General features: G+C 61.2%; 53 protein-coding genes (2 of these 53 running past the window's edge). 37 read left to right on the top strand and 16 right to left on the bottom strand.

The annotated features are described in order from the left end of the window. The 4 genes from AC3ISR_RS16745 to AC3ISR_RS16730 all read right to left on the bottom strand — a co-directional run. Nucleotides 1-653: the 5' portion of a hypothetical protein gene (locus AC3ISR_RS16745; protein WP_463983605.1), read on the bottom strand. Its footprint begins 238 nt before the window's first position; the window shows 653 of its 891 coding nt (coding positions 1-653); its start codon is at nt 651-653; its stop codon lies off the left edge, out of view. 64 nt (nt 654-717) lie between these two features. Next, entirely contained in the window at nt 718-2,376 is a 1,659-nt protein-coding gene (locus tag AC3ISR_RS16740) for a hydantoinase B/oxoprolinase family protein (RefSeq protein WP_463983606.1), read from the bottom strand. 13 nt (nt 2,377-2,389) lie between these two features. Next, nucleotides 2,390-4,474 carry a hydantoinase/oxoprolinase family protein gene (locus tag AC3ISR_RS16735; protein WP_192296460.1) on the bottom strand — a complete coding sequence of 695 codons (2,085 nt, stop codon included), beginning with the start codon at nt 4,472-4,474 and terminating at the stop codon, nt 2,390-2,392. Between the two features lie 171 nt (nt 4,475-4,645). Next, entirely contained in the window at nt 4,646-7,075 is a 2,430-nt protein-coding gene (locus AC3ISR_RS16730) for a winged helix-turn-helix domain-containing protein (RefSeq protein ID WP_463983607.1), read from the bottom strand. 606 nt (nt 7,076-7,681) lie between these two features. Between AC3ISR_RS16730 and AC3ISR_RS16725 the strand changes: the two genes are divergently transcribed. Continuing rightward, entirely contained in the window at nt 7,682-8,239 is a 558-nt protein-coding gene (locus tag AC3ISR_RS16725; protein WP_463983608.1) for a hypothetical protein, read from the top strand. Between the two features lie 407 nt (nt 8,240-8,646). Then, nucleotides 8,647-9,072, top strand: a complete 426-nt coding sequence (locus tag AC3ISR_RS16720; RefSeq protein ID WP_192296459.1) for a GNAT family N-acetyltransferase — start codon at nt 8,647-8,649, stop codon at nt 9,070-9,072. A gap of 80 nt (nt 9,073-9,152) precedes the next feature. Here AC3ISR_RS16720 and AC3ISR_RS16715 read toward each other — a convergent pair whose 3' ends face one another. The 3 genes from AC3ISR_RS16715 to AC3ISR_RS16705 all read right to left on the bottom strand — a co-directional run bounded on the left by AC3ISR_RS16715 (nt 9,153) and on the right by AC3ISR_RS16705 (nt 11,868). Further along, nucleotides 9,153-10,349, bottom strand: coding sequence for a hypothetical protein (locus AC3ISR_RS16715; RefSeq protein WP_192296458.1), 1,197 nt, complete (start codon nt 10,347-10,349; stop codon nt 9,153-9,155). 13 nt (nt 10,350-10,362) lie between these two features. Beyond that, nucleotides 10,363-11,250, bottom strand: a complete 888-nt coding sequence (locus AC3ISR_RS16710; protein ID WP_192296457.1) for a nitrilase family protein — start codon at nt 11,248-11,250, stop codon at nt 10,363-10,365. A gap of 180 nt (nt 11,251-11,430) precedes the next feature. Further along, nucleotides 11,431-11,868, bottom strand: a complete 438-nt coding sequence (locus tag AC3ISR_RS16705; RefSeq protein WP_192296456.1) for a GNAT family N-acetyltransferase — start codon at nt 11,866-11,868, stop codon at nt 11,431-11,433. A gap of 99 nt (nt 11,869-11,967) precedes the next feature. Here AC3ISR_RS16705 and AC3ISR_RS16700 point away from each other — a divergent pair, with 99 nt between their 5' ends. From AC3ISR_RS16700 to AC3ISR_RS16655, 10 genes are all read left to right on the top strand, one after another. Further along, nucleotides 11,968-12,600 carry a hypothetical protein gene (locus AC3ISR_RS16700; RefSeq protein WP_192296455.1) on the top strand — a complete coding sequence of 211 codons (633 nt, stop codon included), beginning with the start codon at nt 11,968-11,970 and terminating at the stop codon, nt 12,598-12,600. 164 nt (nt 12,601-12,764) lie between these two features. Next, nucleotides 12,765-13,085, top strand: a complete 321-nt coding sequence (locus tag AC3ISR_RS16695) for a P-loop NTPase family protein (RefSeq protein WP_192296454.1) — start codon at nt 12,765-12,767, stop codon at nt 13,083-13,085. Nucleotides 13,086-13,168: 83 nt separating this feature from the next. Next, complete coding sequence (locus tag AC3ISR_RS16690) at nt 13,169-13,552, top strand: hypothetical protein (RefSeq protein ID WP_192296453.1); 384 nt, start codon at nt 13,169-13,171, stop codon at nt 13,550-13,552. A gap of 259 nt (nt 13,553-13,811) precedes the next feature. Beyond that, nucleotides 13,812-14,108, top strand: a complete 297-nt coding sequence (locus AC3ISR_RS16685; protein ID WP_192296452.1) for a putative quinol monooxygenase — start codon at nt 13,812-13,814, stop codon at nt 14,106-14,108. Nucleotides 14,109-14,273: 165 nt separating this feature from the next. Further along, complete coding sequence (locus tag AC3ISR_RS16680; protein WP_192296451.1) at nt 14,274-14,954, top strand: hypothetical protein; 681 nt, start codon at nt 14,274-14,276, stop codon at nt 14,952-14,954. 144 nt (nt 14,955-15,098) lie between these two features. Next, a complete protein-coding gene (gene yddG, locus AC3ISR_RS16675) occupies nt 15,099-15,995 on the top strand; it encodes an aromatic amino acid DMT transporter YddG (RefSeq protein WP_192296450.1) in 897 nt (298 codons plus the stop codon). A 115-nt stretch (nt 15,996-16,110) separates the two neighbouring features. Then, the gene (locus AC3ISR_RS16670) at nt 16,111-16,380 is read left to right on the top strand and encodes a hypothetical protein (protein ID WP_192296449.1); all 270 of its coding nucleotides are present in this window, start codon (nt 16,111-16,113) and stop codon (nt 16,378-16,380) included. 151 nt (nt 16,381-16,531) lie between these two features. Continuing rightward, nucleotides 16,532-18,643, top strand: coding sequence for a TonB-dependent receptor family protein (locus AC3ISR_RS16665; RefSeq protein ID WP_463985091.1), 2,112 nt, complete (start codon nt 16,532-16,534; stop codon nt 18,641-18,643). Nucleotides 18,644-19,692: 1,049 nt separating this feature from the next. Then, entirely contained in the window at nt 19,693-20,232 is a 540-nt protein-coding gene (locus AC3ISR_RS16660; RefSeq protein WP_463985094.1) for a sigma-70 family RNA polymerase sigma factor, read from the top strand. Next, nucleotides 20,232-21,164, top strand: a complete 933-nt coding sequence (locus AC3ISR_RS16655; protein WP_463985093.1) for a FecR family protein — start codon at nt 20,232-20,234, stop codon at nt 21,162-21,164. Before AC3ISR_RS16660 ends, AC3ISR_RS16655 begins: the two co-directional genes overlap by 1 nt. Here AC3ISR_RS16655 and AC3ISR_RS16650 read toward each other — a convergent pair. Then, nucleotides 21,161-22,978 (bottom strand): sigma-54-dependent Fis family transcriptional regulator, encoded by a 1,818-nt coding sequence (locus AC3ISR_RS16650; RefSeq protein WP_192296446.1) that lies wholly within the window; start codon nt 22,976-22,978, stop codon nt 21,161-21,163. The two genes, AC3ISR_RS16655 and AC3ISR_RS16650, sit on opposite strands and share 4 nt — an antisense overlap. A 353-nt stretch (nt 22,979-23,331) precedes the next feature. On the opposite strand from AC3ISR_RS16650, the gene AC3ISR_RS16645 reads away from it, so the two are divergent. The 7 genes from AC3ISR_RS16645 to AC3ISR_RS16615 all read left to right on the top strand — a co-directional run bounded on the left by AC3ISR_RS16645 (nt 23,332) and on the right by AC3ISR_RS16615 (nt 30,507). Then, nucleotides 23,332-24,426 (top strand): ABC transporter ATP-binding protein, encoded by a 1,095-nt coding sequence (locus AC3ISR_RS16645; protein WP_226456330.1) that lies wholly within the window; start codon nt 23,332-23,334, stop codon nt 24,424-24,426. Beyond that, the gene (locus AC3ISR_RS16640) at nt 24,426-25,523 is read left to right on the top strand and encodes an ABC transporter ATP-binding protein (RefSeq protein WP_305391057.1); all 1,098 of its coding nucleotides are present in this window, start codon (nt 24,426-24,428) and stop codon (nt 25,521-25,523) included. The genes AC3ISR_RS16645 and AC3ISR_RS16640 overlap by 1 nt, the downstream gene beginning before the upstream one ends. Beyond that, nucleotides 25,520-26,386 (top strand): carbohydrate ABC transporter permease, encoded by an 867-nt coding sequence (locus AC3ISR_RS16635; RefSeq protein WP_017735078.1) that lies wholly within the window; start codon nt 25,520-25,522, stop codon nt 26,384-26,386. The genes AC3ISR_RS16640 and AC3ISR_RS16635 overlap by 4 nt, the downstream gene beginning before the upstream one ends. 10 nt (nt 26,387-26,396) lie before the next feature. Then, on the top strand, nt 26,397-27,197 hold the full coding sequence (locus tag AC3ISR_RS16630; RefSeq protein ID WP_017735079.1) for a carbohydrate ABC transporter permease: 801 nt from the start codon (nt 26,397-26,399) through the stop codon (nt 27,195-27,197). Between the two features lie 10 nt (nt 27,198-27,207). Continuing rightward, complete coding sequence (locus AC3ISR_RS16625; protein WP_192296443.1) at nt 27,208-27,480, top strand: DUF2160 domain-containing protein; 273 nt, start codon at nt 27,208-27,210, stop codon at nt 27,478-27,480. Nucleotides 27,481-27,512: 32 nt separating this feature from the next. Then, nucleotides 27,513-29,255: an ABC transporter substrate-binding protein gene (locus tag AC3ISR_RS16620; RefSeq protein ID WP_192296442.1), complete on the top strand. Its 1,743-nt coding sequence runs from the start codon at nt 27,513-27,515 to the stop codon at nt 29,253-29,255. 109 nt (nt 29,256-29,364) lie between these two features. Continuing rightward, nucleotides 29,365-30,507 carry a helix-turn-helix domain-containing protein gene (locus AC3ISR_RS16615; protein ID WP_489324335.1) on the top strand — a complete coding sequence of 381 codons (1,143 nt, stop codon included), beginning with the start codon at nt 29,365-29,367 and terminating at the stop codon, nt 30,505-30,507. A 246-nt stretch (nt 30,508-30,753) separates the two neighbouring features. On the opposite strand, the gene AC3ISR_RS16610 is transcribed toward AC3ISR_RS16615, so the two are convergent. Both AC3ISR_RS16610 and AC3ISR_RS16605 read right to left on the bottom strand, forming a co-directional pair. Then, complete coding sequence (locus tag AC3ISR_RS16610) at nt 30,754-31,179, bottom strand: hypothetical protein (RefSeq protein WP_192296441.1); 426 nt, start codon at nt 31,177-31,179, stop codon at nt 30,754-30,756. 98 nt (nt 31,180-31,277) lie between these two features. Beyond that, the gene (locus AC3ISR_RS16605) at nt 31,278-32,174 is read right to left on the bottom strand and encodes a LysR substrate-binding domain-containing protein (protein WP_192296440.1); all 897 of its coding nucleotides are present in this window, start codon (nt 32,172-32,174) and stop codon (nt 31,278-31,280) included. Between the two features lie 172 nt (nt 32,175-32,346). Here AC3ISR_RS16605 and AC3ISR_RS16600 point away from each other — a divergent pair, with 172 nt between their 5' ends. The 7 genes from AC3ISR_RS16600 to AC3ISR_RS16570 all read left to right on the top strand — a co-directional run bounded on the left by AC3ISR_RS16600 (nt 32,347) and on the right by AC3ISR_RS16570 (nt 38,955). Continuing rightward, complete coding sequence (locus AC3ISR_RS16600; protein ID WP_226456327.1) at nt 32,347-33,294, top strand: branched-chain amino acid ABC transporter permease; 948 nt, start codon at nt 32,347-32,349, stop codon at nt 33,292-33,294. Then, nucleotides 33,291-34,376, top strand: coding sequence for a branched-chain amino acid ABC transporter permease (locus AC3ISR_RS16595; protein WP_463984819.1), 1,086 nt, complete (start codon nt 33,291-33,293; stop codon nt 34,374-34,376). Before AC3ISR_RS16600 ends, AC3ISR_RS16595 begins: the two co-directional genes overlap by 4 nt. Then, nucleotides 34,373-35,146 (top strand): ABC transporter ATP-binding protein, encoded by a 774-nt coding sequence (locus tag AC3ISR_RS16590; RefSeq protein ID WP_463984820.1) that lies wholly within the window; start codon nt 34,373-34,375, stop codon nt 35,144-35,146. The genes AC3ISR_RS16595 and AC3ISR_RS16590 overlap by 4 nt, the downstream gene beginning before the upstream one ends. Beyond that, on the top strand, nt 35,139-35,855 hold the full coding sequence (locus AC3ISR_RS16585; RefSeq protein WP_463984821.1) for an ABC transporter ATP-binding protein: 717 nt from the start codon (nt 35,139-35,141) through the stop codon (nt 35,853-35,855). Before AC3ISR_RS16590 ends, AC3ISR_RS16585 begins: the two co-directional genes overlap by 8 nt. Nucleotides 35,856-35,924: 69 nt before the next feature. After that, on the top strand, nt 35,925-37,064 hold the full coding sequence (locus AC3ISR_RS16580; protein WP_192296435.1) for a branched-chain amino acid ABC transporter substrate-binding protein: 1,140 nt from the start codon (nt 35,925-35,927) through the stop codon (nt 37,062-37,064). A gap of 183 nt (nt 37,065-37,247) precedes the next feature. Next, nucleotides 37,248-37,727 (top strand): L-2-amino-thiazoline-4-carboxylic acid hydrolase, encoded by a 480-nt coding sequence (locus AC3ISR_RS16575; RefSeq protein WP_192296434.1) that lies wholly within the window; start codon nt 37,248-37,250, stop codon nt 37,725-37,727. Then, nucleotides 37,720-38,955, top strand: coding sequence for a Zn-dependent hydrolase (locus tag AC3ISR_RS16570; protein WP_463984822.1), 1,236 nt, complete (start codon nt 37,720-37,722; stop codon nt 38,953-38,955). Before AC3ISR_RS16575 ends, AC3ISR_RS16570 begins: the two co-directional genes overlap by 8 nt. Nucleotides 38,956-39,081: 126 nt before the next feature. On the opposite strand, the gene AC3ISR_RS16565 is transcribed toward AC3ISR_RS16570, so the two are convergent. Continuing rightward, a complete protein-coding gene (locus AC3ISR_RS16565) occupies nt 39,082-39,870 on the bottom strand; it encodes an AraC family transcriptional regulator (protein WP_192296432.1) in 789 nt (262 codons plus the stop codon). An 84-nt stretch (nt 39,871-39,954) separates the two neighbouring features. On the opposite strand from AC3ISR_RS16565, the gene AC3ISR_RS16560 reads away from it, so the two are divergent. The 4 genes from AC3ISR_RS16560 (at nt 39,955) to aqpZ (ending at nt 43,490) form a co-directional block, all read left to right on the top strand. Continuing rightward, nucleotides 39,955-40,953: a bile acid:sodium symporter family protein gene (locus AC3ISR_RS16560; RefSeq protein WP_192296431.1), complete on the top strand. Its 999-nt coding sequence runs from the start codon at nt 39,955-39,957 to the stop codon at nt 40,951-40,953. A gap of 86 nt (nt 40,954-41,039) precedes the next feature. After that, nucleotides 41,040-41,402: a type 1 fimbrial protein gene (locus tag AC3ISR_RS16555; RefSeq protein ID WP_463984823.1), complete on the top strand. Its 363-nt coding sequence runs from the start codon at nt 41,040-41,042 to the stop codon at nt 41,400-41,402. A gap of 123 nt (nt 41,403-41,525) precedes the next feature. After that, nucleotides 41,526-42,710 carry a sugar transporter gene (locus tag AC3ISR_RS16550; protein WP_192296429.1) on the top strand — a complete coding sequence of 395 codons (1,185 nt, stop codon included), beginning with the start codon at nt 41,526-41,528 and terminating at the stop codon, nt 42,708-42,710. Nucleotides 42,711-42,800: 90 nt separating this feature from the next. Then, nucleotides 42,801-43,490 carry an aquaporin Z gene (gene aqpZ, locus AC3ISR_RS16545; protein ID WP_489324379.1) on the top strand — a complete coding sequence of 230 codons (690 nt, stop codon included), beginning with the start codon at nt 42,801-42,803 and terminating at the stop codon, nt 43,488-43,490. A 573-nt stretch (nt 43,491-44,063) separates the two neighbouring features. Here aqpZ and AC3ISR_RS16540 read toward each other — a convergent pair. Next, nucleotides 44,064-45,008, bottom strand: coding sequence for an aliphatic sulfonate ABC transporter substrate-binding protein (locus AC3ISR_RS16540; RefSeq protein ID WP_463984824.1), 945 nt, complete (start codon nt 45,006-45,008; stop codon nt 44,064-44,066). A gap of 239 nt (nt 45,009-45,247) precedes the next feature. Between AC3ISR_RS16540 and AC3ISR_RS16535 the strand changes: the two genes are divergently transcribed. From AC3ISR_RS16535 to AC3ISR_RS16525, 3 genes are read left to right on the top strand one after another with little or no spacing between them, the layout of a single operon-like run. After that, the gene (locus AC3ISR_RS16535) at nt 45,248-46,306 is read left to right on the top strand and encodes an ABC transporter substrate-binding protein (protein WP_463984825.1); all 1,059 of its coding nucleotides are present in this window, start codon (nt 45,248-45,250) and stop codon (nt 46,304-46,306) included. Continuing rightward, complete coding sequence (locus AC3ISR_RS16530) at nt 46,293-47,282, top strand: ABC transporter permease (protein ID WP_463984826.1); 990 nt, start codon at nt 46,293-46,295, stop codon at nt 47,280-47,282. The genes AC3ISR_RS16535 and AC3ISR_RS16530 overlap by 14 nt, the downstream gene beginning before the upstream one ends. Then, on the top strand, nt 47,276-48,064 hold the full coding sequence (locus tag AC3ISR_RS16525) for an ABC transporter ATP-binding protein (RefSeq protein ID WP_192296424.1): 789 nt from the start codon (nt 47,276-47,278) through the stop codon (nt 48,062-48,064). The genes AC3ISR_RS16530 and AC3ISR_RS16525 overlap by 7 nt, the downstream gene beginning before the upstream one ends. 256 nt (nt 48,065-48,320) lie before the next feature. Here AC3ISR_RS16525 and AC3ISR_RS16520 read toward each other — a convergent pair whose 3' ends face one another. After that, nucleotides 48,321-48,668, bottom strand: coding sequence for a hypothetical protein (locus tag AC3ISR_RS16520; RefSeq protein WP_463984827.1), 348 nt, complete (start codon nt 48,666-48,668; stop codon nt 48,321-48,323). Between the two features lie 146 nt (nt 48,669-48,814). After that, the gene (locus AC3ISR_RS16515; protein WP_192296422.1) at nt 48,815-49,537 is read right to left on the bottom strand and encodes a pirin family protein; all 723 of its coding nucleotides are present in this window, start codon (nt 49,535-49,537) and stop codon (nt 48,815-48,817) included. A gap of 182 nt (nt 49,538-49,719) precedes the next feature. Here AC3ISR_RS16515 and AC3ISR_RS16510 point away from each other — a divergent pair, with 182 nt between their 5' ends. Further along, a complete protein-coding gene (locus AC3ISR_RS16510) occupies nt 49,720-50,670 on the top strand; it encodes a GlxA family transcriptional regulator (protein WP_192296421.1) in 951 nt (316 codons plus the stop codon). Nucleotides 50,671-50,818: 148 nt separating this feature from the next. Beyond that, the gene (locus AC3ISR_RS16505; RefSeq protein WP_192296420.1) at nt 50,819-52,270 is read left to right on the top strand and encodes an ATP-binding protein; all 1,452 of its coding nucleotides are present in this window, start codon (nt 50,819-50,821) and stop codon (nt 52,268-52,270) included. Here AC3ISR_RS16505 and AC3ISR_RS16500 read toward each other — a convergent pair. Then, nucleotides 52,217-54,979 carry an ATP-binding protein gene (locus AC3ISR_RS16500; protein ID WP_463984828.1) on the bottom strand — a complete coding sequence of 921 codons (2,763 nt, stop codon included), beginning with the start codon at nt 54,977-54,979 and terminating at the stop codon, nt 52,217-52,219. The two genes, AC3ISR_RS16505 and AC3ISR_RS16500, sit on opposite strands and share 54 nt — an antisense overlap. A gap of 58 nt (nt 54,980-55,037) precedes the next feature. Beyond that, on the bottom strand, nt 55,038-55,436 hold the full coding sequence (locus AC3ISR_RS16495; protein WP_192296418.1) for a helix-turn-helix domain-containing protein: 399 nt from the start codon (nt 55,434-55,436) through the stop codon (nt 55,038-55,040). Nucleotides 55,437-55,640: 204 nt separating this feature from the next. Between AC3ISR_RS16495 and AC3ISR_RS16490 the strand changes: the two genes are divergently transcribed. Together AC3ISR_RS16490 and AC3ISR_RS16485 are read left to right on the top strand one after the other, a co-directional pair. Then, nucleotides 55,641-56,555, top strand: a complete 915-nt coding sequence (locus AC3ISR_RS16490; RefSeq protein ID WP_192296417.1) for a LysR family transcriptional regulator — start codon at nt 55,641-55,643, stop codon at nt 56,553-56,555. Between the two features lie 123 nt (nt 56,556-56,678). Next, nucleotides 56,679-56,954, top strand: partial view of a hypothetical protein gene (locus tag AC3ISR_RS16485; protein WP_463984829.1) — the start only. 687 nt of this gene lie beyond the right edge of the window; 276 of the gene's 963 nt are visible here — the first part of the coding sequence; the start codon lies at nt 56,679-56,681; the stop codon falls past the right edge of the window.

Here is a 56,954-nt window from a genome sequence, read left to right as displayed (position 1 = left end):
GCGGCGACGTTGGCCAGCCATAGGCTGACACCGCCTTGCAAGCGCTTGGGATCGCCGCTGCCGAGATCTGTGGTGTTGCGGTTACGTGCGGCGTAATGGATGCCAACTGGGGTGAAGGTCGCGGCGAATTTTCCGACACGCAGGTAATTGGCGAGGCTGAAACTCAGCGCATAGCGGTTGGCAAAGGCACCGTAACCGGCAACTTCGTTGTTACCGTTGGGGAACTCGACCGTCAGCGTCGGGTTGGTCCAGAACGTGGTGTAGTCCTCTGAACCATAGGCGCTGGTGGGCTCGACCACGTTGTAGTAGTAGGCAAAGCCGAGATTGGGTGAGGCGATGCCCCAGGGGCTGACGTTTTTCGCGTCGTTGGTGCTGGCGTATCCGGGAACGGCGCCGACCCAGAACTGCAATTGGTCGCGGGTGGTGTCGGTAAAACCGGTCTCGGAAAAGTACGCAAGCACCGTATTGCCACCGGCACGTACGTTGCCGTCGGTGTTGCGGTTGAAGACCGGGAAGGTTTCCAAAGCCCAGCGTCCCGGCAGCCCTGGTTGACCGAAGCCGATGAATTGTTCGGCTTGGGTTGAAGGGCTGCTGCCCAACACCAACGCCAGCGAGCACGCAGCGCCGAAGCGCGAGAGTGGAAGTTGCAACATGACGGTTCTCTCTTATTGTTTTAGGTCAACGCATGGAAAGCCGCCGCACGGCGGTGTATTGGGATCAGGGCATGACGCCGTACACGGCGCGGGCGGTTTGCGCGTCGAGGTAGCCATTCTTCAAGTCGTCGCGCACGGCCGCCGCGTCACGGGCTGCGGGTGCGCCGTAGCCACCGCCGGCCCCCGTGCGTACCCGCACCAGGTCGCCGGCGTTGAGAGGGATGCTGCTGGCCATGGCATAGCGTTCCGGCGGGTTGTCGCCGCGCAGCACTTCGACGTAATTGGGGGTGCCATCCTGGCCCTGTTGCAGGCCCCAGGGTGGAACGACCGAGCGGGTGTAACCACAGGTCAGAAAGCTGTCATCGGCCCGTACGCGATAGTCGATGCAGATGCCTCGCCCGCCGCGGAACTGGCCGTGCCCACCGGGTTCGTCATTCAGCGCCATGCGCTCGACATACAGGCCGTAACGGGCCTCACAGACTTCCACTGGACAGTTGTAGGTCTCGCCATGCAGGCCGCAATAAACGGCGTTGTTGCCGTCACGTCCGGGCTCAGCGCCCCAACCACCGATTTCCGGCTCCACCAGGGTAAACAGCCGACCGGTATCCGGATGCCGGCCGCCGATAACAGTGGCGCATACCGAAGAGAAATTGCCCGCCGGCAAGCGGTCGGGAAAATGCTGGGCCAGGCAGCGCAAGATCAGGTCGTGTACGCGAATCAGGTTTTCAAAGTAAAACCCCTCTGCGGCGGGCAGTTGCGCATCGAATAGCGAACCGGGGCGTGTCAGCACATTCAACGGACGGAACGTGCCTCCATTGGTAATGCCTTGCGGGGCAGTCAGGGATTTGAACGCCATTTGGGCGGCAACCACCGCGCCATCCCGGCTGAGGTTAGTGGGCCCGGTGCATTGGTCGGGGTTGTCGCGCAGGTCCACGGTCATTGCACGGTCATGGATCTGCACCGACACCGAATACAGGCTGCCGTCGTCTTGCGGCTCCACCAGGGAAAGGTTGACATTGGGCAGTTCGGCCAGGGCTTTGCGCGATACCTTTTCGCCCAGGTCCATGAAGTCCTGCATCGCCAGCAAAAACAGGTCAGTGCCGTATTTGGCGGTCAACTCACGCAGGTGCAGGGCCCCGCCGCGCACCGCCGCTACGCCAGCCCATAGATCGCCTTCCATGAAATCCGGCATGCGCGTGTTGGCCCGCAGTATCTGCAGCACTGAGCGGATCGGTTGGCCACGGCTGATCAGCTTGACCGAGCACAGGCGAAACCCTTCCTGAAAGATGTCGGTAGCCTCAGTGGACATCGATCCGGGGACCATGCCGCCGACATCGTTCCAGTGGGCGATATTCGCGGTCCAGGCCACGCGCCTGCCCTCGGCAAACACGGGCATGGCCAGCACCACATCGTTCAGGTGAGTGACTGCGCCACCGTGGGGGTCATTGCAGATGAACACATCGCCGTCTTCGATTTCCCCTGGGCGGGCATGTTGCAGCAAGATCTGTTTGACGGCCTTGTCCAGCACGCCTACGAAGGCCGGGATACCGGCGCCGGAGCTGGCAATCTCGCCATTGGCGTCGGTGATGCCGGTGCCCATGTCCAGCACTTCATAAATGACGGGGCTCATGGCAGCTTTGCGCATCGCCACGAACATTTCGTCAGCAATGGCTTGAAGCGAATTCTGGATAATGTCTCGGGTGAAGATGTCGAGCGTATGCATGGCGAGACTCCCGTCAGCCGTTGATCGTGATGTGCAGATTGCCGAAGCGATCCACATGCACCCGGTTTTGTGGATGAACGACGACGGTGGTGCCGGCGTCTTCAATGATGGCGGGGCCGTGGAAACACATTTGGGGTTCCAGCAGGGCGTAGTCGTAGATGGCCGCGTCGTGGATGCCATCGGTTGCGTAGTCGACGACGCGGTGGCCCTTGCGTGCGGCCTCAAGCGTTCGCCCTGTCACTGCAAGCGATTCGGGAATCAGCTTGTCAATTTGCGCGATGGCGACCAGGTGGAAGCCGACGATCTCCACGGGAGCGTCCAGGCAGTAGGTGTAATGCTGTTCGTACAGGGTGTGAAAACGATGCTCGATGTGTGCCCAGTCACGTTCGAGGTGTTCATCGGCGTCCAGCGGCACTTCGACCGAGTGTTCCTGGTTCTGGTAGCGCAGCTTGCAATTGACCTTCAATTCGACCCGTTCCGGGGGCACAGCCTCGGCAATGAACTGCTCGCGGGCCGAGGCCATCAGTTCGTTCAGGAACGCCTGGGTGTGCGCCTGTGCCTGTGGCTGGGTGGTGTCGACAAAACGATTGATAAACAGGTCGCGGCGTAAGTCCGACAGGGTCATGCCCCAGGCTGAAAACACTGAGGCGCCGCGCGGGACGATGACTTTTTTGACGCCCAGCTCTTGAGCCAAGGCGACTGCATGCAGCGCGCCACCGCCGCCAAAGGCCATCAGGGTCAGGTCCCGGGGATCGTGACCACGGCTGAGCGACACCAGCTTCAGGGCGTTGACCATGTTGTTATTGGCCAGGCGCACCACACCACGGGCAATTTCATCGGCAGGCAGATCCAAGCGTTCGCTGAGCAGGCTGAAGCCGTCCGCTACTGCTTGTAGGTCGGCTACCACTTCGCCGCCGCAGAAGTACGCCGGGTTGATCCGGCCGAGTGCCAGGTTGGCATCCGTGGTGGTGATGTCGGTACCACCGTTACCGTACGCCGCCGGGCCGGGCAGGGCGCCCGCTGATTGCGGGCCGACATGCAGCTTGTCAAACCCGTCGACCCAGGCAATGGAGCCGCCGCCGTTGCCGATTTCCACCAGGTCCACCACGGGCACCATGATGGGGTAACCGGCATTGAGGCGGTCACGTTCGATCCAGTAGTCAGTCTTGATCGCGACCTGGCCATCGCGGATCAGTGCGCATTTGGCCGTGGTGCCGCCGATGTCGAGCCCCAGCAGGTTGGGTTCGCCAATCAAGCGTCCCAGCTCGGCGGCCGCCCAGAAACCGCTGGCCGGTCCGGACTCGACCATGGTGATCGGGATGTCCCTGGCGTGGGCCACACTGTCAACGCCGCAATTGGACTGCATGATATACAGCGGCGCCTCGTAACCTGCGCTGCGCAGACCCGCCTCCAGTTCATCGAGGTAGCGCGCCGCTATCGGTTGCACGTAGGCCGACAGCACGGTGGTGCTGGAGCGCTCGTACTCGCGCCATTCACGGGTGATCTGATGTGAAGCGACCACCGATACTTCAGGCCACAGCCGCTTCACTTCGGCCAATACCGCCTGCTCGTGGCTGGGGTTGGCGTAGGCATGCAGCAGGCAAATAGCAATGGCTTGCACGCCATCGGCGCGCAAGGCGTCGATGATGGCGGGCAGCTCATCGAGTATTACAGGCTCGCGCTCACGGCCGTCGGTGTGCAGGCGCTCGGTGATTTCCCGGCGTAGGTAGCGCGGCACAAACGGCGCAGGTTTGACCCATTTCAGGTTGAAATAGTCTGGGCGGTTGGCCCGGGCAATTTCCAGGATGTCGCGAAAGCCTCGGGTGGTGATCAGCGCGGTCTTGACCCCACGCCGTTCGGTAAGCGCGTTGATGACAACAGTGGTGCCGTGGGCGAGGAAGTCGACTTCCGAAAGCGTTACCCGTGCCTTTTTGATGACATTGAGAATGCCTTGGGCAAAGTTCGGTGGCGTGGTGTCCACCTTCGCCGTACGCAGGGTCTGCTGGCCGGTGACGGGATCACTTTCGAAGTACACAAGGTCAGTAAAGGTGCCGCCCACATCGGTGGCTACGCGCACGGTTTTTCGGCTTTTCTGCACGGTTCGTCTCCTGGATCGTGTCTTGTCGCAAGCAGGAGAAGGACGGCATGGCGCCCCTCATTGCTGATGGTCACGATGCTAGGCAGGGCGCTGGGCGGGGGGCCACAGATGGGGCGGGTAGGGCGCAGGCCGATAGGTGGCAAGACCTACCCGCCTGGGTGGGTTGGTGGCTTAGAAAGTGGTGTCGAGGTGGCCTTGGCGTATTGCAGCGCTGATTGCCGCGGTGCGGTTGTCCACGCCCAGCTTGGCGAACAGGTGTTTGAGGTGGAACTTTACCGTGTTCTCGGAGATGTCCAGGGCGAGGGCGATAGCCTTGTTGGATTGACCGCTGACAAGCAGCTCCAGTATCTGCGCTTCCTTGCCACTCAGGGCCATGTGCGCCGGCGTTGGGTGCGAGCGCCAGCCGCGCAGTCGCGTGATGGCTGTGGTCAGTAGTGTTGTGGGTTTGGGGTAGGCTTCCAGTGCCGGCAGCAGGCTGGGGCCGACTTCCAGCAACAGGCCGGGCAGGGCGTACTGCATGATCGGGGCAAGGGCCATGTCGAGTTCTTCGGCTTGGAGCTGCCGGCCGTTTTTCGCCGCGGCCAGGGCCATCAACCTCAAGCGCCAGGCGGGTAGACGCAGACCTTTGTTCTCCATCTCTTCAGCGGTTCGTTGAAGGTCGGTCCATGCGGCGCCCGAGCGACCGCTGAGCAACCGCAAGCGGCCCAATGCCAGGCTGGCAGCTTCCTGACTACGCCAGTCTTCGCGCTGACCTGCAATCTGTTCCAGATTGGCCTGCAGGAGCGCTTGGCGAGCGGCATGCAGTTGCCCACTCTGTACCTGGGCATCGATGCGCCAGGCCTGTACCAGACGCAATAGCCGTGGCCACTGGCGCGCGTGCGCCAGGTGTTCGGCATGGTCCAACTCCTGCAGTGCGGCATGCAAGCCATGGCTGCGTAACCGCGAACGCCACGCTACCTCCGCCGTCATCGCAACCACATCGAGCCAGCCATCGGCGTGTTCCAATGCTGCCCAGCCGTCATCCAGCCACGGCTGGATTTCGGACCAAGTACCTTGCCAATAGAGCTGGCGTGCCTTGAAGCAGCCGACCAGGGCCCGCAGCGAACTCTCCTGACCAAAATGGCCGTCGGCAAATGCCAGGGCCTCGTCCACCAATGTAGCGGCTTCGTTGATAGACCCTGATAACGCCAGGGCCTGGGCTTCATGGATCCGGCAGTAGTTTTCGCCACGCGGGCTGGCGATCACGCGCATTTTGACGTGAGCGTCCCTGATGGTGCGCAGGCTCGCAACCAACTCGCCGCGCGTCAGGTCCGCCAGTGCGTGCACGCACTCCAGCGTGGCTTGCGCGAGGGTCTGGTCAAGGGGATAGGGGCTGCTATGGAACGTCGTAACATCAGCATCAAGGCACTCAAAGCAGTCCTGGTAAGCATTCGCCAAGGTTTGGATAACATGAAAGTCTCGGGCCAGTCGTGCATCCCCGACCACCGAGCCACGGGCCAGGTGCAACAGCTGTGTGGACAATTTGTGATCGCCCAGCTTGGCGTGCAGGTAGGCTTGGAGCAGCAGGAGGTCCGGCTGGGTATTGCAGGTAGCGGCGTCGAACTGACTCAACAAACCCTGGGCGTAACGAATGCCATGGTGCAGCACCAGTTCCCAGCCGCCTGCGCTGACCACCAGGTTCACCGCCAGTGGGATGTCCCCCGCCTTGAGCGCGTGATGAATGGCTTGGCTCCAGTCCTGTTGCTGCGCCAACCAATGTGCGGCGGCGCGGTGAATTGCCTGGGCTTGATGACTGTCGATACGCAAGCGCAGGAAGTCACGTAGCAATGCGTGATAGCGAAACCACTGGCGTTCGGGGTCCAGGGGAATCAGTAGCGTGTCGAGGTGCGATAGTTGCCTGAAGAGGTCTGCGCTGTCATGGCGGCCGCGCACCGCATCTGCCAAATCGGCATTGAACCGTTGCAGCAAAGAGGTCTGTAGCAGCAGTGATTGGCAGTCCGCGGACAGGCTGTTGAATACATGCGCGGTGAGGTAGTTCGCAACGTCCGTCACTCCCCCGGAGAACGCTGTCAAGCCATACACCGAGCCGTCAATGCTGGTACGCCAGAGGCGTGCCAATTGCACTGCCACGGCCCAACCCTCGGTCGCGATGTGTACGCGACATAGGTCGTTCTCATCCAGTCCATTGCCTAGAATGCCACGCACCTCGTGCAAGGACAGGATCAACTCCCGGGCGCTGATCTCGTGTACCCAGCCTTTGGCTTTCCAGCGTGACAGCGGCCAGTCCGGACGGGTCCTGCTGGCGACCACCCAACGCAAGCCCGACGCGGCTTGCTCTGTTAATACTCCTAGTATCGAACTCACTTCCGGGCTGGCGGCGAGATGATAGTCATCCAAAAAAAGCGTGATCGCCCGATCTTCCTCGGCAAGCGCGCGCAGTAGCGCCTGGATCGTGCGTTGTGGTTGTACATCCAAGGCTTGCAAGGCTGCCAGGCGCGGCAAGTGCGCCAGCGCAACACCGGCATGGTCCAGCGAAAGGATCAGGTACGCGAGGAAGCGATTGGGGTCTGCGTCAGACTCGTCCAGTGACAACCAGGCCACTATTGCCTTGGGTGTCTGCTGCCGTATGGCTGCGTGCGATTGCATCAGCAGCGTGGTTTTACCGTAACCAGCGGGGGCCGTCAGCAGTGTCAATGGGACAAGGGCGTTCGTTTGCATGGAAGCCAGCAAGGCCTCACGCACAACTGAGGTGAGCATTGGCTGTGGAGGGGTGAGTTTACCGATCCAATACCAAGCATTGGATGAATGAGCGGGGGACTGTTGTTTCATGGTGAGGCGCACCGATGAAGAGCTGTTGGGGCCGTTTTAACAGCAAACTACGCGAGTTGTTGATTGACTGTGTTACCCGCAGTTTCTAAGTAAATCGCCCCGAATTCTCCAGACACTTTGCAGACTCGTGGTCGTGGACGCCCACCATCCCCGATCACTGACGACGGTGATGCGCGCAAATGTGGGAACCAGGCGCGATGCAATCAGGGTATATGCGCAGCTTGGTCCCACCGAAAATGTCCCACTGACTCTGTGGCTTTTCTGGCGAGCTTTTTCTCGTCATGTCTTTGTTTTTTTACTACTATCCTTCATCTGTGTACTCAAGGAAGAGGGGTTGAGCGCCTTGAGGCTGGTAGAAAATTTACACTCGATCATTGAGTGAGTTTTTACTTTTACCCAGAACCTAACGACTCAGCCAGCCGTAATTACTTTTTGGTGGAACCGATGGATAAAATGTGTGGCATCGTTGTAGTGGTAGGACTTGCCCTCTCGGGATGCGCTACGAAAACTCCAGAAAAACCTAAAGAAGTGACGCCGCCTCCTGCCGTAGTACAACAAGCACCACCTGAAGCCGCACCTTCGACACCCTATACTGTGCGATATGAGGCTGCACCCGCCGCCAGTGCTGACGCGCAAGCCCACGCTTCTGCTGAGGCCGATCAGTCAGACTCTGAAACAAACTTGAACCAAAATCGCGCTGAGCAATGCCGTAAAGAGTTGGATGTTTTGAAGGTTTACAACAAAGCGTCTTACGCCAAATACGAAGCGGAATACCAAGGCATTGCGGCCAAGACTGCAAAATACATGGAAATCAAAGACTCGCTGGGTCCTGATTTGAACTACATGGTTATGCCGGCTTATCAATTTCAAATCCGTGAATTCTGCTTCCGGGTTAAGACCCGTCTGTCAGAGCTTGTGCTTCGCCAAGCCAAATAACGATTTGATGTTCGGGGGCGTCTTTTACCAGTCACGGAGGCACTAAAAAGGTTTCCATCTCTGATGAAATGTTCGCCTCACGGGAATCGCACGGTTAAGCGCCAATGACGCAGAGTGCCTTCGCTGCTGCCGAATTGGCGGGTAAATATAAGCGCCTGATCGGCTTCTTGGTCCAGAGAGGTCAGGCGGCTTCTCCCAATGCCGCTGGCATCGCCCATATCTGGAATCCGCTTGCGCGTTTTCGGGCGAATGTCGTGGGAACTGCACACCAGCGGATGCTGGATGCGTATCTCCCCTGTCTCCTTTCTCTGGTTTTCGTAATTGTTTTTTCGCGTGTGTCGTCGAAACGCAACCGGAGCAATGGTTGGGCAGTCGTTTAACCACAAACTACTTAAATGGATAACCCCGTGGGCTTACGGATAGAGCTGAATGACGCGCCGCAAGAGGTCGACTACCAAGCGATTCTGGCGCCATTGAAAGAATACAACCAAGCCCAAGCGGGTCTTATCGAAACTGAAAAGTTTGCGCTTTTAATCAAGGATGACGTGGGCGCCACTCAAGGTGGGCTATACGCGAGAATTTCTGGACAGTGGTTATTCGTTGAATTGCTGGTGGTGCCCGAAGCGGCGCGAGGGCAGGGGCTGGGCGCAAAATTGATGGCCAGGGCGGAAGCTCAGGCGCGTGAGAAAGGCTGCCAAGGTATCTGGCTGGACACATTCTCTTTCCAGGCCCCGGACTTTTACCGCCGCTTGGGCTTCAGCCTATTTGGAGAACTTAAGGATTATCCCGTCGCTGGATACAACCGGTTTTTTATGCAGAAGCGATTTGATTGAATCGGCCCGGTTTTTCCAGGCAGGCTGAGACCTTCCGGATGACGAGTGCATTGACAAAGACACTCGTCATTTCCCCAGAGTCAGTTAGCAGTCAGAGCACCAACTACCGGCACGATCAACACGGTACTGATCGCCATCGACAACACATTGCCAATATACGGATGCATGTGCTTTGGCAGCCTCCCGGCGATCGCGCAGGCCAATGGCGGTGCGATCAGCGCTCCCAGCAAAGCACTGAGCACAATCACGCTCGCGCTCCCTCCATGGGTCAACACCGCCGCAGGTACTACGGACACCAACGGCACATAGGTCGGATACCACCCACGCTTTCGCCATTGCTGACGCCACAACAGGACGCCCAGTAGTGAGGCCAGCGCCTGACCCGTGACCAAATGGGGCAACCATCCCGACCCGTAGGCAGGGCTTAAGGGATTCAACGCATAGGCCAGCAAAACCCCGGCGAGCAACCCCAGGCTCGCCCATTCATTGCCAAAAAACGGCGCTTCCGAAAAGTCGGCCAACACTCGGCGCAATGTCCAGCGAACTCCGTAGTCCGGTGGAGCAACGGTCGTGGTAGGGGGGACATTGACCCTGCTCTCAGGTTTACGGCTAACCAACCCTGGCAATGCCCGACACAGCAAAAACGCCACCACGCTGCCCAGTGCCATACCCAGGACATTCCCGATCACCACCGGCAATCCCAACGGGAGGCATAAGTAATTCACGAACAACAGACAACTTGGCGTCACTAGAATCGCACCGAGTAGGGCACCATTCAGTGTGACCTTCCAGCCACCTCCAAACAGCAACACCATGGCCGCCGGTAACGACACAAATGCCGCAAACGTGGGCTGCCAGGATTCGGCACTAACCGTCCAGCCCCACAGTGCATTGCTCAGCAAGAGCCCAAGCAATGAGCTAGTCACCAGCCAAGGCCAAAGACCCGTGCCATAGCTGATGCTGAAACCCTGCCAGCCCTGGGCGTAACGGCTGGTCCAGTAACCGAATGCACCGCCAAGCAGCAAGCCAATAGATGCAAACTCATGTTTGTAAAACGCCACTTCGCTGACATCACCGACCACCCAGCGCAACCAGGCAGTCGGTGAAGGCAGGCCGGCTACCATGTCGTTATAGGCGGGCCAATAGCCCGGCGCGGACGATGAATACATCACCGACAGTGCGGTGATCGTTCCGATGGTGACGAGTGTAAAAGCAATTAGGATCGTCAGATGGCGAGCAGCCGAGTCCGATGACGGTTTCGTCGAGATAAAGTCCATGATCCTGCCCCCATCAACGTGGCAGGCACGGGTGGTGGCGATAGCCGAGCATACCGTCATACAGGTCGATGCGGCGATCCCGCTGCAGGTCGTTCAGATCATTCCAGATCGGTGCGCTGCGGGCGCTGGACAGATCGATGTCGGCATACAAAATGGCCTGTTCATTCGGCGAGGCGACTTTGCCGATTGGCCAACCGTTGGTGCCAGCGATCAGCGAACAACCAAGGTACCGCCCCCCATGTTCCTCACCGATCCGGTTGGCGGCGGCGATGAATACGTTGTTGACATGGGCGGCGGTCATGGTCAGGTAGGAGGCCATGCATTTGCCCGCTTCATCGAACAGCGGCGGCGGAGTCCACACCCAGTTGTTCAAGCTGCAAATGATGTCGGCGCCTTGCTGGGTCAGTATGCGCGGGACTTCAGGGAACCAGATGTCCCAGCAAATCAGCAAGCCGATACGGCCGATGGGCGTCTCAAACACCGGGAAACCAAGATTGCCCGGCGTAAACCACAGCTTTTCCTTGTTCCACAGGTGGGCCTTGCGGTACTTGCCGATCAAACCATCCGGGCCCAAGAGCACCGCCGTGTCGAACAGTTGCATGCCCTCGCGCTCCGCCAGCCCGGCGACGAGGTATACCTGCCGGTCTCGCGCAAAATCCATCCAGGCTCGGATGCTTGGGCCGTCCGGAATGGACTCGGCATGCTCGAACGCATCTTGGCGATTGCTGAACAGGTAACCGGTATTGGCCAGTTCCGGCAGCACAATCAGGTTGGCGCCATTGTTCACCGCTTGCAGGGCCAGGCTAAGGCTGTTATCGAGGTTGGATTGGCGATTTTGTGTGCCGACTTGCGGATCGAATTGCACAACGGCGACGCGGGCGAGACTGGTAGCTTCGTTCATGGATCATGACCTCTTTTTATTGTTATGGCTCCGCTACGGTAGGCGGATGCTTAAGTAGGAGGTCTTTTCGGTGTGCTCGTCAGTAGTCTGTTTCCGCTAGAGATGTAGGCTCTTGCCATAAAGGCTGGGTCTGGTAGCTAGGGTAGTCGTCAAGAGTAAAATCTTGATCTTTTGCAGGCTTTACTTCCGTTGCTTCTCAAAACGAATGTCCCCTTGCCCTAGATTCTTCACGGGCTGCCAGCCAAGGTTTCTATAGAATCCGCTCGCACGGCTTGCTTCAGCGGTTTCTAGCCATATCTTCTGATGGCTTTGAAACAGGAAAGACTCTGCTTTGTGCATCAGATTACGCCCCAACCCGTATCCTTCGAATTCCGGTAGGACGAAGACCGCGAATACGCAGCCATCTTCAATATCGACCATCGAAAAACCGACTGGAACACCACAGACCTGCGCGACCCAAGCGCACGGAGTCTCTGAAATTGCCTGACTTATGGCTTCAGGTGTTATCCCCATATCCGCTAACTGATCTTCAGATAAGTGATTTTCCTGAACGCTGGTTCGAATCTTGAAAATCGCATCGACATCGGCAAGTTTGGCAAGCCGGACTACTGCTTCCATGGCGTCTTCCTTTTTTCATCCGTGTGATGGAAAGTATCCTTACATATATCGGTGCTAGTGCAGCGAAAATGTCTACGCCGCACCCTTGGAGCCTGCTGGATGAACCGTCAACGTCCACCTGATCACTTCGCAACACCTCCCGCCGCACCAAGCACTGAAAGCACCGCCGCCCATCCGCCTGTTTGGCATAGCGGTCCGGACTTCTTGACCATTAGCAACACCGGTTCGGCCATTTTGGGCTTCTGCTCCGCGGTGCTTATGCTGTTGCCAGCCTTCTGCCTGGCGATACTGCTTTTTGTCGGGCTCGGTGCGATGCAGGACGTGCCATCCGGGGATGAGTCGAGTTTCACAACGTCGTCGTTCATCCTGTTCCTGCTTGGTTTTGTCGTGCTTATGGGCTTGGTCTTTGCGTGGATATTTTCTGAGCCTAGCGTGGAGGCCTTCACGTTCGACGAAAACCAGCGACTGCTGACCCTCACGGTCACTCGGCGCGGACGTAAACCCACTCAATGGCGCGTGCCATTCAGCGACATCATTTACATCTGCCCCTATGTGGTCGCTGCGTTTGACCGCGAGGGCCATTTTAGCGTGGTGTTTCAGGGACAAAAGAACAAGGTATTCGAGTTCCGGTTTGCGCAGGGCACTTCTCTGGAAAACATGGAGTTTCATGCGAAGTGGTTGCGGGGAATCATCGGCGAACGGATGCATGAACTACTGAATCTGGACAAATGAGCAAAGCACATCCATCCATTTACGGATTTTCCATTTCGGCTTTTCAAACGCTTCTAAGACGATACGAACCTTGATAGGCGTGCGGAAGTGGATGGCGTAGTTAGCCGTGAACAATCCCCCTCGGTGATCTGCTGTAGGCTGGTCGCTCGTTCACGGAGGAAAACATGCGGATCTACATCACTGGCGCCTCGTGCGCAGGTGTCACCACCCTGGGCCAGAACCTTGCCACGCGGCTCGATGTGCAACAGGCGGCCCGTGAAAAACAGCGCTTTGGCGATCGGATCGCGCCCGGTGGCGACATGCACCAGATCCATGTGGCCTTTCGGGAGTGGGCTTCGCAGTATGACGATCCGGGCTTTTCAGGGCGCAACCGCGCGTGGCACGAGAGGTGGTTGTCGGAGCAAACGGCGCAGGTGTTGCGCATTGATGGAACGCGGGATGCGCAAAAGATGGCGGCGGATGTCATCCAGGCGCTGCCACGTTAGCCCGGAACCCACTGTCGAACACGCGGTCCGAACGACTGCGCCCCGCGATGGCATCGACCCTCTACCGTGAAGGATCACACCCGATGAAACGATTGACCGCCAGCCTCCTGCTCGCCGGCACCAGCCTGATTTGCGCTTCCAACACCTGGGCGTGGAGCAGCGACGGAGACAAGATCAAGTTGACCGAGGGCGAAATCGCGTTCTGTCGGACCTGGCAGAACGACGGCACTTTGGTGATGTACGCCCGGCAGAAGGGGCAACCCACGCCGACTTACCCTGATGACGCCTACTCTGAGCCCTCCGATGAGCAAAAAAAGATGCGAGCCTATTTCATTCGAGAGGCAAAAAATGTTCAGGTTGCCAACACCGAAAAAGAACACGTGGCAGTATCCGAAGCCTTCGGCGTCCAGATGCTGAATCGCTGCGTAGGCCTGGTCACCTCGCTTCCATCGAGCAAGGAACCGTAGGCCGCCATCCGCCGCTGATGGGCCAGCCGGCTCGCGGCGCTGCCGCACATTGCCTGATAAATCCCAGACAAAGAAAAGCCCGCGATGGGGGCACGGGCTAAAGGGATGTTCATTAGGAGCTGGATTAACCATAAGCCTCCGTCTGTGAAAACGGCGTGAAAGGAAAGCCTGCAATACGCACTTTTTTGTAGGACTGTGCCTCGCTGGTCAGCTGGCGTACTGTGTCGGTTCATTTTTCCCACAGTGAAGGGTGTTATCCATGTCAGATGAAGTACGGCTTGTCGTGATTATCCAGACCCAACCGGGCCGCGGGCCGGACCAGTTGGCAGCGTTCGAGCAACTGGCGCCGCTGGTCAGGGCCGAGCAAGGCTGTATTCAATATGACCTGCACCCCGTCTCCGGCAACCCGGACAGTTTCGTGCTGATCGAGAAGTGGGCGTCCAAAGCTGCGCTCGAAGCCCACCACGCCACGCCCCATATGATCGCGGCGAGCCGGCACAATCCTACGTTCCGCGCCGGGCCTTCCACGGTCTTGTTGCTTGAGGCCGCTGTTTAAGCAAGCGCCTATCGCACTTTTTTGCATTTCCTCGCTCTATCTCTGACCCCATCACATAAATACTCCCTGTGGTCACAAGAGCGAGACCTGGTGCCGATAGTTCGTCTGTTTACTTCATGCAAGCGTCGCTGGACGCGTCAGCCTCTGCTACTGGCTGCCGCGTTCATGCTCTGTACTGTCGGTTGCAGCCAGCAGCAGGCGCGAGATGTGGCCAAGCAATTGAGCAACGGCAAGCCGGATGAGTTCTTTCAGACCAGCGTTGATCGCATGGCGACCCTGGGCATGCGCGCCAATCTGCAAAGTCTGTATTTGCTGATGAACAAACTCTACCTGCGCAACCCCAGCCAATGGCGGCAATCGGGATACCCGGATGCGGTGAGCGCGGCCCGGGAAATCCGCCTGGCGATCGAAAACCGTCGCCCGTTGCCTGCCCTTGGCGAGCGGCGCGACCTGGCGGCGTTGAGCTACTCCTTGAGCCCGGAGTTTCGCGGCGATCGTGTCGGTGCGTTTATCTATGCCATCGGCAGCATGATCGTCACCGCCCACGGCGGGCGCACCGAGTTTTACCTCACCGATTCAATCAACCCGCAATTCGTCAGCAACGCCGCACGCAACATCGAGAAGGCCACCTGGCTGCTCAGCCAGCGCCAGGATGCCAATGGCGTGTTGCTGCTGTTCTCCAACGAAATCTCGGAGGAGGGCAGCAACCTCAGTTTTGCCGTGGAGTTTGGCAAGGTCGTCGCGCGGCTCGACCTGTTGACCCAACTGCTGGATGAGCGCTACCGGCGGATCGGGGTCAACTATGCGCAGAGCTTGTTGCTGATGAATTTTCTGCCGGTACAGTGAGCCACATGCGTACGCCGTAGCAGGAAAAAAGCATGGCGTTATCCTCGTCTTGCTTTACATCCTTGTGGCTAAAAATGTCCAATTGCCCCGTGATAGACGGCTTCAGCCGCCTAGCACCCCATCCGCTTTGCCCAAGAGGCCTCAATGCAGATCAACAGCGAGCGTGCAGCCACTGCATGCGGTTTGGTAGCGATTCTCCTGTGGAGTACCGCCGCCGGGCTTATCCGCAGCGTCAGTGAACTGTTCGGCCCATTGGGCGGTGCGGCGTTGATCTACACACTGGGAGCGGTGCTGCTGGTGATGTTTCTGGGACGGCCGCGGGTGCGCGCCACCTCCTGGTTCTACCTGATTGTGGGCAGTGCGCTGTTTGTGGCGTACGAATTGTGCCTGTCGCTGGCATTGGGTTACGCAAGCAATCACAACCAGGCGATTGAGCTGGGTGTGGTGAATTACCTCTGGCCATGCCTGACCGTACTGCTCGCCATCGTCATGAATGGGCAAAAGGCCCGTTGGCTGATCCTGCCTGGCACCGTGCTGGCGTTGTTCGGCATCGTGTGGGTGGTGAGCGGCGATGGCCTGGCCTTGGCCACCATCGTCGCCAATGTGAACAGCAATCCCCTGAGCTATAGCCTCGCGCTCGGCTGTGCAGTCACTTTTGCGCTTTACTGCAATGTCACCCGACGCTACGCCGGCGGGCAAAATCTGGTGATGCTGTTTTTTATCCTGGCCGCCAGTGTGCTCTGGTTGAAATACGCGCTGAGCAGCGAAGTGCTGCCGGCATTCACTTTCAATGGCAGCCTGCAACTGGGGGCGGCCGGTGTGGCCATGGCCGGCGGTTATGCGCTGTGGAACGTCGGAATACTGCGCGGCAACCTGACCTTGCTCGCCACTGCCTCGTACTCTGCGCCGGTGTTGTCTTCGGCATTTGCCGCTGTGTGGCTGGGTGCGCATCTCACTGCACAGTTCTGGCAAGGCGCAGTCCTGGTAACGTTGGGCTCGCTGATGTGCTGGCAGGCAACGCGGGCGCGTTCAACGGCCTGAGCCAGTACGTTGTTTCGCTTTCCGGTGTAGGAACGGGCCTAAGTGCACGGACGCTGCTTGAAACGCTCTCGGCTCGGCAATAGCCTCGGACTTTTCTTAAACATGAGTGGCTGCCTTGGGTAAGCAAAAAACGCGTTGGCCGACTGATCGCGAGATTCGCCTGCGATTTATCCTGTTTGCCGTCATCAATGCCGCGAGCGTTCAAGGCGTTTCTGCGGAATTGTTATTGCCCGCGCACAAACTGCTGCGGGAATCGCCGACAGAGGCGCAGTTGCACGACACCCTGGCCGAGATTTTGGCGACCGATGAAATGTACGGTTTACGGTTTCCTCCCGGTTCAGAGGCCGATGAGCTGTTGCAGACGCTGAATCTCAGCCGCGGTTAGATCGGTCCTTTCCTTCTGGCAGGCCGCCATTGCTGATCGCTTGTACGCCACAGGTAAATACCCGGTTGATCAGGCGTGACTTGAGCGCGATCCTTGTCTTCCCATCAGGGCCCCGCCATTTTCGCCTCCCCGATTTCCAAGGACCCACCCCATGTTGCTGCGTCAACCTCCGCTCCTTTTCGCTGCCCTGACCTTTGGCTCACTGGTGCACGCCGAAGGTCTGCAACTGGCCCCGGTCGAAGTCACCAGCAGCGAAGCCAGCGCCGGCGAAATCGCCGAGGCGCAGCTCAAGAGCGTGCCCGGCGGCACCAACTACATCGACATGGACAGCGTGCAACAGGGCAGGTTGAGCACCAACGAGGACGTGTTCAAGTACCAGGCCGGGGTGTACGCCAAGGCAGCGAACAACGAAGGGATCAAACTGTCGATCCGTGGCTCGGGTTTGAACCGCAGCCCCGGTGCCCATGGCTCGGGCCTGTATGAAATGTTCGACGGCCTGCCGCTGACCGGCCCCGGCGGCACGCCCTATGAATTGAAAGACCCGTTGTGGCAAAGCCGCGTCGAAGTGCTGCGCGGCGCCAATGGTTTCGACCGGGGCGCCTTGGCCCTGGGGGGCGCGGTCAACTACGTGACCCGCACCGGCTACGATGCGCCCAAACTGCAACTGCGCTATGAAGTGGGCAGCAAAGGTTACGCCCAGCGCGAGATCAGCTCGGGCCAGGTGTTGGGGGATGCCGACTACTACATCAGCCTCACCGACTCCGAATCCGACGGCTACCAACGCCAGAGCGCAGCCACCGGCAAAGGCTTCGCCGCCAACTTCGGCTACCGCTTCAGCCCGGAATTGGAAACGCGTTTTTACATCCGTTACCGCGAAACCACCAACGATACCCCCGGCAAGTTGACGCGCAACCAGATCAGCCACGACCCCCGCGCCGCCAACAGCCTCAACGCCGCCCGTGACTCCAAGCGCCTGCAACCGGGCTCGACCTGGATCGCCAACAAGACCACCTTGCAGCTGGACGACAACTCCCGCGTCGAATTCGGCCTGGCTTACCACGATTACCCGATGGACCTGCGCGAAGGCACCATCCGCCTGAAAGTCGCCTACACCGACATCAGCAGCACCCTCAATTACATCCGCCAGGACACGCTGTTCGGGCACGACAGCAAGACCACCATCGGCCTGCGCACTACCCAGGCGATGCCCAATAACGGTGGTGCGGAATACGTGCGCATACCGGCCGGCAACACCGCAACCTATGCCCCCGGCACCAAGACCCGCGACTACAGCTACCTGGGCTCCGACACCGTGCTGCACATCGGCAACGACCTGGAGCTGGTGCCAGACCTGTGGCTGACCACCGGCCTCGCGGCAATCTATACCCGCCGCGAAACCGAAGTGACCTACCCGGACGCCCACGCACCGCTGAGCCAGCACGATTGGGACTACGCGCCACGGGTCGGCCTGCGTTACGACTTCACGCCGCAATTGCAGGTCTACGGCAACCTGAGCCGCTCGGTGGAACCGCCGCATGCGTGGTCGATGATCTGGGGTTCGAACAAGTACTTTACGAGCGGACCGGCCAACGGCATGGCCCGCGAAGGTGTCAGCCTGAAAAATCAGACCGCCACCACCCTGGAAGTCGGTGGGCGTGGCGAACACTGGTTCGGTCAGTGGGATCTGGCGCTGTACCGCTCCGAAGTGCGTCACGAACTGCTCACCGTCGAAACCCAGGCGCAGACTGCCACAACCAACGCCATCGTCGCCGAAAACAACGCTAGCCCGACCATCCACCAAGGCATCGAACTGAGCCTGCTCAGCCCGTTGTGGGACGGCGGCGGCAGTGGCAAGCTCGACCTGCGCCAGGCATACACCTTCAGCGACTTCCACTACCGCGACGATGAGCGCTTCGGCGACAACACCTTGCCGGGCATCCCCAGGCACTACTACCAGGGGCAGTTGCGCTACAGCCATCCGACCGGTTTCTACACCAGCTTCAACACCGAGCATTCGTCAAAAGTGGCAGTGGACTATGCCAATTCCTACACGGCTGCGTCCTACACCCTCTTGGGTGCAACCTTCGGTTACGACGCCCCCAAGCACGACTGGCAAGCCTGGGTTGACCTGCGCAACCTCACCAACCGTCGCTACGCCAATACCGTCACGCCAGGTTACGACGACAAGGGCACAGACATGGCGCGTTCCACACCGGGCGATGGTCGCGGCATCTACACCGGCGTGTCCTGGAGCTGGCGCTGAGGCTAACAGACCGTCATCGCAGGCAAGCCAGCTCCCACAGGGGATTGGCGTTGGCTGTGAGATCTATAGCCAGACGCGTTCTGCCGAACAACACAGCTCACCTGTGGGAGCGGGCTTGCCCGCGAAAGCGGTGGTTCAGCCAACACCTCCACCAACAGTGCCACCGCCTTCGCAGCCTCGCTAGGGCTCGACAGCTCCCACAGGGGATTGGCGGTGGGAGAGGGATCTCCAGCCGAACACTGACATCCCAGCAACACAGCTCAAATGTGGGAGCGGGCTTGCCCGCGAAAGCGGTGGTTCAGCCAACACCTCTACCAACAGTGCCGCCGCCTTCGCAGCCTCGCTAGGGCTCGACAGCTCCCACAGGGGATTGGCAGTGTCTGGGCTATCTCCAGCCGAGCACTGACAGCCCGCCAACCCCAATCACCTGTGGGAGCGGGCTTGCCCGCGAAAGCGGTGGTTTAGCCAACATCTCCACCAGCAGTGCCACCGCCTTCGCAGCCTCGCTAAAGCTCGACAGCTCCCACAGGGGATTGGCGGTGTGAGAGGGATCTCCAGCCGAGCGCTGACATCCCAGCAACACAGCTCAAATGTGGGAGCGGGCTTGCCCGCGAAAGCGGTGGTTCAGCCAACATCTCCACCAGCAGTGCCACCGCCTTCGCAGCCTCGCTAAAGCTCGACAGCTCCCACAGGGGATTGGCGGTGTGAGAGGGATCTCCAGCCGAGCGCTGACATCCCAGCAACACAGCTCAAATGTGGGAGCGGGCTTGCCCGCGAAAGCGGTGGTTCAGCCAACACCTCTACTAGCAATGCCACCGCCTTCGCAGCCGCGCTAAAGCTCGACAGCTCCCACAGGAGATTGGCAGTGCCTGGGCGATCTCCAGCCGAACGCTCACTTCCCATCAACATCAATCAACTGTGGGCTTGCCCGCGATGGCGGTCCGTCAGTCAACAGTGATAGGTGCTGCTCAGTGGTTCTTGCTCCTACTTCGTTTTACTGGCATTGTTTGCGCAATTGGTAATATTTCCCATTTGAGACTCTTTTGCGCATGCATGACATTCCGGCCACGCTGGACGGTTCAGCCCGTCAGCAGACCCTTGCGGCAATGTATAGCGAGCACCACGGCTGGTTGCACGGCTGGCTGCGCAAAAAGCTGGGTTGCTCGCAACACGCCGCCGACCTGGCTCACGATGCGTTTATCCGCGTCCTCATGCTCGCCGAACCGCAACATATCAAGGAACCCCGGGCGTTCCTGGCCACCACGGCAGGGCGCTTGCTGATCGATAGTGCCCGTCGTCGCCGTATCGAAAAAGCCTACATGGAGGCCCTCGTCGTCCAGTGCGAAGATGCCGGCATGCCCGACCCAGCGGCGATCCATGTCGCGCTGCAAGCCCTGGAACGCATCGCCGAGATGCTCGCCGGCTTGCCCGCCAAGGCTCGCGAGGCCTTTCTGTTAAGTCGCCTCGACGGGCTCACCTACAGTGAAATCGCCACGCGCCTGGACGTTTCCTCCAGCACCGTCAAAAACTACATCTCCAGCGCCCTGGTGCACTGTTACCACAGCCTGCACGGGGCCGACCCGCTCTAATGAACTGCGAACACATCATCCAGCAAGCGGCGAATTGGCTGACACGCCTGCACGACGAAGACGTCAGCGACGCCGAGCGCCAGGCCTTCCGCGCATGGTGCGACGCCGACCCGCGCCACGCCGTCGCCGTCGAGCGCATGCGCGGCCTGTGGGGCAGCCTCGACACCTTGCCGGCAAAGCCTGCGCGTCGCGCCCTCAACCGTGCGTTTGCGCCCCAACGCCGGCGTGGCGCCCAGGCGGTCGGTTTGCTCGGCGTGGTGCTCTGCGCCTGGCTGGGCCTGCAACACCTGCCGGTGTGGATGGCTGACCAGCGCACCGGCGTCGGCGAACGCCGGCAGATCGCCCTCGACGATGGCAGCCAACTGCAGCTCAACAGCAACTCGGCGGTGGACGTGAAATTCGACGGCCACCAGCGAGTGATCGAGTTGCTGCAAGGCGAACTCTGGGTCGATGTGGCCAAGGATGCGCAGCGACCGTTCGTAGTGCGCACCGACCAGGGCACGGCGACGGCACTGGGCACCCGTTATCTGGTCAAGCGTGCGGCCGACGGAACGACTGTGGTCACGGTGATCGAGTCCACCGTGGCCGTGCAGGGCGACAGCCGCGACAGCGTCAAGGTCATGGCCGGCCAGCGTTCGGTGCTTGACCACGGTCACGCGCAGCCTGCGCAAGCCACCGGCAATGCCGATGCGGACGCCTGGACCCGTGGCCTGCTCAAGGTCAATGACCAACCCCTCGGCGACGTCCTGCAAACCTTGGCCAGCTATCGCCACGGGATGCTGCGTTTCGATCCCGAGGCCCTGCGCAACCTGCGGGTGTCCGGGGTGTTCAAGCTGGATGACACGACAGCGGCGCTTGCGGCACTGGCGGATAACCTGCCGATCCAGGTGGAGTACTTCACCGACCTGCTGGTGGTGGTCAAGCCGCGCTAGGGTTCGTTCTGGCGCAGGCGTTTGTACAGGGTGTTGCGGCTGACGCCGAGTTCCCGCGCAAGGTGGGAAATGTTCCCGCCGAGCGCCTTCAAGCGCTGGTTCAGGTCGATGTTGTCATCCAGAAACTCGTTGGCGGGCAGCGGCGGCGTCAGGTTCAGGTCGACAAAAAAATCATCCGGCAAGTGCTCCGCGCGAATCGGCTGCTCTTCGGCCATCGCCAGCGCGACCTGCAACACGCTGCTCACCTGGCGCAAATTCCCCGGCCACGGATGCTGCTCAAACAGTGCCAGCACCTCGGCGCTCAGCCCGGCCCATTGGGTCGGCTCGCGGTGTTGTTGCCACAGTTGCTGGAACAGCGCCTGTTTATCGGTGCGCTCGCGCAAGGGCGGCAACTCCAGGGTCAAGCCACCAATGCGGTAGTACAAATCCTCACGAAAACGCCCGGCTTGCACCCATTCGCGCAGGGCGCGGTTGGTGGCCGAGATAATGCGCAAATCCACCGGGAACAGCTCGCTGCTGCCGACTGGTTGCACACAACGCTCCTGCAATACCCTTAGTAAACGCGCCTGTGTCGGCAGCGGCATATCGCCGATCTCGTCAAGAAACAACGTGCCCTTGTCGGCCTTGCGGATCAGGCCAATGCTGCCTTTCTGATTGGCCCCGGTGAACGCGCCTTTTTCGTAGCCGAACAGTTCCGATTCCACCAGCTCAGCCGGAATGGCCGCACAGTTCACCGCGATAAACGCCTGCTGGCTGCGGGAACTGGCCTGGTGCAGGGCTTTGACGAACACCTCTTTGCCCACGCCGGTTTCGCCGTGGATCAGCAGCGGAATGTCCTTCTCCAGCAACCGCTCGGCCTGGCGTACAGCCTTCTCCACGCGCAGGTCGCCGAAGTGCAAGGTTTTCAGGCCAACCGCTGTCGGCTTTGGCGCTGCGGGCTGTGTGAATACTCGCGCCTGCACCGGCATCTGTTTGGGGCGTTTCAACAGGCACTGGAACCGATTGCGTCCCGCCGCCTGCAACGAAAACGGCAAGCCTTCCGGCTGGTTCAACAACTCCAGCAGCGACACCTTGAACAAACGGTCGATCATCACCCGCGACAAGCTGATGCCCAGCAGGTTGTCTGCACGGCGGTTGGCCGAGAGCACCTGGCCGCTGTCATCAAAGATCAGCAGGCCGGCCCATTGGCTGTCGAGGTTGTTCAGGCCGGTGTTGAAGGTCAGTTGGAAGTGTTCACCGCGAAACAGGTTGAGGATCAGCCGGTTTTCCACGGTCTGGCTCATCATCTTGACCATGCCCAGGGTGTGGGAGGGCGGCAGGTAGCTGTCGCTGGACACATCCAGCACCGCAATGATCTCGCGCTGCGCATCGAAAATTGGCGCCGCCGAACCGGTCATGAAGCGGTTGGCCTTGAGGAAGTGTTCGTCGTGCTCGATATGCACCGCCTGGGCACAGGCCAGCGCGGTGCCGATGGCATTGGTGCCGCTGGAACGCTCCTGCCAGCTGGCGCCAGGGTTGAAGCCGCGGGCCAGTTTCGGCTCGATGAACCGCTGGGTGCCCCACGAGGTCAGCACCTGGCCCTGGTTGTCGGCCAGCATGATCAGGCAGTTGGAATTGCTCAGGATGTTTTCGTAGTACGGCAACACTTCCTGGTGGGTGGTCTGCACCAGGGAATGTTGGCTTTCGAGCAGTTGGCTGATGCCTGCGGCGGGCAGTTGATCAAAGCTGGGGGCGCTTTGATGGTCCAGGCCGAATGCGCGGCAACGGCGCCAGGATTCCTGGATAAGGGTGTCGTGAGTCAAGGGTTCGGCCATGGTGTGACCTTCTTTTATTGTTATTTTTATACAGCCTTGCGCAGCCCCGATGTGGGAGCGGGCTTGCCCGCGATAGCGCGGGTTCAGTCACTGAATATGCAAGCTGATACACCGTCATCGCGGGCAAGCCCGCCCCCACAAGTTGCCTGGGTTGGTCATTGAATCAAGCCCAGAGAGTGTTGTTCAGAACTGTTCATTGTCAACCCCCGAACTGTTCAGTTGTTCAGTCGGATTGTTCACTCCCGAACATCCCATTCAAGCCATTTCCTCATACATCAAGCACTTGCAGTTTTGGCACGAAACTCGCTCTGACGAATGGCCAGATTCATTCCAATAATAAAAAAGGTCGTGTCATGTCATTGACCCTGGAACATGTCTCCCGCGTCGTTGAAGGCCAAACCTGGATCGACGACGCCACCCTGCGTTTCGAAGCCGGTTCCTTCAACGTGTTGCTCGGCCGCACCCTGTCCGGCAAGACCAGCCTGATGCGCCTGATGGCCGGCCTGGACAAGCCCGACAGCGGCCGCATTCTGATGAACGGCGTGGATGTCACCCACAAGCCGGTGCGCCTGCGCAACGTGTCGATGGTGTATCAGCAGTTCATCAACTACCCGACCATGACCGTGTTCGAAAACATCGCCTCGCCCTTGCGCCAGGCGGGGATGGCCAACGAGCTGATCCAGAGCAAGGTGCTGGAAACCGCCAAGATGCTGCGCATCGAGAAATTCCTGCAGCGCCACCCGCTGGAATTGTCCGGCGGCCAGCAGCAGCGCACGGCCATGGCCCGGGCCTTGGTGAAGGACGCCGAGTTGATCCTGTTCGATGAGCCGCTGGTGAACCTGGACTACAAACTGCGCGAAGAGCTGCGTCAGGAAATGCGCGAGCTGTTCAAGGCGCGCCATACCATCGCCATCTACGCCACCACCGAACCCAACGAAGCCCTGGCGCTGGGTGGCACCACCACCATCCTTCACGAAGGTCGGGTGATTCAGAGCGGCAAGGCCGCCGAGGTCTATCACCAACCCCAGAGCGTGCTGGCTGCCGAGCTGTTTTCCGAACCGCCGATCAACCTGATGCCGGGGCGCATCAGCGGCAACGAAGTCAGCTTCGCGAATTTTGTGCACTTCCCGCTCAATGTCGATTTGCGCCCCATCGGTGAAGGCGAATTTCGTTTCGGCGTGCGTCCCAGCCATATCAGCCTGGTGCCGAGCAACGACGATGACCTGGAGCTGGCGGTGACTGTGGAAGTCGCCGAGATCAGCGGCTCGGAAACCTTTCTGCATGTGCGCAGCGAACATTTCCTACTGGTGCTGCACCTGCCGGGGGTGCATGAGTACGACGTCGACGCACCGATCCGCGTGTATATCCCCACCCATAAACTGTTTGTGTTCGATAGCCAGGGCCGCTTGGTCCAGGCTCCCGGGCGACGTGTTGCGAGGGTTGCCTGATGGCCGAGATCCATTTGCAGAACCTGGCGCACAGCTATAGCCCTACGCCGAGTGGTCCTGAGGACTACGCAATTAGGGAAATGAACCACGTCTGGGAGCAGGGCGGTGCCTACGCGTTGCTCGGGCCGTCGGGTTGCGGCAAGTCGACCTTGCTCAACATCATCTCCGGCCTGCTCAGCCCCTCCGAAGGCCAGGTGCTGTTCGACACCAAAGTGGTCAACGACCTCACCCCGGAAAAACGCAATATTGCCCAGGTGTTTCAGTTCCCGGTGGTGTACGACACCATGACCGTGTTCGACAACCTGGCGTTCCCACTGCGCAATCAGGGCATGGCCGAGGCGAAAATTCACAGCAAGGTGCAGGAAATTGCCGAAGTCCTCGACCTGCAAAACCTGCTGACGAAAAAGGCGCGCAACCTCACCGCCGACGAAAAGCAGAAAGTCTCCATGGGCCGTGGCCTGGTGCGTGACGACGTGTCGGCGATCCTGTTCGATGAACCGCTGACGGTGATCGACCCGCACCTCAAGTGGAAGCTGCGGCGCAAGCTCAAGCAGATCCACGAGCAGTTCAATATCACCATGGTCTACGTGACCCACGACCAGTTGGAAGCCTCGACCTTCGCCGACAAGATCGCGGTGATGTACGGCGGGCAGATCGTGCAGTTCGGTACGCCGCGTGAACTGTTCGAGCGTCCCAGCCACACCTTTGTCGGCTATTTCATCGGCAGCCCTGGGATGAATCTGATCGAGGTGCAGGCCGAGGCAGGCGGGGTGCGTTTTGCTGGCACCCATCTGCCGTTGTCCGAGGCGCTTCAACAGCGCATCAGCGACACGCCTTACAAAAAACTCCAGGTCGGTATCCGCCCGGAATTTATCCACGTATGGGATGAGTACAACCCTGACGCCCTGCACGCCGATGTCACTCATCTGGAAGACCTCGGCACCTACAAGATCATCACCCTCAACCTCGACGGCGCGCTGTTGAAGGTCCGCCTGGCCGAAGACAAACCGGTGCCGGAAGGCCAGGCCTGTATCAGCTTCCCCGCGCAATGGCTGATGCTCTACGCCGACGACTACCTGCTGGAGGTACAGCCATGAACAAGGTGCAGAACAACAAGGCCTGGTGGCTGGTGTTGCCGGTGTTCCTGCTGGTGGCGTTCAGTGCGGTGATCCCGATGATGACCGTGGTCAACTACTCGGTGCAGGACATCTTCGACCAATCCAGCCGCTACTTCGTCGGTGCCGATTGGTACAAGCAGGTGCTGCTCGACCCGCGCCTGCACGACTCACTGTTGCGCCAGTTCATCTACTCGGCCTGCGTGCTGTTGATCGAAATCCCTCTGGGCATCGCCATCGCCTTGACCATGCCGACCAAGGGCCGCTGGTCGTCACTGGTGCTGATCATCCTCGCGATTCCGTTGCTGATCCCATGGAACGTGGTGGGCACCATCTGGCAGATCTTCGGCCGCGCCGACATCGGTTTGCTGGGTTACAGCCTCAACGCGCTGGGCATCAGCTACAACTACGCGGCCAACACGGCAGACGCCTGGGTCACTGTGCTGGTCATGGACGTATGGCACTGGACCTCGTTGGTGGCGCTGCTCTGCTACTCGGGGCTACGGGCCATTCCGGATGTGTACTACCAGGCCGCACGGATCGATCGTGCATCCGCCTGGGCGGTGTTCCGACATATCCAGTTGCCGAAGATGAAAAGCGTGCTGTTGATCGCGGTGATGCTGCGCTTTATGGACAGCTTCATGATCTACACCGAGCCGTTCGTACTGACCGGCGGTGGACCGGGCAATGCCACTACCTTCCTCAGTCAGACGCTGACCCAGATGGCCGTAGGTCAATTCGACCTAGGGCCGGCGGCAGCGTTTTCCCTGGTGTACTTCCTGATCATCCTGTTGGTGTCCTGGCTGTTCTACACCGCCATGACCCACTCCGACGCCAACCGCTGAGGCCGCAGACATGAGCAAGCGCAAGGTTATCCCGCTGCTGATCTACATCCTGTTCCTGTTGGTGCCGATCTATTGGCTGCTGAACATGTCCTTCAAGAGCAACACCGAAATCCTCGGCGGGCTGACGCTGTTTCCGCAGGACTTCACCCTGGCCAACTACAAGGTGATCTTCACCGACCCGAGTTGGTACACCGGCTACCTCAATTCGCTGTACTACGTCAGCCTGAATACGGTGATTTCTCTTACGGTGGCGCTACCGGCGGCCTACGCTTTTTCGCGCTATCGCTTCCTCGGCGACAAGCACCTGTTCTTCTGGCTGCTGACCAACCGCATGGCGCCGCCGGCGGTGTTTTTACTGCCGTTCTTCCAGCTGTATTCGTCGATCGGTTTGTTTGACACCCACATCGCCGTGGCACTGGCTCACTGTTTGTTCAACGTGCCGCTGGCGGTGTGGATTCTTGAGGGGTTCATGTCCGGCGTTCCCAAGGAGATCGACGAAACCGCCTACATCGACGGCTACTCGTTTCCCAAGTTTTTCGTGAAGATCTTTATCCCGCTGATCGGCTCGGGCATCGGCGTGACGGCATTTTTCTGCTTTATGTTTTCCTGGGTCGAGCTACTGCTGGCGCGTACTCTGACCTCGGTCAACGCCAAGCCCATTGCGGCGGTGATGACCCGTACGGTCTCGGCATCGGGCATCGATTGGGGCGTACTGGCAGCGGCGGGGGTGTTGACCATCCTGCCCGGCATGCTGGTGATCTGGTTTGTTCGCAACCACGTGGCCAAGGGCTTTGCCCTGGGCCGGGTCTGAGGAGTCGATGATGGAATGGATGGCCTGGACCACCCCCACTGCACTGTTCTTCGGCGGCATTGCCCTGATTCTGGCGGGCATGACCACCTGGGAACTGCGTTCGCCGAGTATCCCCCGGCGCGGTTTTTTACCGATCAGCACCACCCGTGGTGATCGCCTGTTTATCGGTCTTCTCGGCAGCGCCTACCTGCATTTGCTGGTAATCGGCGTCACCGGCTGGAGCATCTGGGTGGCGACTGCGCTGTCCCTGGTGTGGCTGTTGAGCGTGATGCGTTGGGGCTAGTGCCCTTATGAATAAACAACCAGGAGGTCTCTATGTTCGATAAAAACAATAAGCTGCGACATAGCATTTCATTGGCCGCCGTCTTGGCCCTCAGCGGTTTGAGCGCTTCGGCCTGGGCCGATGCGTACGAAGATGCCGCGAAAAAATGGATCGGCAGCGAGTTCAAACCATCCACCCTCACGGCCGAGCAGCAGCTGGCGGAACTCAAGTGGTTTATCAAGGCAGCCGAACCGTTCCGTGGGATGAAGATCAACGTGGTGTCGGAAACCCTCACCACCCACGAGTACGAATCCAAGGTCCTGGCCAAGGCCTTCAGTGAAATCACCGGGATCAAGCTGACCCACGACCTGCTGCAGGAAGGCGACGTGGTGGAGAAGCTGCAAACCCAGATGCAGTCCGACAAGAACATCTATGACGGCTGGGTCAACGATTCCGACTTGATCGGTACGCACTTTCGCTATGGCAAGACGGAATCCATCACCGATCTGATGGCCAACGAAGGCAAGGACTTCACTTCGCCGACGCTGGACCTGAAGGACTTTATCGGCCTGTCCTTCACCACCGCGCCGGACGGCAAGCTCTACCAACTGCCTGACCAGCAGTTCGCCAACCTGTACTGGTTCCGCGCCGACTGGTTCGAACGTGCGGACCTCAAAGCCAAGTTCAAGGAAAAGTACGGTTATGACCTCGGCGTGCCGGTCAACTGGTCGGCCTACGAAGACATCGCCAAATTCTTCAGCGAAGACGTCAAGGAGATCGACGGCAAGCGCGTGTATGGGCACATGGACTACGGCAAGAAAGACCCGTCCCTGGGCTGGCGCTTCACCGATGCCTGGTTCTCCATGGCCGGTGGCGGCGACAAAGGCTTGCCCAACGGCCTGCCGGTGGACGAGTGGGGCATTCGCGTCGAGGACTGCCATCCGGTGGGCTCCAGTGTCACCCGTGGCGGCGACACCAACGGCCCGGCCGCCGTATTCGCCACGCAGAAATACGTGGATTGGATGAAGGCCTATGCGCCACCGGAAGCAGCGGGCATGACCTTCTCCGAATCCGGCCCGGTGCCGTCCCAGGGCAATATCGCCCAGCAGATCTTCTGGTACACCGCGTTTACCGCCGATATGGTCAAGCCGGGCCTGCCAGTGGTGAATGCCGATGGCACGCCGAAATGGCGTATGGCGCCGTCGCCGGTAGGGCCTTACTGGGAAGAAGGTATGAAGAAGGGCTATCAGGACGTAGGCTCCTGGACCTTCATGAAGTCCACTCCAGAGAAGCAAAAGCTTGCGGCCTGGCTCTACGCGCAGTTCGTGACCTCAAAAACCGTCTCGCTGAAGAAAACCATCGTCGGCCTGACGCCGATCCGAGAGTCCGACATCAACTCCCAGGCCATGACCGACCTGGCGCCGAAGCTGGGTGGCCTGGTGGAGTTCTACCGCAGTCCGGCTCGACTACAGTGGTCGCCAACCGGCACCAACGTGCCCGACTACCCGCGTCTGGCGCAGCTGTGGTGGAGCAACATCGCCGCCGCCGCCAGCGGCGAGAAGACCCCGCAACAGGCGCTGGATAACCTGGCCAAGGAGCAAGACGCAATCATGACGCGCCTGGAGCGTTCCAAGGTGCAAACGACGTGCGGCCCGAAAATGAACCCCGAGCGTGACGCGCAATACTGGTTCGACCAGCCGGGTGCACCGAAGCCGAAACTGGCCAACGAGAAACCCAAAGGCGAGACCGTGGCCTACGGCGACCTGCTCAAACAATGGGAGGCCGCCCGTAAGTAACAACTTGTAGTGAGCGGGCTCGCCCCGGTACAAACCGGGGACATCGTTTACATATCTAACCGGGGACATGGTTTACAGGTTAATACGCATGATCAGGAGGTAACTGATCATGCCCTGGAACCAAGAGTCTCCCATGGATCAACGAATCAAACTGGTCATCGACTGGCTTTCTGGTGACTTCAGCAAAAGCCAGCTAGCTCGGCGCTTCGGCGTCAGTCGACCAACTGTAGATAAATGGATCTCCCGTCACGTTGACGGCGATTTGAAGTCGTTGGCAGAGCTGTCTCGACGACCTCATACCAGCCCAAACAAGACTGACGATGAGATCTTGGCTCGCATAGTGGCGATGAAAGAAACCCACGATAAATGGGGGCCGAAGAAGCTTGTCAGGCTATTACGAATCGAGGATCCGTCAGTCGCCTGGCCATCGCCCAGCACGGCAGGCCAATGGCTTGACCGGCTTGGGCTTGTCAGTAAACGGCGCTTCAAGCGACGGCACAGCACTGCTCACAGGGAAATGCGCGAAGCCAACGAGCCCAACAAGACGTGGTGCGTTGATTACAAGGGGCAGTTCAAGATGCTCAACGCCCAGATGTGCTATCCCCTGACCGTTACGGACCATGCCTCTCGCTTGATTTTGGCCTGCAGGGCTCACCCCAAAATCAAGACCTTGCCCGTCAAACAGGCATTCGAGAGGCTTTTTCAAGAGTACGGGATGCCGGAAGTCATTCGCTCTGACAACGGCGTTCCTTTTGCTTCTCCAGGCCTGGCAAGAATGTCCACACTGGCAGTTTGGTGGATCCGCCTGGGTATTTACCCGGAGCGAACCATGCCGGGAAGACCTGCCCAGAACGGCCGGCACGAACGGATGCATCGTAGTTTGAAGTTTGAGTTGCCACTGGGGAAAAACCTGGTTGAGCAGCAGCTCTTGCTGGAGCATTTTCGACATGAATTCAATTACATACGACCTCACGAGGCGCTGGGCATGAAGCGCCCGGGTGAGGTATATGTGCCGTCTACTCGACCTTATCCAGGATGTCTGCCGGATGTGGAGTATGCCGCGGAAATGAAAGTACGAAGCGTCAGACAGAACGGCTCAATCATGTGGAAAGGAAAGTTGTTGTTTGTAAGCGAAGCGCTATCAGGAGAGCGGATTGCGCTCAAAGAAGTTGAAGATGATGTTTGGGATCTGTACCTGTGTGACTATCCCCTAGGGAGGCTTGGACGAGGCATGGGCCGCGTCCAAGCCTAAAATGTGTAAACGATGTCCCCGGTTTCAGATGTAAAGGATGTCTACGGTTCTACACCCGCGCTGGGTGGCGAAGCCGCCCCAAACCCAGGCGCCGCGGTGTATCAGAAAGACCGAGGTGTCTGGTTTTAGGGCGGCTTCGCCCCCCCAGCGCGGGGCGAGCCCGCTCACTACAGATTTTGGTTGTTGGCGAGGATCTGCGCCGCTGTCAGCGCATTCGCCAACCCCCTGCGACATTATTCAGGTTGTTCAGTCCTGCAACTGGATGTGCAACTCACCGTCCACTTCCTTGACCAGCTCGCTAGCCAAAAACAGCGGCACCAGACGCTTGTGCAATTGCGGCTCGACAAACTCCTTCACCGTCTCCAGTGCCAGTACGCCGCTGAGCGGCAACTCAGCCTTGGTGTACGACAACCACGCCTTCTTCAACACCTGCAACACATCGCTGCCCGAGGTGGTGGCGAAGCGACGGTGGGTGGGTTTGCCGTCAAAGGTAAAGGTGTGCTGGAACGCATAGCCGCTTTCATCGCCCTGGCTGGCGGTGCAGCGGATGCAGGTGCACGGGCCGTCGCCGAACGCTGTGCGCAGGTAGCTGTTGAAGTCCACCACGGGTTTGAGTGACAGGCGCTTATCCACCTCGAACAGGTCCCCGGTCATTTTTTCGTCAGTGTTCAACGTGCATTTCCTCGCAGGTTCGGCGGTTTTTCAGAGCGCGGCACAATAGCAGCTAAATTCGGCTCTGGCTCAATTCAAGACGCGGATCTTCACGCGGCTCAGGCGGCAATCAAACTGCGCTTGATCCAGTCATACAAGTCATTGCCCTCGCTCGACAACTCACTGTTGGCCCGCCGACACAGGTAGTACTGGCGGCCATCATTCACTTCCAGTTCAAACAGCTTCACCAGCTCGCCACTGGCCACCAGCGGTGCCACCAGCGGCTCGCGCAGCAGTGCGCAGCCCAGGCCGGTGAGGGTGGCGGTCAGCGCCAGTTGGCCGTCTTCCAGCAACAACCCATTCAACGCCGTGGCATCCACCTCGGCGGCCTCGAACCATTGGCCCCAGGTGCCGCGCTCTTCGTCGTGCAGCAGCGGCAGTTCACTCAGCGCCGCAGGCGTGTCGATCGGCCCGTGTTGCGCCAGGAAGGCGCGGCTGCAATAGGGCGTGACCGCGCCAGAAATCAGCGGCTCACTGTGATAGCCCGGCCAGTGCCCGGTGCCGAAACGGATCGACAGGTCGGCCGCGTCGCTCGGGTAGCTGCGGTGGTTGGCATAGGTCACGTTGATGTCCAGTGCCGGGTGGTCCTTCAGAAAACTCGCCAAGCGCGGGATAAACAGGTTGATGCCAAACAGTGGGATCAGGCTGATGGTCACCTGGCGCGTAGCGCTTTTTTCGCGCACATGTTCGGTGGCACTGCGCAGCACCGCAAACGCCGAACGGATGGCGCGGTAGTACTCGCGGCCTTCGTCGGTAAGCACCAGGTTGCGACCTTGACGCAACGTCAGCGGCTGCTGCAGGAAGTCTTCCAGCAAGTGCAGTTGATGGCTGATGGCCGAGGCGGAAACGTCCAGCTCGCGCGCGGCGGCATTCACCCCGCCATGACGGGCAAAGGCTTCGAACGTGCGCACGGCGCGCAGGGGAGGGTCATTGGCTAACTGTTCTGATTTATTCATGTGTTGAATTAAATACCAACTAAATTCGCAAATAAAGAGCCATAAGTGCCGTATTTTCGGCATAAATAGCCTGTTTTAAGCTTGATATAACCATATGACTTTCTGTTATTTGATAAAAACAGAATAGATGCTTAGTGTGCCGCCCCTGTACGCACTGAGGTCGACGGTTTTCATGGATGGGTTTATCCAACAACTGCTCAATGGTTTGATGACGGGCAGTCTCTACGCGCTGGTGGCCCTGGGTTACACCATGGTCTACGGCATCTTGCGCATCATCAACTTTGCCCATGGCGATGTGTTGATGATCGGCGCGCTGGTGGGCCTGTCGGTGATCCGCTTGTTGCAGGCGACCTGGCCCGCTTTGCCGCCAGTGCTGGTGCTGCTCGGCGCCACTGTCGTCGCCATGGCGTTTTGCGCAGTTCTCGCGGTGGTGATCGAACGTGTCGCCTACCGTCGCCTGCGCCATGCCCCACGTCTGGCGCCGTTGATCAGCGGTATCGGTGTGTCGTTGCTGCTGCAAACCATCGCCATGCTGGTGTGGACCCGCAACCCGCAGATGTTCCCGCAACTGTTGCCGCTGGAGCCGATTGAAGTGTTGCCCGGCGCCTGCGCGCATCCGGCGATCACCAACGTCACGGCGCTGACGACGATTGCCATCGCCCTGTCAGTGATGGCCGCGCTGCTGGTGCTGGTGGAGCGCACGCGCTTCGGGCGCGCCATGCGCGCCGTGGCAGAGAACCCGCAAGTCGCCAGCCTGATGGGCATCAGCCCCAATCGCGTGATCGTCATCACCTTTGCCATCGGCGGCGCATTGGCAGCGCTCGCCGGGATCATGATGGCCAGCAACTACGGCAGCGCGCATTTCTACATGGGCTTCTTGCCGGGCATCAAGGCCTTCACCGCTGCGGTGCTGGGTGGCATTGGCAACCTCAAGGGCGCCATGCTGGGCGGCTTGCTGCTGGGGTTGATCGAAGCCCTCGGTACCGGCTATCTGGGCGCGGCCACCAACGGCGTGTTTGGCAGTAATTACCAGGATGTGTTCGCCTTCATCGTGTTGATCGCGGTGTTGGTATTGCGTCCTTCCGGGTTGTTGGGTGAACGTTTGGCGAGCCGCGCATGATCAACGCCCTGACCCCCAACCAGCGCGCGAGCCTGGGCCTGCTGCTGTTCGCCGTGGCCCTGGTGCTGGCGCCGTGGATCGTCGGCCACGCCGGCGGCAACACCTGGGTGCGCACCCTGGATTTTGCCCTGCTGTACATCATGCTCGCCCTCGGGTTGAACATCGTGGTCGGTTACGCCGGGCTGCTGGACATGGGCTTCATCGCGTTCTACGCGGTGGGCGCCTACCTCGCCGCGCTGCTCTCGTCGCCCCATCTGCTGCAACAGTTTCCCGCGCTGGCGGCGTGGTTGCCGGCGGGCATGCACACCTCGATCTGGCTGATCCTGCCGTTGGGCGCGTTGCTCGCCGCCGGGTGCGGCGTGGTATTGGGCGCGCCGACCTTGCGCCTGCGCGGCGACTACCTGGCCATCGTCACCCTGGGTTTCGGCGAAATCATCCGCATCCTGCTGCGCAACCTGGATCGCCCGGTAAACATCACCAATGGGCCCAAGGGCATCGCCCAGGTCGACCCGGTCAACCTGCTCGGCGTCAACCTGGGCCGCACCCAGGAACTGTTCGGCCTGCGCTTGCCTTCGGTGTATCTCTATTACTACCTGTTTGCGGCGCTGGTGCTGCTGATCCTGTTCGCCTGCATCCGCCTGGAGCATTCGCGCATCGGCCGCGCCTGGGTAGCGATCCGTGAAGACGAAGACGCGGCCCAGGCCATGGGCATCAACACCGTGCGCCTCAAACTGCTGGCGTTTGCGATTGGCGCCGCGTTTGGCGGGGTGAGCGGGGCGTTGTTTGCGTCGTTCCAGGGCTTTGTTTCGCCCGAGTCTTTCACCCTCAACGAGTCCATCGCTGTGCTGGCGATGGTGGTGCTGGGCGGCATGGGGCATATCCCGGGCGTGATTCTTGGCTGCGTACTGCTCGCCGCCTTGCCCGAAGCCTTGCGCGCCAGCATGGGGCCGCTGCAACAGGCGCTGTTCGGCCAGGTGCTGGTGGACCCGGAGATCATCCGCCAGCTGTTCTACGGCCTGGCGCTGATTCTCGCGATGCTGTACCGACCCGCCGGATTGTGGCCCAAAGGAGTGGCACGATGAACGCACCGCTGTTGCAGATCGACAAGGTCAACAAACACTTCGGCGGCGTGATGGCGCTGACCGACGTGAGCCTGAGTATCCAGCCCGGCGAGATCTACGGATTGATCGGCCCGAATGGCGCGGGCAAGACCACCTTTTTCAACGTGATGACGGGGCTGTATACCCCGGACTCCGGGCGCTTCCAGCTCGAAGGCCGGGAGTACCAGCCCACCAGTGTGCATCAGGTGGCCGAGGCTGGCATTGCGCGCACCTTTCAGAATATCCGCCTGTTCAATGCGATGAGCGCCCTGGAAAACGTCATGGTCGGTCGCCATGTGCGCACCCGCAATGGCTTGTGGGCGGCCTTGAGTCAGCACCGCAGCGCCCGCGACGAAGAGGCGCAAACACGCGCCCATGCTCATCGTTTGCTGGCCTATGTGGGCCTCGCCGGGTTTGCCAACTACCGCGCCGACAGCCTCAGCTACGGCCATCAACGACGCCTGGAAATCGCCCGCGCCCTGGCCACCGAACCACGCCTGTTGGCCCTGGATGAACCGGCGGCGGGCATGAACGCCAGCGAGAAAGTGCAACTGCGAGGCCTGTTGGAAAAAATCCGCGACGACGGCCACACGCTGCTGTTGATCGAACACGACGTGAAGCTGGTGATGGGCGTCTGCGACCGCATCAGCGTGCTCGATTATGGCCAGGTCATCGCCTTCGGACCGCCCGCTGAAGTCCGTCAGCACCCGGCGGTCATCCAGGCTTATCTCGGAGCCAGCGCCCATGTCTGAAGCCTTATTGAAAGTCGAGGGTTTGCAGGTGCGCTACGGCGCTATCGAAGCGGTCAAAGCCCTCGACCTGCATATCCACGAAGGCGAGCGCGTCACGCTGATCGGCGCCAATGGGGCGGGCAAAACCTCAAGCCTCAAGGCGTTGACCGGCCTGCTGCCAGCGGCGAAGGGCGAGATTCGCTTTGCCGGGCGATCGATCCTTGGCCAGGCGCCCGAGCAACTGCTGCGCCAAGGCATCGCCATGGTCCCGGAAGGGCGCGGGATTTTCGCGCGCATGAGCGTGCTGGAAAACCTCCAGGCCGGTGCCTTTCTACGCCGCGATCACGCGCAAGTGCAGCGCGAAATACGCGAGCTGTTTGGGCACTTCCCGCGCCTGGAAGAACGCCTGCACCAATCTGCCGGCCTGCTGTCCGGCGGCGAGCAACAGATGCTCGCCCTGGCCCGTGCGCTGTTGTCGCGCCCGCGTTTATTGATCCTCGATGAGCCGTCGATGGGCCTGGCACCGATCATGGTCGAGAAGATCTTCCAGGTGATCGACGACGTATGTCGCCAGGGCATGACCCTGTTGCTGGTCGAACAAAACGCGCGGCTGGCCCTGCAAGTCACCGACCGCGCCTACGTGATGGACACCGGCCGCATCAGCCTCAGCGGCCCGTCCCGGGATTTGTTCGAACACCCCGAGGTGCGCAGTGCGTACCTCGGCGAATAACCACACCCCCATGACGCTACCGGACGCCCGGCGTGTTCCGACCCGCCCGAAAAGAAGCAGGAACCCCAGATGAACACTTTGAACAAAACCGCATTGATCGGCCTGGCCCTGAGCAGCCTCGCCAGCGCCGTGGCCCAGGCCGACCAGACCGTGCTGATCGGCCTGGCAGGCCCACTCACCGGCCCGTCGGCCCGCATCGGCAAGGACCTGGAAAACGGCGCCAGACTGGCCATCGACCAGGCCAACGCCAAGCACCCGACAATCAACGGGGAGGCGGTGACCTTCAAGCTGGTCTCCGAAGATGACCAGTCCGACCCACGCACCGCCGTCACCGTGGCCCAGCGCCTGGTGGATGAAGGCGTGGTCGGCGTGGTCGGTCACTGGAACACCGGCACCAGCATCCCGGCGGCGCGGGTGTACCACGATGCCGGGATCGCCCAGGTGGCGCCGGTCGCGACCGGTCACGCGTACACCCAGCAGGGTTTTGATACCAGCTTTCGGATCATGGGCCATGATGATGACGGCGGTCAGGTCGCTGGCAACTATGCGCTGAACACGCTCAAGGCCAAGCGCATCGCCGTGATCGACGACCGCACCGCGTTCGGCCAAGGCCTGGCGGACCAGTTCGTCAAAGCCATCGAAGCCGGCGGCGGCAAAGTCGTCGGCCGCGAATACGTGGATGACAAGACCATCGACTTCAGCGCCGTGCTCACCAACATCCGCAGCCAGAATCCGGACCTGATCTTCTTCGGTGGCGTCGACTCCCAGGCTGCACCGCTGGCCCGTCGCATCAAGCAACTGGGGATCAAGGCGCCGTTGATGGGGGCCGGTGGCTTTGTCAGCCAGACCTTCCTGGAACTGGCGCAGAACGAAGGCGAGGGCGTGATTGCCCTGGAACCGGGCCTGGCGATTGCGCAGATGCCCGGTGGCAAGGCGTTCGAGCAGGCCTACAAAGAGCGCTACAAGGCCAACATCGAACTGCATGCGCCATTTGCCTACGACGGCGTTGGCGTGCTGGTGGCGGCTATCGAGAAAGCCGATTCGGTCGACCCGCAGAAATACCTGCCGGTGCTGCGCGCCATCAGCTACCCAGGCGTGACCGGCACCCTCGCGTTTGATGCCGAAGGCAACTTGAAAAAACCGTCGTTCACCGTGTACCAGGTCAAGGCCAACCAATGGCAGCCGGTCAGCGTGGCGGGCGGCCAGTAACCCACTGGCCGGGCGCGAGCTTATTGTAGTGAGCGGGCTTGCCCGCGCTGGGGGGCGAAGCCGCCCCAGACCCAGGCACTGCGGTCTTCCTGATACACCGCGGCGGAGCGTTTTGGGGCGGCTTCGCCCCCCAGCGCGGGGCAAGCCCGCTCACTACAGGTTTATGTTTTTTGGAGGTGGACAATGAGCAAACTGGAAGGTGAACTGGGCATCCTTGCCCGGCGGCGGATCGAGGCCGAAATCATCAAGCCGATCTACGAGATCTTGAAGCGCGAGCAGGGCAAGGACTTTGCCGCCGCCGTGATCGGCGAAGCCGTGGGCAATGCGGCGATCCAGGCGGGCAAGCATTTTGCCGCGCTGGAACAGCAGGCTGACCTCAAGAGCTTCGTCGAGCTGCAAGTGCTCTGGGAAAAGGACGACGCGCTGAAAGTCGAGATCATCGCCAGCGACGCCGAGCGCTATGACTACGACGTCAAGCGCTGCCGCTACGCCGAGATGTACACCGAAATGGGCCTGGGCGAAATCGGCCACCTGTTGTCGTGCAACCGCGACGAGCTGTTTATCGTCGGCTACAACCCGGACATCGAACTGACCCGCACCCAGACCATCATGGGCGGCGATCACCGCTGCGACTTCCGCTACCGGGCCAAGCCCCATGAGTAACCTGGCGCGGGTGAACGGCAAGCGTCTGTGGGACTCGCTGATGGACATGGCGCAAATCGGCGCCACCGAAAAGGGCGGCGTCTCGCGCCTGGCGCTGACCGATGAAGACCGCCGCGGTCGCGACCTGTTCGTGCAGTGGTGCACGGCCGCCGGGTGCAGCATCCGTGTGGACGCCATGGGCAACATCTTCGCCCGCCGCGCCGGGCGCCAGAATCATCTGGCCTCAGTGCTGACCGGCTCCCATGGCGACTCGCAACCCTTCGGCGGCAAGTACGACGGCATCTACGGCGTGCTCGCCGGGCTGGAAGTGCTGCGAACCTTAAATGACCTGGGTATCGAGACCGAGCGGCCGATTGAAGTGGTCAACTGGACCAACGAAGAGGGCTCGCGTTTTGCCCCAGCCATGATTTCGTCCGGCGTTTACGCGGGCGTGTTTGACCTGGAATACGGCCTGTCCCGTGCCGACAAAAACGGCGTGAGCATCGGCCAGGCTTTGCAGCAGATCGGCTACGCCGGGCCCGAACCTGTAGGCGGCCAGGCAGTGCATGCGGCGTTTGAACTGCACATCGAACAAGGCCCGATCCTTGAAGCGCAAGGCATCACCATCGGCGTCGTCACCGGTGCCCAGGGCCAGCGTTGGTATGAAGTTGAGCTGAGCGGCCGCAGCGCCCACGCCGGCACCACGCCGATGGACCATCGCCTGGACGCCTTGCTCGGCTTTGCCCGCGTGGTCGAGGCGGTCAACGGCCTGGGCCTGGAGCAGGGCGCTGAAGGGCGTGCCACGGTGGGCATGGCCAACATCTTCCCCAACTCGCGCAACGTGGTGCCGGGGCGGGTGTTTTTCAGCGTGGAATTCCGCCACCCGGATGAAGCGGTACTGGCGCGCCAGGATCAGCAGTTGCGTGATGCGGTGGCACAGATTGCCGACGGGATTGGTTTGCAGCACAGCGTGAAGCAGATTTTCCAATACGCACCGATTGCGTTTGATGCTGATTGCGTCGAAGTGGTGCGGGCATCGGCTGAGCGACTGGGGTACAGCCATCGGCCGATGATCTCCGGGGCCGGGCATGATGCCTGCTACCTGAACCAGGTGGCGCCGACGGCGATGATCTTTGTGCCTTGTGTGGATGGCTTGAGCCATAACGAAGCGGAGGAGATTTCGCCAGAGTGGTCGACGGCGGGAGCGGATGTGCTGCTCCAGGCCATCCTGGCCAAATCCCATATCTAACAGGCTCATGCAAACTGTGGGAGCTGGCTTGCCTGCGATAGCGCTCTACCAGCCACTATTTCTTAGCTGACCCACCGCCATCGCAGGCAAGCCAGCTCCCACAGTTTGACCTCATACACCTGTAAGTCAGCGGAAAAACTCGCCGGGCGTCGCATCAAACTGCTGGCGAAACGCATTGATAAACGCTGACGTCGACTCATACCCACACCCCAGCGCCACATCCGTGACCCGCTCGCCGCGTTCCAGGGCGGGCAGGGCGGTCAGCAAGCGCAGGCGCTGGCGCCAGGCGCGGAACGTCAGCCCGGTATCGCTCAGGAACAAGCGGCTCAGGGTCTTTTCACTCACGGCCAACTTGCGGCTCCAGTCCCCCAGGGTGGTCTGCTGTTCCGGGTGCAGGTTCAGGCTGCGGTAGATCTGGCGCAAACGCGGGTCCAGTGGCAGCGGCAGCATCAAGTCCACCTGGGGCGCTGCCGCCAGTTGGTCCAGCACCACCTGGGCCAGGCGCCCATCCGGGCCATCCTCGGCATATTCCACCGGCAATTCGCTGAAGCTGCGGATCAATTCGCGCAGCAGGCTACTGACCTCCAGCACATGGCAACGCGCATCCGCCCAGGCGGTGACGCGGCAGTCCAGGTAGAGGCTGCGCATTTCCGTGCGCGGCGAACTGAACACGCGGTGCGGCATGCCCGCCGGAATCCATACCGCGCGCTGCGGCGGGGCGACGAAGCGGCCGACGCTTGTCTGGATCTCCAGCACCCCGGCAATCGCATACGACAACTGCACCCACGGGTGACTGTGGCGGCGGGTCAGCGCACGGTTGGGCAGCGATTCGGTGCGCCCGTACACCGGCCGCGGCAGGCTGGCGAGCCCGGGTACACTGCGGCGAACGGTTTTGTCCTGTCCTTTAGGCGGCATTTGTTGGCTCATTGGCGTTAGTCGGTAACAAGCCGTTACGTTAGAGTCGTCCAGACGCTCTTGGCAACCCCGGAAGACCTACTTATGACTCGTCCGCGTTTTCTCCCTGACAACTTCACCCTGACCCTGATCGCCACGGTGATCCTCGCCTCATTGCTGCCCGCCAGCGGCCAGACCGCCGTGGCGTTTGGTTGGGTGACCAACCTGGCCATCGCGCTGCTGTTTTTCCTGCACGGCGCCAAGCTGTCGAACCAGGCGATCATTGCCGGGGCCGGGCATTGGCGTCTGCACTTGCTGGTGTTCAGCCTGACCTTTGTGCTGTTCCCGCTGCTGGGCCTGGCGCTCAAACCGCTGCTGTCGCCGCTGATCGGCAACGAGCTGTACATGGGCATGCTGTACCTCTGCGCGCTGCCGGCCACGGTGCAGTCGGCGATTGCCTTTACTTCCCTGGCGCGGGGCAATATCCCGGCGGCCATTTGCAGCGCGGCGGCGTCCAGCCTGTTTGGGATTTTCCTCACGCCGTTGCTGGTGACGCTGCTGCTCAATGTGCACGGCGAAGGCAGCAGCACCCTCGACGCCATTGTGAAAATCAGCGTGCAACTGCTGCTGCCGTTTATCGCCGGGCAGATCGCCCGCCGCTGGATTGGCGCGTGGGTGGGGCGCAACAAGGCCTGGCTGAAATTCGTCGATCAGGGTTCGATCCTGCTGGTGGTGTACGGCGCGTTCAGCGAAGCGGTCAATGAGGGGATCTGGCACCAGATCCCGCTGTGGGAACTCGGCGGCCTGGTGGTGGCGTGCTGCGTGTTGCTGGCCCTGGTGCTGGTGGCCTCGACGGTGCTGGCCAAGGCCTTTGGCTTCAACCAGGAAGACCGCATCACCATCCTGTTCTGCGGCTCGAAGAAAAGCCTGGCGACCGGGGTGCCGATGGCCCAGGTGTTGTTCGCCGGGGCGAGCATGGGCGTGCTGATCCTGCCGTTGATGCTGTTTCACCAGATCCAGCTGATGGTGTGTGCGGCGTTGGCGCAGCGCTATGCGAATCGGCCGGAGTCGATTCCGGAGTTGATGGGGCAGGTGGACCCGTAATTTTTCCTTCAGATGCTGACGAGTAGCCTCAAGTAAATTCGGGGCCAGACGACATTCTTGTTAACAACCCAAGAAGGAATGTCGTCATGAACAACGTTATGCGTTTGTCAGTGCTCACCGGCTTTCTTGCAATGTGGACGGGGGTGAGCATGGCTGCACCCTCCGGTGTCATCCGGTTTTCCGGCAGTGTGGTCATGCCGGGTTGTGAGTCGGCTGCGGTGGGCGGCCGGACGCTGGAGTTGAAGGGCTGCCCGCTGGCCAGTCGCGGCAGCGGGTTTGATGTGCGTTCGGTCGGCAGCGTCAAGGCGCTGGGCAATGCGCCAGCCAACGTCAAATTGGTGAGCGACAGCGGCGACGGGCGTTATTACGACCAACGGTATGAGCTGGTCGACGCCGCTGGAAAGCCGATTCAGTCCGGGCTCTACGTGGTCACCATGACCGCGCCATGACGAAATTGATGGATTTTTGATTCGGAACAGCGCCAACAGCCGGGCCAGAAACCTATAGAATGCCCGGCGGCGGCGCTTGTCCTGGGTGGCCGTCTGATCATCGTCCGAGTACCGCGCCCTTCAATGAGCCATTCAGCTGCAACTCCCCAAGCCAACTGGCAACCGGTCTTCGCCCTCGCGTTGGCCGCCTTTGTGTTCAACACCACCGAATTCGTGCCCGTCGGGTTGCTCAGCGCCATCGGCGCCAGCTTTGACATGCCGGTGTCCAGCGTCGGCCTGATGCTGACCATCTACGCATGGATCGTGTCGCTGACGTCGCTGCCGGTGATGCTGCTGACCCGCAACGTCGAACGGCGCAAGCTGCTGATCGTGCTGTTCGGCCTGTTTATTGCCAGTCATGTGCTGTCCAGCGTCGCCACCAGCTTTGGCCTGTTGATGGTCAGTCGCGTCGGCATCGCTTTGTCCCATGCGTTGTTCTGGTCGATCACCGCCTCGCTCGCCGTGCGCCTGGCGCCGGAAGGCAAGCAGGTGCAGGCCCTCGGCCTGTTGGCCACCGGCACCTCCTTGGCCATGGTATTGGGGATTCCGCTGGGTCGCCTGCTCGGCGAAGCCATGGGCTGGCGCACCACTTTCCTGGTGATCGGCGCGTTCGCCGCGGCCCTGGTGTTCTGGCTGGCGCGCACCTTGCCGCTATTGCCAAGCCAGAACTCCGGCTCGCTGCGCAGCCTGCCGCTGTTGTTCAAACGCCCGGCGCTGGTGGCGCTCTACGTGCTCACCGCGCTGACGGTGACCGCGCAATTCACCGCCTACAGCTACATCGAGCCCTTCGTCGAAGGCGTGGCCGGCATGAGCGGCAGTGCGGTGACCCTGATCCTGCTGGTCTTCGGTGGTGCGGGCATCATCGGCTCGCTGTTGTTCAGCCTGGTGCACCGCCTCAACCCGCACCTGTTCGTGGTCGGCGCAGTGTCCATCCTCGCTGCGTGCCTGGCGCTGATGCTGCCGTTGAGCGGTGCTGAATCCTACCTCGTCGGCCTGAGCATCTTCTGGGGCATGGCGATCATGGGCTTCGGCCTGGCGATGCAGTCCAAGGTGCTGGTCCTCGCACCGGACGCCACCGACGTGGCCATGGCGATGTTCTCCGGCATCTACAACATCGGCATCGGCGGCGGCGCCCTGATGGGCAGTTGGGTCGGCAGCCAGTTCGGCTTCGCCTGGATCGGCGCGGCGGGCGGGTTGTTGGCGGCGCTGGCGTTGGTTGGGTATTGCCTGGCGATTCGGCGGTTTGGGCAGGGTGTGCCACACGGCTAAAACCGGACAAGTCTTATAGGGCGCCTCAAGACCCATTGCTACCGTCACCCGGGACCGCCCACGTCCTGTGGTGGCGGCACGTGAACAGCAATGGAGTCGATTGTGCAAAAGCGTTTGACCGCAGAGTTTCTCGGTACTTTCTGGCTGACCTTTGGCGGCTGTGGCAGCGCCATCCTGGCGGCGGCCTTTCCGGAGTTGGGCATTGGGTTTGTCGGCGTATCCCTGGCGTTCGGCCTCACGGTGCTGACCATGGCCTATGCGGTGGGCGGCATCTCGGGCGGGCATTTCAACCCGGCGGTGACGGTTGGCCTATGGGCCGGGCGGCGGATGGCCGGCGTGGACGTGTTGCCATACCTCGCCGCGCAAGTCAGCGCGGCGATCGTTGCGGCTGCAGCGTTGTACCTGATTGCCAACGGGCAGCCAGGCTTTACCGCGGGTGGTTTTGCCGCCAACGGCTACGGGCCCTTGAGTCCAGGCCAGTTCGATATGAAAGCCGCGCTGCTGGCCGAATTGATCGCCACGTTCTTCTTTGTGTTCATCATCATGCGCGTGACCGCTCCGGGCGCGGTGCCAGGGTTTGCAACGATTGCGATTGGCTTGGCACTGACCCTGATTCACTTGGTGCTGATCCCGGTGACCAACACGTCGGTGAACCCGGCACGCAGCACCGGGCCGGCACTGTTTGCGGGGGGGGAGTACATCGCGCAGTTATGGCTGTTCTGGCTGGCGCCGATGGTGGGCGGGGTGTTGGGGGCGGTGGCGGCGCGTAGGTTGCAGTAGTAAGCGGGCTTGCCCCGATACAAACCGGGGACATCGTTTACATATCTAACCGGGGACATGGTTTACAGGTTAATACGCATGATCAGGAGGTAACTGATCATGCCCTGGAACCAACAGTCCCACCGCCTTCGCAGCCTCACTAAAGTTCGACAGCTCCCACAGGAGATTGGCAGTGTCAGGGCGACCTCCGGCCGAACACTGACAGCCCGGCACCGCCGATCACCTGTGGGAGCGGGCTTGCCCGCGAAAGCGCGGGTTCAGCCAACACCTCCACCAACAGTCCCACCGCCTTCGCAGCCTCACTAAAGTGCGACAGCTCCCACAGGAGATTGGCAGTGTCTGGGCGACCTCCGGCCGAACACTGACAGCCCGGCACCGCCGATCACCTGTGGGAGCGGGCTTGCCCGCGAAAGCGCGGGTTCAGCCAACACCTCCACCAACAGTCCCACCGCCTTCGTAGCCTCACTAAAGTTCGACAGCTCCCACAAGGACTGGCAGTGCCCGGACGATCTCCAGCAAGCGCCTAATGCCCTTCGCGTCCTAGCACCCAAGCCCGTTCCACAGTTGACCCGGTTACGGCTTCCAGGTGTCGACATCCTTGGCATCCACGGATTTGGGGAGCAAGCCCGCCTTGAAGAACGCATCGGCAATCTTCTGCTGTTCACCCAACTGCTCGACCGTCACCGGCTGCACCAGGTAGCTGCGGTGCGCATTCGCCGCTTCCACCGTGGCGACATCCAGGTTGCCCCACAGCGGGCCGAGCGCTTTTGCTGCGTCCTGCGGGTTGCTCTTCACCCATTTCCCGGCTTTTTCCAACTGCTCATACACCACCTTCAACACCTCGGGATGGGCCTTGGCGTACGGGGTGCCGGTCAGGTAGTAACGCTTGTAGCTGGCCAGCCCGCTGCCGTCCGTGAGGGTGCGGGTCGGCAGTTGGCGCTGCACGCCGGTGAGGAAGGGTTCCCAGGTGACCCAGGCATCCACCTTATTGTTCTCGAACGCGGCGCGGCCGTCGGCGGGGGACAGGTAGGCGGGCTCGATGTCGGCGAATGCCAACCCGGCCTTGGCCAGTGCGGCGATCAGCAAATAGTGGGTACCGGCGGCCTTGGTCACCGCGATTTTCTTGCCTTTCAAATCGCTGAGCTGCTGGATCGGCGAGTCCTTGCGCACCACGATGGCCTGGGCCGAAGGCGAGGGCGCTTCCTGGGCGAAGTAGGTGAGTTTGGCCTGGGCCGCCTGGGCGAAGATCGGCACGGTGTCGGCGACGTCGGCGCTGATGTCGACGTTGCCCACATTCAACGCTTCGAGCAGCGGCAGGCCACTGGGGAACTCGTGCCAGGACACGTCAATGTGTTCAGCCTTGAGGGCTGTTTCCAAGGTGCCCTGGGTCTTCAACAGAGTGATCAGGGTGGACGACTTCTGATAACCGATACGCAGGGTCTCCTGGGCTTCGGCACTGATCGCAACGCAGAGGGCCAACAGCCCGAATGCAGCGGCGAGGGGGCGACGGATAGACATGGCAGGCTCGATCTTCAACGGAATGCGGCCAATCTTAAAGTTCTAAAAACTATTCGATAAATACTCTTTCGATCTTAGCTTAGGGCACTTTTTCCGCGATCCGACGAATCGGGCATAACCATAGAATTATAGGGTCCTTTCATAATCATCCGTCATTAATATAATTGAAAGCGATTTATTTTCGAGCCCTGTGCAATTTTTGGCATATGGCTGCTGGCCTCTTTGAAGGGAAACTCTCCATGGCTGCATTCGACCATTTGACCCGTCGCCACTTGCTCGGCATGGCCGGCATCACCCTGGCCGGCCTGACGCTGCCGCACCTGGCTTTCGGTGCCGACGAACACGCCGGCCACCACACGCCGCAGGAGCCTTCGGGCACTGGCGATTTCATCCGCCTCGACGCCCCGCGCAAACTCAAGCTGGCCGTCAACCTCAACGCCGTGTGCCTGGCTCCGGTGGTGATCGCCCACGGGCAGGGCTTTTTCACCCGGCACAACCTGGACGTGGAATTGGTCAACTTCGGCAACTCCACCGAGGTGCTGCTGGAGGCCATCGCCACCGGCAAGGCCGATGCGGGCGTGGGCATGGCGCTGCGTTGGCTCAAGGCACTGGAGCAGGGCTTCGACGTCAAACTCACCGCCGGTACCCACGGCGGTTGCCTGCGTTTGCTCAGTGCCGCGAATGGCCGTATCAGCAAGCTGGAAGACCTCAAGGGCAAGGCCATCGGCGTCACCGACATGGCCAGCCCGGACCGCAATTTCTTCTCGATCCTGCTGAAAAAACACGGCGTTGACCCGGTGCGTGACGTGGAGTGGCGCCTATACCCCGCCGACCTGCTCGGCACCGCCCTGGAGCGCGGCGAAGTGCAGGCGGTGAGCGGCAGCGACCCGTTCATGTATCGCCTGATCAAGTCCGGCGTGGCGCGGGAACTGTCCACCAACCTGGTGGAGGAATACGCCAACCTCAGTTGCTGCGTGGTCGGTGTCACCGGCAAGTTGGTGCGTGAAGACAAACGCGTGGTTGCGGCGCTGACCCAGGCGATCCTCGAAGCCCATGACTATAGCGTGCAACACCCGGAAGCGGTCGCCAAAGGCTTCCAGGCCCATGCGCTGAACACTTCGGTGGAAGAAGTGCAGGCGATCCTTCACGACCACACCCACGGCCACCACGCGGTGGGCGCGGCGTTGACCGAGGAAATCCTGACTTACGTCACCGACCTGAAAACCGTCGAAGTGATCAGCAAGAGCACTGACCCGGCGGAGTTTGCCAAGGAGATCACCGCCGATGTCTTCAGCTGACGCGACAACCCTCAACCCGCCGCTGACATTCAAGGCCTGGGGGCAGGGCGCCGCCGTAGTGGCGGCCTGGCTGGCCGTCGCGCTGTTGATCAGCTACTGGCCCAACGCGGTGCGCCATTGGCCGATGACCCAAGGCTTGGCGAATCTCTGCGTGGGTCTGGCGGTCTTGTTCGTTGTGCTGAGCCTGCTCGGTCTGCGTATCGCCAAACTGGGCCAGCGCCTGCGTACTGGCGCGCCGTGGCTGATCGCCTTGCCGGTGCTGCTGGGCATCTGGGAGCTGCTCACCGCCAAACTCGCGCTCCTTCCGGTGCCGTTTTTTGCACCACCCCAGGCCTTGCTCGCGGTGTACGTCGAAGACTACGCGCGCCTGGCCGACAGCCTGCTCAACTCCGCGTTGCTGCTCGGTTCGGGCGTGGCGCTGGGGGCGATCAGCGGGTTTATCGCCGGTGTCGCCATCGGTTGGTCAACGCGTATTGGCTATTGGTTGCACCCGCTGCTGCGCATCCTTGGCCCGGTGCCGTCGACGGCGTTGTTGCCGCTGTGCTTTTTCCTGTTTCCGAGCAGTTGGAGCGCGAGTGTGTTTCTGATCGCGCTGGCCACCTGGTTTCCGGTCACGGTGCTGACCTGGTCCGGTGTGGCCAGCGTGGACAAGGCCTATTACGACGTGGCACGCACCCTCGGCGCCAAGCAAGGCTTCCTGATTTTCAAAGTGGCGATTCCGGCGGCGCTGCCCCACGTATTCGTCGGTTTGTTCATGGGCTTGGGCGCCTCGTTTTCGACCCTGGTGGTGGCGGAAATGATGGGGGTCAAATCCGGCATCGGCTGGTATCTGCAATGGGCCCAAGGCTGGGCTGCTTACGCGAATATGTACGCCGCACTGTTGATCATGGCATTGGCCTGTTCGGGGTTGATCACCGGGTTGTTCCTGGTGCGTGACCGTTTGCTGGCCTGGCAGAAAGGAGCGATGAAATGGTAGCCCTGGCACACGCGGTATCGGCGTCGACGGGATTGGCGCTGCGCATCGACAACCTCAGCCACGGTTTTGCCCTGGACGGCGAGCATTTGCCGGTGTTGGAACGGGTGTCGCTGGACGTGGCGCCGGGGGAATTCGTCGCACTGCTCGGTCCTTCCGGCTGCGGCAAATCCACCCTGCTGCGCTTGGTCGCCGGGCTGGAACCGGCGGATTCCGGGCGCTTGCTCGCCGACGGCGCCCCCATCACCGGGCCGGACCCGAGCCGCGTGGTGGTGTTCCAGGACCCGACCCTCTACCCCTGGCGCCGGGTGTGGGACAACGTTGCACTGGGCCTGGAGGCCCAGGGTCTGCTCAAGACGCATTCGGCCAAGGTCGATGAGGCCCTGGACAAGGTCGGCCTGCGCCAGTTCGCCCGCGCCTATCCGCGCCAGTTGTCCGGCGGCATGGCGCAGCGCGTGGCGTTGGCCCGTGCGCTGGTCAATCAACCGCGCTTGCTGATCCTCGACGAACCGCTGGGCAAGCTGGACTCCCTGACGCGCATCACCATGCAAAAAGAGTTGATCGACTTGTGGCAACGCCAGGGCTACACGGCGTTGCTGGTGACCCATGACGTGGAAGAAGCCTTGCTGCTGGCCAACCGCGTGATCGTATTCAGCGATCGCCCGGCAAAAATCCAGGCACAGTTGACCATCGAACGGCCGTACCCCAGGCATCGCGATGATCCGTATCTGGTCGACTTGCGGCGGCAGATCCTGGGCCTGCTCGGGCTGGGAGAAAACTGGTAGAAACCGACCCGAAACAGGCGGGGCCATGTAGTGAGCGGGCTTGCCCGCGCTGGGTGGCGAAGCCGCCCCAAACCCAGGCACCTCGACCTCCCTGAAACACCGCGTCGGTCGTGTTGGGGCGGCTTCGCCCCCCGGCGCGGGGCAAGCCCGCTCACTACAGGTCGTGTTTTGAGGGGGGGCAAATATCCAGGTTTATTCGGGGCGAAAAAAAACCGGCTGATCAGGCCGGTTTGGAGTACCCCGCGAACAGTGCGGGTTATACGTGGTTGCCCAGCAGACGATCCGCACCGCCTTCAGCCAGACCACGTTCCTGCAGACGATCCGCACCGCCTTCAGCCAGGCCACGTTCCTGCAGACGATCCGCACCGCCTTCGGCCAGACCACGTTCCTGCAGACGATCTGCACCGCCCTCGGCCAGACCACGTTCCTGCAGACGATCCGCACCACCTTCGGCGACACGATTTCCTTGCAGGCGATCCGCACCACCTTCGGCAACGCGGCTTTCAATCAAGCGGTCTGCACCGCCTTCAGCGACAACAGGATGAGCAAAAGCGTTTGCAGCGAGTACCGAGAAAGCGAGGCTAAGCAGGATTTGGCGTTTCATGATGGTGTGCTCCAGATGTTTAAGGTTGGGTGTTGCCGGGTATGGGTTTGATGTTACGCGTTGCATTTTTTAAGAGAACTTCATTGCGCTGATGGTGACTATCGACGCCAGCGATGGCCCGTTTCGAGGGGCCATCGCCATGCCCGTCACGGCATGCGTGGCAGTTCCTGAGGGCGCAGGTCGAACACCAGCACCTCGGCGTCGTCGCCGTGGCTGAGGTGGATTTGCTGCTCATTGCGCACTCGCGCACCGTCACCTTCGACAAAGCGCTGGCCGTTGATTTCAACGCTGCCACGGGCCACGTGGATGTAGGCGTAGCGGTCCGCTGCGAGGTCGAGGGTCGCGCTTTCGTCGCCGTTGAACAGCCCGGCATACACCCGCGCATCCTGGCGCACGTTCAGCGAACCGTCGGCGCCGTCCGGCGAGATGATCAACTGCAAGCGTCCGCGTTTCTGCGCTTCGCTGAAGTGCTCCTGCTGATAGCGCGGCTCGGCACCGACCACGTTCGGCACAATCCAGATTTGCAGGAAGTGCACGCCACGGGTCTGGCTGTGGTTGAACTCGCTGTGGGCCACGCCGCTGCCGGCGCTCATCAGTTGTACGTCGCCAGGGCGGATCACCGAGCCGGTGCCAAGGGTGTCCTTGTGTTCCAGGGCGCCTTCGAGCACATAGGAGAAAATCTCCATGTCGCGGTGCGGGTGCTGGCCGAAGCCTTTGCCGGCGGCGACGCGGTCATCGTTGATCACCAGCAGGTCGGAGAAACCCTGCTCGTTCGGGTTCCAGTAGTTGGCGAACGAGAAGGTGTGGAACGACTTCAACCAACCGTGATTGGCGGCGCCGCGTTCGGAAGCTTTGCGAAGGGTCAGCATGGTCTTGTCCTCAAGTGAGCGTTGGCTGCGAGATGCAGTGCGCTGGCGTTGAGAAGAAGGTTAATGGTTATCCGAATATTCATTAAGAAGCTGAAATTTGAATAACTGTCCCCTTGAGATTGACAATATAAGACGTGCCATAATGCCCGGCCCGTACCTTATTCGATGGATTTGCCGCCCCTATGAAAACCGTGGCCATGGCGCTGTTCCCGGACTTCCTGTTGCTCGACATGGCCGGGCCGCTCGAAGTGTTTTCGATTGCCAACCGCTACCTGCCAGTGGCCGAGCATTACCGCATCCTCACCGTCGGCACCGAGCCCGGCGCGCTACGTGCGTCCAATGGCGTGCTGGTGCAGCCCGATCTGTTGCTGGAACACGCCCACGACGCCTATGACCTGCTGCTGGTGCCCGGCGGCCCTGGTGCCTATAACGAATGCCATCCCGCGTTGCTGCCGTGGCTCAAGGCTAGCGCCCCCAAGGCGCGCCGCTTTGGTTCGATCTGCACCGGCGCGTTTGTGCTGGGGCATGCCGGGCTGCTCGACGGCCACCGCGTGACCACCCATTGGCACTACACCGAGCGGCTGATCCAGGGCTTTCCCAAGGCCATCGTCGAGACCGACCGCATTTACTTGCAGGACGGTCGCTTGATCACCTCGGGCGGCGTCACCGCCGGTATCGACCTGGCGCTGTCGGTGGTGGCCCAGGACCACGGCAAGCAGGTCGCGGTGGATGTGGCCAAGGTGCTGCTGGTGGTGATGAAACGCCAGGGCGGCCAAGCCCAGTTCAGCCCGATGACTGCTGCGGTAGCGCCTCAGGAAACGCCGATCACGCGGGTACAGAACCACGTGTTGGCGCATCTGGATCAGCCGTTCACCATCGATTCGATGGCCGATCTGGCGGGGATGAGTGCGCGCCACTTTGCCCGGGTATTTGCCAAGGACGTGCAAATGACGCCGATGGCATTTTTGCAGGGCGCGCGCATCGACCGGGCCCGCCACTTGCTCGAAACCACTGACCTGCCGCTCAAGACCGTGGCCTTCCATGCCGGCTTCGGCAGTGTGCGCTACATGCGTTCTCTGTTCAGCGAGAAACTCGGCCTCAACCCGACTCAGTACCGCCAGCAATTCAGTTAAGGGCGGTATGGCCGTCTCGCGCACTCCAATGTCCGTGTGGCTCCCCGTGCCAGCATTGTCCTGTCACGGCGAGCTGGCAAGATAGCTCCACGCCCATAAAAAAGGATGCGCAAACGCCCAAGGCCGGGTGTTTCAGCGCTTTATCGAGATGAACAATGCGCCCACGGTGAGCTTTGGCCGCTACACCTTTCACCCGCAGCAACGGCTGGTCAGCAAGGCTGGCTTTCCGGTGCCGCTGGGCGGGCGGGCGCTGGACATCCTCGCGGTGCTGCTGGAGGTGCCGGGGCAGTTTGTCAGCAAGGACACCCTGATCGCCCGCGTCTGGCCCAGCAGCGTAGTGGAGGAGAACAACCTGCGCGTGCACATTGCCGCGCTGCGCCGTGCGTTTGATGGCCAGCCGTGCATCATCAACGACCCCCAGCGCGGCTATAGCTTTGTCGCGCCGGTGCAGGGCGCTGCTCAAGTCAGCCAGTCCCGGCACAACCTGGCAGTGCGCCTCAGCCCGCTGATTGGCCGCGATGAGCTGCTGGGCGTGTTGGCGCGGCGCCTGTGCGGGCAACGCCTGATGACCCTGACCGGTTGCGCCGGCGTGGGCAAGAGCAGCCTGGCGCTGGCCCTGGCCGAACGGATGCTGCCGCGTTATCGCGACGGTGTGTGGTGGGTGGACCTGGCGACCGTGCAAGCGCCCACCCAGATGCTGCACCATCTGGCACAGGCGCTTGGCCTGGAACCCTGTGCCAGCCCCCAGGCACTGTGCAAACCCTTGGCAACGCGCCAACTGTTGCTGGTGCTCGATGGTGCCGATTTGCTGCTGAGTGCCTGTCGCCATCTGGTGCGCGCCCTGGCGCAGCACGCCCCCCGGGTCAGCGTCTTGCTCAGCAGCCGCGAAGCTCTGCAATTGCCCGGTGAGTGGGTGCAGCGCGTGCCCCGGCTACCCCTGCCGGCGCCATGTGCGTGGGGCAGTGTCGAACAGGCGATGACGGCGCCGGCGGTGCAGCTGTTTGTCGCGCGGGTGCGGGCCGGCCAGCAGGGTTTTGTGTTGCGCCCCCAGGACCTGACGCCGCTGCGCGAGATCTGCCGGCGCCTCGATGGCCTGCCATTGGCCCTGGAATTGGCGGCCGCCCAGGTCGAAGCCCTCGGCATACAGGGCGTGCAAAGCCAATTGCGCAGTGGCTTGCAGGTATTGACGCGCGGGCGCCGCACGGCGGTGGAGCGCCACCAGTCCTTCACGGCGGCTTTGGATTGGAGTTACGCACGCCTGAGCCTGCCGGAGCGCTGGCTGTTCCTGCAAATGGGCCTGTTCAAGATGGCCGTGAGCTTGCCCGTGTTGACCGAACTGGTCGCGGGCACCGAACTGGAACATGCCGACCTGGCCTATCTGCTGGCACGGCTGGTCGGCACTTCGTTGCTGGCGCAGGAACCGGGCCCTGGGCCTGCGCGCTATCGCCTGCTCAACAGCCTGCGCAGCTACGCCCTGGCGCAACTGCGCGACCCGCAGCAGGTGGCGCGTTTGCAAGCGGGCTACGGGCATTACCTGGGGCCGTTTTCAGGCCGGTCGTTTGTCCTGCAACTCGTCGAGCAGGCAGCGTACTCTGACTAGGTCCGCGGTCTCAAAGCCTTCGCTGAACCGCCCGTAAACCGATTCCAGCAGGTCACGCGCCGCCTGCACGCGCCCCTGGCTTTGCCACAACCGCGCCAACGCCGTGGCACTGCGCAGCTCCCAGGCCAGGGCGCCTTGCTGGTGCGCCAGGCCGAGGGCTTCGAGCAGCAGGCTTTCGGCGGCGCGCTTGTCGTCAAGGCTTTCGGCACGTACTCGCAGGATCTCCGCGGTGCACCAGCCGGTCAGGCCGTTGCTGGCGCGCTCGAATACTGCATCGCTCACCGCGATGGCGTTGAAGGTCAGCAGGATGTCCTCCACCAGCCCCAGGCCCTGCACGTCCGCCATCGGTAGCGTCCCGGCGTAGCAGCGTGCCCAGGTGTGGAACAGCTGCGCCGAGTGTTTCTGCGCCTGTTGCAGCAGCAAGTCCATCTGCTTGCGGGTGGCGTCGGTGTCACCGTTGTAGCGGGCGATCACCACCCCGGCCAGGGCCAGCGTGTAGCAGATCGAGGTGCCATGGTTGATCTGCAACGCCAATGCCAGCGCCTGATCGGCGGTACGTGCCGCGCGCTCCGGGAAACCGCGCAGCCACTGGATGCGTGCAAGGATCGTCAACGACGCCACGCTCTGGTCGTACTGCACACCAAAGCCATGGGTAAAACGGTTGAGATGGCCGCTCTGGGCCATGCGCTGGATCACCTGCTCGGCGTTGTGCAAGGCCAGCGCCTGGTTGCCGGCGAAGTGTTGCGCCAGCACCCGCAGGCGTTGTGCGCTGAGGTCCAGCAAGGGGTCGGCCTGGGGCCCCAATTGGTCGAAGTGCAGGCTCTGCACCAAGGCTTCGCGATAGTTGCCGCAGCACAGGCTGACCGCCATCTGGCCCGACACGGCGCGCAACTGGCCGGCCAGGTCCTTGCCAGCTTCAGCCAGGCGCCTGGCGCAGGCGAATGCCTCGATGGTTTGCGGCGTGCCGCCCTGGGTGTGATAGGAAAAACTGCCCAGCGCCAGTTGCAACGCCATGCGCAAACGCTGGCTCGGTGTGGTCGATTGGCCCAGGCGCGCCAGGGCCTTGCCCACGTACAGGCCGTGTTCGCGCAGCAGCGACAGCTCTTGCCACAACGGCATCGCGCTGACGGTGAGACGAATCCCCAGCAAATGGGCGCCCTGGTCGCCGAGGCCCCAGTCGAGGGCGGCGCGGATGTCTTCGCGCAAGGGGGCGTAGCGGTCGAGCCAGGCCTGGGTCGCGATCAGTTCCCAATCGTCCTGCGCCTGCTCCATCAGCGCCAGGCAGCGCTCGGCATGGCGCTCGCGGGTGGTGTCGAGCTCGTTGGCGCCGCTGAGTTTTTCCAGGGCGTAGGTGCGGGTGATGTCGTGCAGGTGATAGACCACCTCGTCATCGCCAGCCTCCACATTCAACAGCGACTTGGCGACTAATTGGGTGATGGAACCCAGCACTTCGAGCGGTGCGATACGCTCCCCGGCGATCACTGCCGCCGCGCTGGCCAGGCTGAAGCTACCGCGGAATACCGCGAGGCGGCGCAGGCAAATCTGCTCGCAACCCGTGAGCAGGTCGAAGCTCCAATCCAGGGTGGCGCGCAGGGTTTGTTGACGGGGCAGGGCGTTGCGGCGGCCACGGGTCAGCAGGCGGAAGTTGTCTTCCATCTGTACCCGCAAGCCTTGCAGGCCGAAGCGTTCGATCTGCGCAGCGACCAACTCGATGGCCAAGGGAATGCCATCCAGGCGCTGGCAAATATCAATCGCCAGCGGCAGTTCGGCTTCGCTCAATGCAAAGCTGTCCTGGTGGGACATGGCCCGCTCGATCAGCAGCTGCAAGGCCGGGTAGCCCAGGGCCTGGGCGCGGTTGCCGGTGGCGGGCGGGCAGGCCAGCGGTTCCAGGCGCTGCACCGATTCACCCTCGGCGCGCAACGCTTCACGGCTGGTGGCGATGATGTGCAGCTCGGGCGCGTGGCGCAGCAGGGTTTCGCTGATCAGCGCGATGTCGTCCAGCAGGTGTTCGCAGTTGTCGATCACCAGCAACAGTTGGCGCGATTGCAGGTTTCGAGCGAGGGACAGCAGTGGTTGCGCCTCGGTGAGCGTGAGGTCGAGCAGGGCGGCGAGGTTGGGCAGAATCATCGACGGCGTGCTCAGCGGCGCCAGGTCGAGCAGGCAAATGCCGTCGCGGTAATGCCCGATCAGCAACTCCGCCACCCGCAGCGCCACGGTGGTCTTGCCCATGCCGCCGGCGCCGGTCAGGGTGATGAAGCGTAGCACGGGCATCTGCTGCACCAGTGCGTCGATCAGGGCCTGGCGGCCGATCATCCGCGTGCGCCGCAGCGGCAGGTTATGGCACGGGCGCGGTGACGCACCCTCGGTGGGCAGGCTCATCGGTTCGATGCTCAGTGGTGCGACAAAACTGTAGCCGCGTTGGGCCACCGTCACGATATAGCGCTGCCCGGCCTGGCCATCGCCCAAGGCCTTGCGCAGCGCCGCCATATGCACCCGCAGGTTGCCGTCCTCCACCACGCTTTTGGGCCACACGCGGGCCATCAATTCCTGCTTGCTCACCACATTGCCGGCCTGTTCCAGCAGGACCAGCAGGATATCCACCGCGCGCCGCCCCAGGCGCAACGGCCGGCCGCCTTCCAGCACCAGGCGCTGGCGCGGGTGGATGCGGTAAGGGCCGAACTGCACGGCCTGGTCGCTGAGGTCACTCATGGGCGGCCACGTTCCTGGAAAAGGGTCTGGCCAGCATATTCCAGGCGTGTGCAGACCACTAGGCCGCAATCACCTGTGGTTTGTGACGCGATTGGTGGTTTCGCCAGGTCATCGGGTTGACGCCGACGCTGCGGGTAAACATATGGCAGAAATGCGCCTGGTCGCAGAACCCGCACTCCAGGCTAATCTGCGTCAGGCTCAAGTCGGAACCGGTGATCAGCTCCTTGGCCCGCTGGATGCGCTGCTGGCGGATCCATTCCTGGGGTGACAACCCGGTGCTGCACTTGAAGGCACGGGAGAAGTGGCTGCGCGACAGAGCGCAGGCCTGGGCCAGTTCGGCAATGGTCAGACTTTCCCCAAGGTTGGCGAGGATCAGTTGCTTGGCAATCCGTTCGCGGCGCGAGCATAGGCCGCCGGTTGCAGATAAACGGGGAGCAAGTTGCTCGAGTCGGGCCATGACGAATATCCGTAGTCGATGGGAGCGTTCCCGGTGGATGGATGCAGTGTAGACCGACACATTCTTGGCGCCCGACCGCCCGGCTGACGAGTTAATCGTTGTTAATTTCGCCAGGTCCGGGCGTTGAAAAGACAGCACAGGCGTGCAATCCAGGCGGCGTTCTGCGTGCTTATCTGGCGGTTCGCCAATCGTGTGGATACCGCTATGAATCGCAACGACCTGCGTCGCGTCGACATGAACCTGCTGGTGATTTTCGAGGCGCTGATGTTCGAGAAGAACCTGACCCGGGTCGCCGAAAAACTGTTCATGGGCCAACCGGCGGTGAGTGCCGCCCTGGGCCGCCTGCGCGACCTGTTCGACGATCCGTTGCTGCTGCGCAACGGGCGGGGCATGGAGCCCACGCCACGTGCCGTGGCGATACTCAAGGAGTTGCAACCGGCCATGGACATCATCTCGGGCGCCGTCAGCCGCGCCAAGGACTTCGACCCTTCAACCAGCTGTGCGGTGTTTCGTATCGGCCTGTCCGACGACGCCGAGTTTGGCCTGTTCCCACCATTGCTCAGCCAACTGCGTGAAGAGGCGCCCGGGATTGTCGTGGTGGTGCGCCGCGCGAACTACCTGCTGATGTCGGCGTTGCTGGCCAGTGGCGAGATTTCCGTGGGGGTCAGCTACACCACGGAATTACCGGCGAATGCCAAGCGCAAGAAGCTGCGGGATATTCCGTGCAAGGTGCTGCGCGGGGACGACGGTGTCGCGCCGCTGACCCTGGATGAGTACTGTGCGCGGCCCCATGCAATGGTGTCGTTCTCCGGAGACCTGAGCGGCAATATTGATCTGGATTTGGCCCGGATCGGCCGGGCCCGTCGGGTGGTGCTGGCGGTGCCGCAGTTCAGTGGGCTGCGGGCGTTGTTGGCGGGTACGCAGATTATTGCGACGGTGCCGGATTATGCGGCGTGTGCGTTGACCGAAGGCACCCCCTTACGAGCGGAAGATCCGCCGTTTGCGATTGATGCCGCGGAGCTGTCGATGGTGTGGAGTGGGGTGCATGACAATGATCCGGCGGAGCGCTGGTTGCGTGGGCGGATTGCCGAGCATATGGCGCGGGCGCTTCAGGTTTGATCGCCGATCAACCCGCGCCAGAATTAAGCAAAGTCCAGGACGTCCGAGTCGTTTTACTGACAGCCTCTTTGAGTAAAGGCTTTCTACTATGGAGGGACTTTTCCAGCGAAGGCAGTTACTCCTATGCGCATTGGCAACTTACCCCTGTTTCCACATGTAGCACCTGAAACGTCTGTTCTCACACCAGGTTTATCCTCGGCGAGTGTGCAGCGTGAGCAGCGCAGTAGTCACAGTGAAGGACACCGCAAAAGCCCGCAGCCGGCAGCACGTGCCGGCGCTGCGGAAACTACCGTGATGTCAAAGCTTGACAGGGTCAGTGAGCCAAAACTTCAAATCAATAAAGAGGCGACCAAGCCGAATGTGCTATTCGGTGTGGATTACTATGTTTATACGCCTAGC

This window comes from Pseudomonas sp. GL_117, from assembly GCF_057835125.1.
This window is presented reverse-complemented; position numbering and strand designations above follow the sequence as displayed.

Coding starts and splice junctions, on each gene's coding strand:
- AC3ISR_RS16740 (WP_463983606.1), bottom strand. CDS start 2,376: ATGCATACGCTCGACATCTTCACCCGAGACATTATCCAGAATTCGCTT.
- AC3ISR_RS16715 (WP_192296458.1), bottom strand. CDS start 10,349: ATGGACTTTATCTCGACGAAACCGTCATCGGACTCGGCTGCTCGCCAT.
- AC3ISR_RS16710 (WP_192296457.1), bottom strand. CDS start 11,250: ATGAACGAAGCTACCAGTCTCGCCCGCGTCGCCGTTGTGCAATTCGAT.
- AC3ISR_RS16705 (WP_192296456.1), bottom strand. CDS start 11,868: ATGGAAGCAGTAGTCCGGCTTGCCAAACTTGCCGATGTCGATGCGATT.
- AC3ISR_RS16700 (WP_192296455.1), top strand. CDS start 11,968: ATGAACCGTCAACGTCCACCTGATCACTTCGCAACACCTCCCGCCGCA.
- AC3ISR_RS16695 (WP_192296454.1), top strand. CDS start 12,765: ATGCGGATCTACATCACTGGCGCCTCGTGCGCAGGTGTCACCACCCTG.
- AC3ISR_RS16690 (WP_192296453.1), top strand. CDS start 13,169: ATGAAACGATTGACCGCCAGCCTCCTGCTCGCCGGCACCAGCCTGATT.
- AC3ISR_RS16685 (WP_192296452.1), top strand. CDS start 13,812: ATGTCAGATGAAGTACGGCTTGTCGTGATTATCCAGACCCAACCGGGC.
- AC3ISR_RS16680 (WP_192296451.1), top strand. CDS start 14,274: ATGCTCTGTACTGTCGGTTGCAGCCAGCAGCAGGCGCGAGATGTGGCC.
- yddG (WP_192296450.1), top strand. CDS start 15,099: ATGCAGATCAACAGCGAGCGTGCAGCCACTGCATGCGGTTTGGTAGCG.
- AC3ISR_RS16665 (WP_463985091.1), top strand. CDS start 16,532: ATGTTGCTGCGTCAACCTCCGCTCCTTTTCGCTGCCCTGACCTTTGGC.
- AC3ISR_RS16660 (WP_463985094.1), top strand. CDS start 19,693: ATGCATGACATTCCGGCCACGCTGGACGGTTCAGCCCGTCAGCAGACC.
- AC3ISR_RS16655 (WP_463985093.1), top strand. CDS start 20,232: ATGAACTGCGAACACATCATCCAGCAAGCGGCGAATTGGCTGACACGC.
- AC3ISR_RS16650 (WP_192296446.1), bottom strand. CDS start 22,978: ATGGCCGAACCCTTGACTCACGACACCCTTATCCAGGAATCCTGGCGC.
- AC3ISR_RS16645 (WP_226456330.1), top strand. CDS start 23,332: ATGTCATTGACCCTGGAACATGTCTCCCGCGTCGTTGAAGGCCAAACC.
- AC3ISR_RS16640 (WP_305391057.1), top strand. CDS start 24,426: ATGGCCGAGATCCATTTGCAGAACCTGGCGCACAGCTATAGCCCTACG.
- AC3ISR_RS16635 (WP_017735078.1), top strand. CDS start 25,520: ATGAACAAGGTGCAGAACAACAAGGCCTGGTGGCTGGTGTTGCCGGTG.
- AC3ISR_RS16630 (WP_017735079.1), top strand. CDS start 26,397: ATGAGCAAGCGCAAGGTTATCCCGCTGCTGATCTACATCCTGTTCCTG.
- AC3ISR_RS16625 (WP_192296443.1), top strand. CDS start 27,208: ATGGAATGGATGGCCTGGACCACCCCCACTGCACTGTTCTTCGGCGGC.
- AC3ISR_RS16620 (WP_192296442.1), top strand. CDS start 27,513: ATGTTCGATAAAAACAATAAGCTGCGACATAGCATTTCATTGGCCGCC.
- AC3ISR_RS16615 (WP_489324335.1), top strand. CDS start 29,365: ATGCCCTGGAACCAAGAGTCTCCCATGGATCAACGAATCAAACTGGTC.
- AC3ISR_RS16605 (WP_192296440.1), bottom strand. CDS start 32,174: ATGAATAAATCAGAACAGTTAGCCAATGACCCTCCCCTGCGCGCCGTG.
- AC3ISR_RS16600 (WP_226456327.1), top strand. CDS start 32,347: ATGGATGGGTTTATCCAACAACTGCTCAATGGTTTGATGACGGGCAGT.
- AC3ISR_RS16595 (WP_463984819.1), top strand. CDS start 33,291: ATGATCAACGCCCTGACCCCCAACCAGCGCGCGAGCCTGGGCCTGCTG.
- AC3ISR_RS16590 (WP_463984820.1), top strand. CDS start 34,373: ATGAACGCACCGCTGTTGCAGATCGACAAGGTCAACAAACACTTCGGC.
- AC3ISR_RS16585 (WP_463984821.1), top strand. CDS start 35,139: ATGTCTGAAGCCTTATTGAAAGTCGAGGGTTTGCAGGTGCGCTACGGC.
- AC3ISR_RS16580 (WP_192296435.1), top strand. CDS start 35,925: ATGAACACTTTGAACAAAACCGCATTGATCGGCCTGGCCCTGAGCAGC.
- AC3ISR_RS16575 (WP_192296434.1), top strand. CDS start 37,248: ATGAGCAAACTGGAAGGTGAACTGGGCATCCTTGCCCGGCGGCGGATC.
- AC3ISR_RS16570 (WP_463984822.1), top strand. CDS start 37,720: ATGAGTAACCTGGCGCGGGTGAACGGCAAGCGTCTGTGGGACTCGCTG.
- AC3ISR_RS16565 (WP_192296432.1), bottom strand. CDS start 39,870: ATGCCGCCTAAAGGACAGGACAAAACCGTTCGCCGCAGTGTACCCGGG.
- AC3ISR_RS16560 (WP_192296431.1), top strand. CDS start 39,955: ATGACTCGTCCGCGTTTTCTCCCTGACAACTTCACCCTGACCCTGATC.
- AC3ISR_RS16555 (WP_463984823.1), top strand. CDS start 41,040: ATGAACAACGTTATGCGTTTGTCAGTGCTCACCGGCTTTCTTGCAATG.
- AC3ISR_RS16550 (WP_192296429.1), top strand. CDS start 41,526: ATGAGCCATTCAGCTGCAACTCCCCAAGCCAACTGGCAACCGGTCTTC.
- aqpZ (WP_489324379.1), top strand. CDS start 42,801: ATGGAGTCGATTGTGCAAAAGCGTTTGACCGCAGAGTTTCTCGGTACT.
- AC3ISR_RS16540 (WP_463984824.1), bottom strand. CDS start 45,008: ATGTCTATCCGTCGCCCCCTCGCCGCTGCATTCGGGCTGTTGGCCCTC.
- AC3ISR_RS16535 (WP_463984825.1), top strand. CDS start 45,248: ATGGCTGCATTCGACCATTTGACCCGTCGCCACTTGCTCGGCATGGCC.
- AC3ISR_RS16530 (WP_463984826.1), top strand. CDS start 46,293: ATGTCTTCAGCTGACGCGACAACCCTCAACCCGCCGCTGACATTCAAG.
- AC3ISR_RS16525 (WP_192296424.1), top strand. CDS start 47,276: ATGGTAGCCCTGGCACACGCGGTATCGGCGTCGACGGGATTGGCGCTG.
- AC3ISR_RS16520 (WP_463984827.1), bottom strand. CDS start 48,668: ATGAAACGCCAAATCCTGCTTAGCCTCGCTTTCTCGGTACTCGCTGCA.
- AC3ISR_RS16515 (WP_192296422.1), bottom strand. CDS start 49,537: ATGCTGACCCTTCGCAAAGCTTCCGAACGCGGCGCCGCCAATCACGGT.
- AC3ISR_RS16510 (WP_192296421.1), top strand. CDS start 49,720: ATGAAAACCGTGGCCATGGCGCTGTTCCCGGACTTCCTGTTGCTCGAC.
- AC3ISR_RS16505 (WP_192296420.1), top strand. CDS start 50,819: ATGAACAATGCGCCCACGGTGAGCTTTGGCCGCTACACCTTTCACCCG.
- AC3ISR_RS16500 (WP_463984828.1), bottom strand. CDS start 54,979: ATGAGTGACCTCAGCGACCAGGCCGTGCAGTTCGGCCCTTACCGCATC.
- AC3ISR_RS16495 (WP_192296418.1), bottom strand. CDS start 55,436: ATGGCCCGACTCGAGCAACTTGCTCCCCGTTTATCTGCAACCGGCGGC.
- AC3ISR_RS16490 (WP_192296417.1), top strand. CDS start 55,641: ATGAATCGCAACGACCTGCGTCGCGTCGACATGAACCTGCTGGTGATT.